General features: G+C 72.0%; 48 protein-coding genes, 1 tRNA gene and 1 pseudogene (1 of these 50 cut by a window edge). 33 read left to right on the forward strand and 17 right to left on the reverse strand.

Annotation, left to right across the window (positions count from 1 at the left end):
* Positions 1-386 precede the first annotated feature (386 nt).
* From AB0P17_RS25745 to AB0P17_RS25810, 14 genes are all read left to right on the forward strand, one after another.
* The gene (locus AB0P17_RS25745; protein WP_365814286.1) at positions 387-2,069 is read left to right on the forward strand and encodes an aldehyde dehydrogenase; all 1,683 of its coding nucleotides are present in this window, start codon (positions 387-389) and stop codon (positions 2,067-2,069) included.
* A gap of 120 nt (positions 2,070-2,189) precedes the next feature.
* A complete protein-coding gene (locus tag AB0P17_RS25750; protein WP_365814287.1) occupies positions 2,190-3,326 on the forward strand; it encodes an acyl-CoA dehydrogenase family protein in 1,137 nt (378 codons plus the stop codon).
* A gap of 9 nt (positions 3,327-3,335) precedes the next feature.
* Positions 3,336-4,688 carry an aminotransferase class III-fold pyridoxal phosphate-dependent enzyme gene (locus AB0P17_RS25755; protein ID WP_365814288.1) on the forward strand — a complete coding sequence of 451 codons (1,353 nt, stop codon included), beginning with the start codon at positions 3,336-3,338 and terminating at the stop codon, positions 4,686-4,688.
* On the forward strand, positions 4,681-5,169 hold the full coding sequence (locus tag AB0P17_RS25760) for an SRPBCC family protein (protein WP_365814289.1): 489 nt from the start codon (positions 4,681-4,683) through the stop codon (positions 5,167-5,169). Before AB0P17_RS25755 ends, AB0P17_RS25760 begins: the two co-directional genes overlap by 8 nt.
* Positions 5,169-5,618, forward strand: coding sequence for a hypothetical protein (locus AB0P17_RS25765; protein ID WP_365814290.1), 450 nt, complete (start codon positions 5,169-5,171; stop codon positions 5,616-5,618). Before AB0P17_RS25760 ends, AB0P17_RS25765 begins: the two co-directional genes overlap by 1 nt.
* A gap of 44 nt (positions 5,619-5,662) precedes the next feature.
* Entirely contained in the window at positions 5,663-5,902 is a 240-nt protein-coding gene (locus tag AB0P17_RS25770) for a phosphopantetheine-binding protein (protein WP_365814291.1), read from the forward strand.
* Positions 5,902-7,158: a beta-ketoacyl-[acyl-carrier-protein] synthase family protein gene (locus tag AB0P17_RS25775; RefSeq protein WP_365814292.1), complete on the forward strand. Its 1,257-nt coding sequence runs from the start codon at positions 5,902-5,904 to the stop codon at positions 7,156-7,158. The genes AB0P17_RS25770 and AB0P17_RS25775 overlap by 1 nt, the downstream gene beginning before the upstream one ends.
* A gap of 47 nt (positions 7,159-7,205) precedes the next feature.
* On the forward strand, positions 7,206-7,904 hold the full coding sequence (locus tag AB0P17_RS25780) for a methyltransferase domain-containing protein (protein WP_365814293.1): 699 nt from the start codon (positions 7,206-7,208) through the stop codon (positions 7,902-7,904).
* 17 nt (positions 7,905-7,921) lie between these two features.
* Entirely contained in the window at positions 7,922-9,373 is a 1,452-nt protein-coding gene (locus AB0P17_RS25785) for a cytochrome P450 (protein WP_365814294.1), read from the forward strand.
* Between the two features lie 56 nt (positions 9,374-9,429).
* Entirely contained in the window at positions 9,430-10,449 is a 1,020-nt protein-coding gene (locus AB0P17_RS25790; RefSeq protein ID WP_365814295.1) for a hypothetical protein, read from the forward strand.
* Positions 10,450-10,522: 73 nt separating this feature from the next.
* Positions 10,523-10,987, forward strand: a complete 465-nt coding sequence (locus AB0P17_RS25795; RefSeq protein ID WP_365814296.1) for an SRPBCC family protein — start codon at positions 10,523-10,525, stop codon at positions 10,985-10,987.
* A 147-nt stretch (positions 10,988-11,134) separates the two neighbouring features.
* On the forward strand, positions 11,135-11,674 hold the full coding sequence (locus AB0P17_RS25800) for a flavin reductase family protein (protein WP_365814297.1): 540 nt from the start codon (positions 11,135-11,137) through the stop codon (positions 11,672-11,674).
* Complete coding sequence (locus tag AB0P17_RS25805) at positions 11,671-13,056, forward strand: FAD-binding oxidoreductase (protein ID WP_365814298.1); 1,386 nt, start codon at positions 11,671-11,673, stop codon at positions 13,054-13,056. Before AB0P17_RS25800 ends, AB0P17_RS25805 begins: the two co-directional genes overlap by 4 nt.
* 75 nt (positions 13,057-13,131) lie before the next feature.
* Positions 13,132-13,521: a hypothetical protein gene (locus AB0P17_RS25810; RefSeq protein ID WP_365814299.1), complete on the forward strand. Its 390-nt coding sequence runs from the start codon at positions 13,132-13,134 to the stop codon at positions 13,519-13,521.
* Between the two features lie 13 nt (positions 13,522-13,534).
* On the opposite strand, the gene AB0P17_RS25815 is transcribed toward AB0P17_RS25810, so the two are convergent.
* Positions 13,535-13,621, reverse strand: a tRNA-Arg gene (locus AB0P17_RS25815).
* Between the two features lie 181 nt (positions 13,622-13,802).
* Here AB0P17_RS25815 and AB0P17_RS25820 point away from each other — a divergent pair.
* From AB0P17_RS25820 to AB0P17_RS25855, 8 genes are all read left to right on the forward strand, one after another.
* Complete coding sequence (locus tag AB0P17_RS25820) at positions 13,803-14,498, forward strand: GDSL-type esterase/lipase family protein (RefSeq protein WP_365814300.1); 696 nt, start codon at positions 13,803-13,805, stop codon at positions 14,496-14,498.
* A gap of 134 nt (positions 14,499-14,632) precedes the next feature.
* Positions 14,633-15,142 carry a hypothetical protein gene (locus tag AB0P17_RS25825; protein WP_365814301.1) on the forward strand — a complete coding sequence of 170 codons (510 nt, stop codon included), beginning with the start codon at positions 14,633-14,635 and terminating at the stop codon, positions 15,140-15,142.
* A 136-nt stretch (positions 15,143-15,278) separates the two neighbouring features.
* Complete coding sequence (locus tag AB0P17_RS25830; protein ID WP_365814302.1) at positions 15,279-17,234, forward strand: PQQ-binding-like beta-propeller repeat protein; 1,956 nt, start codon at positions 15,279-15,281, stop codon at positions 17,232-17,234.
* A 100-nt stretch (positions 17,235-17,334) separates the two neighbouring features.
* Positions 17,335-19,314, forward strand: a complete 1,980-nt coding sequence (locus AB0P17_RS25835) for a WD40 repeat domain-containing protein (RefSeq protein ID WP_365814303.1) — start codon at positions 17,335-17,337, stop codon at positions 19,312-19,314.
* On the forward strand, positions 19,311-19,946 hold the full coding sequence (gene ribA, locus AB0P17_RS25840; RefSeq protein WP_365814304.1) for a GTP cyclohydrolase II RibA: 636 nt from the start codon (positions 19,311-19,313) through the stop codon (positions 19,944-19,946). Before AB0P17_RS25835 ends, ribA begins: the two co-directional genes overlap by 4 nt.
* Positions 19,947-20,044: 98 nt before the next feature.
* Positions 20,045-21,046: an SUMF1/EgtB/PvdO family nonheme iron enzyme gene (locus tag AB0P17_RS25845; RefSeq protein ID WP_365814305.1), complete on the forward strand. Its 1,002-nt coding sequence runs from the start codon at positions 20,045-20,047 to the stop codon at positions 21,044-21,046.
* A gap of 67 nt (positions 21,047-21,113) precedes the next feature.
* Positions 21,114-21,995 carry a flavin reductase family protein gene (locus tag AB0P17_RS25850; protein WP_365814306.1) on the forward strand — a complete coding sequence of 294 codons (882 nt, stop codon included), beginning with the start codon at positions 21,114-21,116 and terminating at the stop codon, positions 21,993-21,995.
* Positions 21,992-22,921 carry a carbon-nitrogen hydrolase family protein gene (locus AB0P17_RS25855; RefSeq protein ID WP_365814307.1) on the forward strand — a complete coding sequence of 310 codons (930 nt, stop codon included), beginning with the start codon at positions 21,992-21,994 and terminating at the stop codon, positions 22,919-22,921. The genes AB0P17_RS25850 and AB0P17_RS25855 overlap by 4 nt, the downstream gene beginning before the upstream one ends.
* A 7-nt stretch (positions 22,922-22,928) precedes the next feature.
* Here the strand turns inward: AB0P17_RS25855 and AB0P17_RS25860 are convergent, their stop codons facing one another.
* The gene (locus tag AB0P17_RS25860) at positions 22,929-23,852 is read right to left on the reverse strand and encodes a response regulator transcription factor (RefSeq protein ID WP_365814366.1); all 924 of its coding nucleotides are present in this window, start codon (positions 23,850-23,852) and stop codon (positions 22,929-22,931) included.
* 162 nt (positions 23,853-24,014) lie between these two features.
* Here AB0P17_RS25860 and AB0P17_RS25865 point away from each other — a divergent pair, with 162 nt between their 5' ends.
* Positions 24,015-24,449 carry a protein phosphatase gene (locus tag AB0P17_RS25865; RefSeq protein WP_365814367.1) on the forward strand — a complete coding sequence of 145 codons (435 nt, stop codon included), beginning with the start codon at positions 24,015-24,017 and terminating at the stop codon, positions 24,447-24,449.
* A 264-nt stretch (positions 24,450-24,713) separates the two neighbouring features.
* Positions 24,714-25,382, forward strand: coding sequence for a DNA-binding response regulator (locus tag AB0P17_RS25870; RefSeq protein WP_365814308.1), 669 nt, complete (start codon positions 24,714-24,716; stop codon positions 25,380-25,382).
* A 90-nt stretch (positions 25,383-25,472) separates the two neighbouring features.
* Here the strand turns inward: AB0P17_RS25870 and AB0P17_RS25875 are convergent, their stop codons facing one another.
* The 8 genes and pseudogenes from AB0P17_RS25875 to AB0P17_RS25910 all read right to left on the reverse strand — a co-directional run.
* Complete coding sequence (locus AB0P17_RS25875) at positions 25,473-26,330, reverse strand: ABC transporter permease (protein ID WP_365814309.1); 858 nt, start codon at positions 26,328-26,330, stop codon at positions 25,473-25,475.
* The gene (locus tag AB0P17_RS25880) at positions 26,327-28,957 is read right to left on the reverse strand and encodes an alpha/beta fold hydrolase (RefSeq protein WP_365814310.1); all 2,631 of its coding nucleotides are present in this window, start codon (positions 28,955-28,957) and stop codon (positions 26,327-26,329) included. The genes AB0P17_RS25875 and AB0P17_RS25880 overlap by 4 nt, the downstream gene beginning before the upstream one ends.
* A 165-nt stretch (positions 28,958-29,122) precedes the next feature.
* Positions 29,123-29,845 carry a dihydroxyacetone kinase subunit DhaL gene (gene dhaL / locus AB0P17_RS25885; protein WP_365814311.1) on the reverse strand — a complete coding sequence of 241 codons (723 nt, stop codon included), beginning with the start codon at positions 29,843-29,845 and terminating at the stop codon, positions 29,123-29,125.
* A gap of 131 nt (positions 29,846-29,976) precedes the next feature.
* The gene (locus AB0P17_RS25890; protein ID WP_365814312.1) at positions 29,977-31,038 is read right to left on the reverse strand and encodes a dihydroxyacetone kinase subunit DhaK; all 1,062 of its coding nucleotides are present in this window, start codon (positions 31,036-31,038) and stop codon (positions 29,977-29,979) included.
* 81 nt (positions 31,039-31,119) lie between these two features.
* Positions 31,120-32,961 carry an asparagine synthase (glutamine-hydrolyzing) gene (gene asnB, locus AB0P17_RS25895; protein ID WP_365814313.1) on the reverse strand — a complete coding sequence of 614 codons (1,842 nt, stop codon included), beginning with the start codon at positions 32,959-32,961 and terminating at the stop codon, positions 31,120-31,122.
* Positions 32,962-33,139: 178 nt separating this feature from the next.
* Complete coding sequence (locus AB0P17_RS25900) at positions 33,140-34,639, reverse strand: CoA-acylating methylmalonate-semialdehyde dehydrogenase (protein ID WP_365814314.1); 1,500 nt, start codon at positions 34,637-34,639, stop codon at positions 33,140-33,142.
* Between the two features lie 13 nt (positions 34,640-34,652).
* Positions 34,653-36,587 carry a 3D-(3,5/4)-trihydroxycyclohexane-1,2-dione acylhydrolase (decyclizing) gene (gene iolD / locus AB0P17_RS25905; protein ID WP_365814315.1) on the reverse strand — a complete coding sequence of 645 codons (1,935 nt, stop codon included), beginning with the start codon at positions 36,585-36,587 and terminating at the stop codon, positions 34,653-34,655.
* Positions 36,588-36,687: 100 nt separating this feature from the next.
* A pseudogene (locus tag AB0P17_RS25910) lies at positions 36,688-36,780 on the reverse strand (5-deoxy-glucuronate isomerase); the annotation flags it as partial.
* 106 nt (positions 36,781-36,886) lie between these two features.
* On the opposite strand from AB0P17_RS25910, the gene AB0P17_RS25915 reads away from it, so the two are divergent.
* Complete coding sequence (locus tag AB0P17_RS25915; RefSeq protein WP_365814316.1) at positions 36,887-37,798, forward strand: sugar phosphate isomerase/epimerase; 912 nt, start codon at positions 36,887-36,889, stop codon at positions 37,796-37,798.
* A gap of 191 nt (positions 37,799-37,989) precedes the next feature.
* Here AB0P17_RS25915 and AB0P17_RS25920 read toward each other — a convergent pair whose 3' ends face one another.
* Positions 37,990-40,242, reverse strand: a complete 2,253-nt coding sequence (locus AB0P17_RS25920) for an MMPL family transporter (protein ID WP_365814317.1) — start codon at positions 40,240-40,242, stop codon at positions 37,990-37,992.
* Between the two features lie 144 nt (positions 40,243-40,386).
* On the opposite strand from AB0P17_RS25920, the gene AB0P17_RS25925 reads away from it, so the two are divergent.
* Both AB0P17_RS25925 and AB0P17_RS25930 read left to right on the forward strand, forming a co-directional pair.
* A complete protein-coding gene (locus tag AB0P17_RS25925; RefSeq protein ID WP_365814318.1) occupies positions 40,387-41,067 on the forward strand; it encodes a TetR/AcrR family transcriptional regulator in 681 nt (226 codons plus the stop codon).
* A 134-nt stretch (positions 41,068-41,201) separates the two neighbouring features.
* Positions 41,202-41,435, forward strand: a complete 234-nt coding sequence (locus AB0P17_RS25930) for a heavy-metal-associated domain-containing protein (RefSeq protein WP_365814319.1) — start codon at positions 41,202-41,204, stop codon at positions 41,433-41,435.
* A 479-nt stretch (positions 41,436-41,914) separates the two neighbouring features.
* On the opposite strand, the gene AB0P17_RS25935 is transcribed toward AB0P17_RS25930, so the two are convergent.
* The 5 genes from AB0P17_RS25935 to AB0P17_RS25955 form a co-directional block, all read right to left on the reverse strand.
* Positions 41,915-43,213, reverse strand: coding sequence for a citrate synthase (locus tag AB0P17_RS25935; protein ID WP_365814320.1), 1,299 nt, complete (start codon positions 43,211-43,213; stop codon positions 41,915-41,917).
* 237 nt (positions 43,214-43,450) lie between these two features.
* On the reverse strand, positions 43,451-45,661 hold the full coding sequence (locus AB0P17_RS25940) for an ATP-dependent RecD-like DNA helicase (protein ID WP_365814321.1): 2,211 nt from the start codon (positions 45,659-45,661) through the stop codon (positions 43,451-43,453).
* Between the two features lie 255 nt (positions 45,662-45,916).
* Positions 45,917-46,708, reverse strand: a complete 792-nt coding sequence (locus AB0P17_RS25945) for a sugar phosphate isomerase/epimerase family protein (protein ID WP_365814368.1) — start codon at positions 46,706-46,708, stop codon at positions 45,917-45,919.
* Between the two features lie 56 nt (positions 46,709-46,764).
* Positions 46,765-47,937, reverse strand: coding sequence for a dihydrodipicolinate synthase family protein (locus AB0P17_RS25950; RefSeq protein ID WP_365814322.1), 1,173 nt, complete (start codon positions 47,935-47,937; stop codon positions 46,765-46,767).
* Positions 47,934-49,085, reverse strand: a complete 1,152-nt coding sequence (locus AB0P17_RS25955) for a Gfo/Idh/MocA family oxidoreductase (protein WP_365814323.1) — start codon at positions 49,083-49,085, stop codon at positions 47,934-47,936. Before AB0P17_RS25955 ends, AB0P17_RS25950 begins: the two co-directional genes overlap by 4 nt.
* A gap of 168 nt (positions 49,086-49,253) precedes the next feature.
* Here AB0P17_RS25955 and AB0P17_RS25960 point away from each other — a divergent pair, with 168 nt between their 5' ends.
* From AB0P17_RS25960 to AB0P17_RS25970, 3 genes are all read left to right on the forward strand, one after another.
* Complete coding sequence (locus AB0P17_RS25960; RefSeq protein ID WP_365814324.1) at positions 49,254-50,348, forward strand: LacI family DNA-binding transcriptional regulator; 1,095 nt, start codon at positions 49,254-49,256, stop codon at positions 50,346-50,348.
* A gap of 270 nt (positions 50,349-50,618) precedes the next feature.
* Complete coding sequence (locus AB0P17_RS25965) at positions 50,619-51,611, forward strand: helix-turn-helix domain-containing GNAT family N-acetyltransferase (protein ID WP_365814325.1); 993 nt, start codon at positions 50,619-50,621, stop codon at positions 51,609-51,611.
* Complete coding sequence (locus AB0P17_RS25970; protein WP_365814326.1) at positions 51,608-52,405, forward strand: sugar phosphate isomerase/epimerase family protein; 798 nt, start codon at positions 51,608-51,610, stop codon at positions 52,403-52,405. The genes AB0P17_RS25965 and AB0P17_RS25970 overlap by 4 nt, the downstream gene beginning before the upstream one ends.
* Positions 52,406-52,440: 35 nt before the next feature.
* Here AB0P17_RS25970 and AB0P17_RS25975 read toward each other — a convergent pair whose 3' ends face one another.
* Positions 52,441-52,968: a hypothetical protein gene (locus AB0P17_RS25975; protein ID WP_365814327.1), complete on the reverse strand. Its 528-nt coding sequence runs from the start codon at positions 52,966-52,968 to the stop codon at positions 52,441-52,443.
* A 311-nt stretch (positions 52,969-53,279) separates the two neighbouring features.
* On the opposite strand from AB0P17_RS25975, the gene AB0P17_RS25980 reads away from it, so the two are divergent.
* The 3 genes from AB0P17_RS25980 to AB0P17_RS25990 all read left to right on the forward strand — a co-directional run.
* Complete coding sequence (locus tag AB0P17_RS25980) at positions 53,280-54,353, forward strand: helix-turn-helix domain-containing protein (RefSeq protein ID WP_365814328.1); 1,074 nt, start codon at positions 53,280-53,282, stop codon at positions 54,351-54,353.
* A gap of 87 nt (positions 54,354-54,440) precedes the next feature.
* Positions 54,441-55,418 carry a LysR family transcriptional regulator gene (locus AB0P17_RS25985; protein WP_365814329.1) on the forward strand — a complete coding sequence of 326 codons (978 nt, stop codon included), beginning with the start codon at positions 54,441-54,443 and terminating at the stop codon, positions 55,416-55,418.
* A 117-nt stretch (positions 55,419-55,535) separates the two neighbouring features.
* Positions 55,536-57,358, forward strand: partial view of a glycoside hydrolase family 3 protein gene (locus AB0P17_RS25990; protein ID WP_365814330.1) — the 5' portion only. 1 nt of this gene lie beyond the right edge of the window; 1,823 of the gene's 1,824 nt are visible here — the first part of the coding sequence; it begins with the start codon at positions 55,536-55,538; its stop codon straddles the right edge of the window (only 2 of its three bases are visible, at positions 57,357-57,358).

Here is a 57,358-nt window from a genome sequence, read left to right on the forward strand (position 1 = left end):
CAGGTACGAGCCCGCCTCGCGATAGGCGACGACCCCGTCCGTCGCCGGATCCGTGAAGTACCCGTTACCGGAGTTGAGCGCGAGGAAGGCGCTGGGATTGTCACCGCCCTCGCGGAGCCTTTCCAGCACGTCGAGGACTTCTTCGTCGGTCGTCACTCCGCTGAGCGTCGTCATCCCACTCCCGTCGCCTGTTGCCCGGTGCCGTGCCCCCCAGACTCTCCGTCATGTCTCTTCCATTTCCCTGAAACACCCGTCTCAGCGCCGTCTCAGCGGCGTCTCAGCACCGTCTCCGGGGATTTTCAGGTGGGCATGTGATGGTCGTAGCACCACTTGGAACTGCGAACTTTCCCGTCGTCAGATGGGAAATGGAGAGACGGAGGGACTGCGTGAGCAGCGATGTCGCGACGCCTTCGGCGTCCGGAAAAGAAGATTCCGGAACGCCCCGTTCGGAAGTCCCCACGTACCTTTCCCTCATTGACGGAAAGAACGTTCCGAGCGGGTCCTGGGTCTATGTGGTCGACTCGGACGCCCTGCTCGACGACGCCTTTTCCACGCTCGCCCTGAAGCGGAAGCTGGAGAGCGGCCGCATTCCCGCGGAGAATCTGCCGGCCACCATTGTCGGCCGGGTCGCGAGGGCGGACCGCCGGACCACGGACCTGGCGGTCGAAGCGGCGGCCGCGGCGGCACCGGACTGGGCCGCGTTCCCCCCGGAGACCCGGATCGAGCGGTTCGGCACGCTGCTGCACCGCAGGATCACCGAGCAGGCCGGGCGGATCACCGAGGTCCTCGTCCAGGAAGGGCACCCGCTCGCGCTGGCCCGCTGGCAGGTGTCCGGGATCCTGGAAGGGTTCGGCCCCCAGTCGCTCGGCTTCTACCGGAGCCAGATGCTCCAGGAATACCGGCACGGGGAGCGGGAGATCTCCGTACGCCGCCGCCCCGACGGGGTGGTCTGCCTCAACCCGCCGCAGAACGCCCCGCTCTCCAGCGCGCTGCTCGGCGTGACCTCGATCATGGCGGGCAACGCCCTCGTCGTACGGGCCCCGCGCAGCGCCCCGCTCGGCGTGATGTACGTCCTGCAGGAGGTGGTGGCCCCGGTCCTGGCGGAACTGGGCGCCCCGTCCGGCACCCTCGGCGTGGTGTGCGGCGATCCGGCCCCGATGCTGGACGCCTGGCTGGAGAGCCCGCACGTCGACGACATCATGTACTTCGGCAGCAGCGAGAACGGGATCCGCTTCCAGGAGCGCTGCATCGCGGCGGGCAAGAAGCCGATCCTCGAACTGGCCGGGAACGACGTCGTGCTGGTGTGGAAGGACGCCGATCTGGAGCTGGCGGCCGAGGCCATCACGGAGAGCTTCTACGGCTCCGGCCAGCTCTGCATGATCCCCAACCAGGTGGTGGCCCACCCGGACATCGCCGACGAGCTGGTCGCCGTGCTCGCCCGCAAGGCGGCCCGGATCAGGCCGGGACGCTCCTCCGAGGAGGGCGTCCTGCTCACCCCGGTGCTGCGCAACGAGAAGTTCTTCGCGTGCCTGCGCGACGCCGTCGACCGGGGCGCGGATGTGGTGTGCGGCGGACACGCGATCCAGGCCGACGGAGCCCGCGACACGGCCGGCATCTTCCTGGAGCCCACGGTCGTGCGGGTCCGGGGCCTGGCCGGGGCCAGGGAGGTCCAGGCGGTCCGCGAGGAGACGTTCTTCCCGCTGCTCCCGGTGATCGTGGCCGAGCCCGCCCCCGACGAGGTCCTGCTGGAGCGGTTCATCGACTTCGTCAACAGCAACGCCTACGGGCTGCGGAACTCGGCGTGGGCCCGGGACCCCGCCGTGGTCGACCGGATCGTCACCCGGATCACCCAGGGCGGGCTGCTCAAGGTGAACGACTCCCACATCGGGTTCCTGCCCTATCTGCCGTCGCACGGCGGCACGGGGCTCACCGGGGGCGTGTTCGGCGAGGCCAACTACCCGATCCTGCGCACCTCCCACATCCAGGGCGTGAGCGTCGCCACCGGCGCGCGTCCCTCCGAGGCGGTGTTCGACGCCTGGAAGGCGCTGCAGGCCGCCGCCGGCCACTGACCGCTCGCGTACCGGCCGCCACCGACCGGACCTGTAGCGCCGGCCACCGACCGCTCCCTACCGGCAGGACCTTGCCGTACCGGAGGTCCGAAGCCACCCGAACCGAACTGAGGAGGATCCATGCGCTCGTCGGAAGCCGCACGCGAGACGTGCGAAGCGTTCCTGCCCGGCCTGCTCGATCAGCTCGCCGGCACCCCGCTGGAAGAGCTGGAGGCGCCGCGGAACCCCGCGCTCGACCACTTCCGCGCGGCCGGCGGCCCCGGCCTCGTGATCCCCAAGGCCTACGGCGGGGCGGGCGCCGACCCGCTCCAGGCCCTCGCCGTCGTACGGGCCCTGGCCGCCAGGGCGCCCTCCCTGGCCATCGCCACCACAATGCACCACTTCTCGGTCGCGACCCTGTTCACCCTGGCCGAGTCCATCCAGAGCGGCGGCATGGAGTGGGCCCTGCTCGAAGGGGTCGCCGAACAGCGGCTGCTGATCGCCTCCGGCTTCGCCGAGGGGCGGCCCGGCCGGGGCATCCTCTCGCCGATGATGACGGCGGCGAAGGCCGACGGCGGTTATGTGATCAACGGCGCGAAGAAGCCATGCAGCCTGTCGCGCTCGATGGACCTGCTCACCGCGAGCGTGGCGCTGCCGGCCGACAGCGGCGAGCCGAGGATGGCGGTGCTGCTGATACCCCGGGAGACCGAGGGGATCAGCGTCCACCCGTTCTGGGGGAGCCGGACCCTCGCGGGCGCCGAGAGCGACGAGGTACGGCTCAAGGACGTCTTCGTCGACGAGCAGCTCATCATGCGCACCGAGCCGGGCGACGCCGGGAACCTCGACGACCTCCAGACGGTCGGGCTGATCTGGTTCGAACTGCTCATCTCCGCCTGCTACCTCGGCATCGTCAGCGGGCTGGTCGAGCGGGTCGTCGACGGCGGCCGGGGCAGCGACTCCGACCGCGCCCGGGTGCTCACCCGGCTGGAGACGGCCGCCCTGCTGCTGGAGGGCACCGCCCGCATGATCAGGGACGGTGACACCGGCAACAAGGACCTGGCCCGGGCGCTCGTCGCCCGGTACGCCGCCCAGGACGCGCTGGGCGACGCGCTCTGCCAGGCCGTCGAACTGCTCGGCGGTACGGCCTTCATGTCCTCCTCCGACGTGGCCTACCTGGCCGGGGCGGCCCACGGTCTCTCCTTCCACCCGCCGTCGCGGGCGAGCTTCACCCGCCCGTACCTGGACCACGTCGCCGGCGCCCCGCTGCGGCTCACCTGAGGAGGGACCATGCCACCCACATCCACCTCCACCTCGGCACCGGCGCCCGCACCGGCACCGGCATCGGCATCGGCATCGGCACCGAGGACGCCCGTGCCCGGCCGTGACGCGCTGGGCCGGCTCTACCGGTCCCGGCTGAGCAAGGGCCGGGCCACCCTCGGCGAGCTGTTCGGCGGGCACATCGAGGTGGCCTCGCAGGGCGCCTGGGTCACCACCTCCGACGGCACGTCCTTCCTGAACTGCGGGGGTTACGGGGTCTTCCTGACCGGCGCCCGCCACCCCACCGTCATCCGGCACGTCGCCGAGCAGCTGGCCACCCATCCCGTGGCCACCCGGCTCTTCCTCGAACCGCAGGCCGCGCTCGCCGCCGACGCGCTGGTGTCGGTCGCGCCGGCCGGACTGGAGCGGGTCCACTTCGCGGGCTCGGGGGCGGAGGCGGCCGAGACGGCGATCAAGATGGCCCGCACCCAGGGCCGCCACCGGCTGATCGCCACGGAGAACGGGTACCACGGCAAGACCATGGGCGCGCTCAGCCTCACCGGCAGGAGCGTCTTCCAGGACCCGTTCCGGCCGCTGCTCCCCGGAACCGCCCATGTCCCGTACGGGGACGCCGCCGCCCTCGAACCGCTGCTGGCGGCGGCCCCCGGTGAGGCGTGCGTCTTCGTCGAGCCGGTGCAGGGCGAGGCCGGGGTGGTGATCCCGCCGACGGGCTATCTGCGCGCGGTGCGTGAACTGTGCGACCGGTACGGGGCCTTCCTCGTCCTCGACGAGATCCAGACCGGTCTCGGCCGGCTCGGTTCCTGGTGGGGCGCCGACCGGGAGGGGGTCTCTCCCGACATCCTGCTGGTCGGCAAGGGGCTCAGCGGGGGTGTCGTCCCCGTGTCGGCCGTGGTCGCCACCCGGGAGGCCTTCCGCGCCTTCGACCGGGACCCGTACCTGCACACCTCCACCTTCTCGGGGGCGCCGCTGGCGATGGCCGCCGTACGCGGGTCGCTCGCGGCGCTGCACGAGGACGACCTCGTGGCCCGCTCCCGCGATCTGGGCGCCGAGATCCTGCCGGAGCTGACCCGTATCGTCCGGTCGCGCTACGGCGCCGCCGTACGCGAGGTGCGGGGCCGGGGACTGCTGCTGGGGATCGAGTTCACCGACCCGGGGCCGGCGGGCGACCTGCTCATCGAGCTGATCGCGAACGGCGTCATCGCCAACCACTCGCTCAACTCGCACCTCGTCCTGCGCTTCACCCCGCCCGCGGTACTGACCAGGGGCGACCTGGACTTCTTCTACGAGGCGGTCGACCGCGCGTGCCGCGCGCAGGGCGCCCGGTACGCACCCACAGCGGAAGGCGACACCATCCATGCGTAGCGTTCACGTGACCGTCCGTGTCCACGGCATCGACGCGGCGGCCGCGTTCGAGCGGGTCGGCGCCTTCAGCCGGTACCCGGAACTGAGCGAGGTCATCCGCTCCGTGACCTCCCGCCGGGTCTCGGACCGGGAGGAGGTCAGCGACTGGGACGTCCACTTCCGCAACGGAATTCTGAGCTGGAGCGAGACCGACCTGTTCGACCAGGAGTCGCTGACCATCGCCTTCGAGCAGACCGACGGTGACTTCGCCGAGTTCAGCGGCGCCTGGCGGCTCACCCAGGACGGTCCCGACTGCCTGGTCGCCTTCGGCGCCGAGTTCGACTTCGGCATCCCCAGCCTCGCGGGCATCCTCGACCCGGTCGCGGAGCGGGTCCTGAAGGAGACCATCGCCCGGGTCGTCATCAGCCTCTTCGGGGGCGACGCCGCCGTGGCGGGCGACGAGGCGGTCGCCCGCGCCGTCGCCGGGGCGGGACCGCGCTGATGGACGGGAAGAACCTCTTCGAGACGGAGACCACCTACCGGCTGATCCGGCTGGAGTACGGGCTCGGCCTGGTGATCGCCGCCGCCTTCTTCCTCGTCCACCTCGACGAGGTCAGATGGCTCCCGGCGATCGGGCTGTTCGTCTACATCGACCTCATCGGCTACCTCCCCGGGGCCATCGCCTACCACCGCAGCACGTCGAAGCGGATCCACCGGGGCTACTACGTCGCGTACAACGTGATGCACAGCCTGGTCACGCAGACGCTCGTGGTGCTGGCGTGGATCTGGCTGTGGGGTCCCGAGTGGGCGCTGCTGGTCGTCCCCATCCATCTGTTCGGCGACCGCGCCCTGTTCGGCAACTTCCTCAAGCCGTTCGCGCTCAGCTTCGAACCGGTCGCCCATCCCGCGTACTCCCGTTTCACGGACCAGTTGGCCACCCCGGGCCGCTGACGCGCCCACCCCGACTCACCACCCGCCTCCGGAAGGAACCTCTCATGGAAGACACCTACCAGCGTCTCGTCACCCTGCTCACCAGCACGTTCGGCCTGGACGCCGACTCCATCTCGCCGACCAGCACCCTCAGCGCCCTCGAACTCGACTCCCTCGCCCTCGTGGAGCTCTCCGTGGCGGCCCAGGAGGAGTTCGACGTGGCGATCGAGGACAGCGAGATGGGCCCGGAGTCGACCGTCGGACAGGCGGCCGGGATCATCTCCGGCAAGCTGGCGGTCGTCTGATGGGCCGGGAACCGACGACCGCCCCGGCCCGGGCCCCGTTCGACGCGGCGATCACCGGGGTCGGCATGGTCACCGCGGCCGGGGTCGGGGTGGAGCGGAGCTGGGAGCGGATCCGCGCCGGGGCCGGTACCGCGGCCTCCGACGTGCCCGCGCTGGCCGGCATACCCGCCGACTTCGCCTGCGCCGTACGGGACTTCGACCCCGGCGGGCTCATCGACCGCAAGCAGATGTGGCGGCTGGACCGCAGCAGCCAGCTCGCGCTGGTCGCCGCCCACGAGGCCGTCACCGATTCCGGCCTCGACCGGGACTCATGGGACGCCACCCGGGTCGGGGTGATCCTCGGCAACGGCATCGGCGGCGCCGCCACCTGGGAGAAGCAGCACCACGTGCTGCTGGAGAAGGGACCGCGCAAGGTCTCCCCGCTGCTCGTCCCGATGCTGTCGGCCAACATGTGCGCCGGATACGTCTCCATGATGTTCGGCGCCCAGGGCCCCAGCCTGGTGACGGCGACGGCCTGCGCCTCCGGGACGACGGCGGTGGGCATGGCGCGCGAACTGCTGCGCACCGGGGTCTGCGACGTGGTGATCACCGGGGGCACCGAGGCGCCGCTGGTCCCCTCGATGATCGTCGGGTTCAGCCAGATGCGGGCCCTGGCCGGGCGCCGCGACGACCTGTCCGCCACCTCCCGCCCCTTCGACGCCGACCGCGACGGCTTCGTACCGGCGGAGGGCGCGGCCGTACTCGTCCTGGAACGGGCGGCGGACGCGCGGGCGCGGGGCGCCACCGTCCGGGCCATGGTGAGCGGTTACGGCGCCTCCGCCGACGCGCACCACGCGACCGCCCCCGAGCCGAACGGCCGCGGCGCCGAACTCGCCCTGCGCGCCGCGCTGCGCGACGCCGGGGTCGGCCCCGGCGAGGTGGACCACGTCAACGCGCACGGCACCGCGACCGCGCTGAACGACGCCACGGAGGCCAGGACGATCCGCCGGGTGCTCGGGGACCGGCCCGCCGTCACCTCCGTCAAGGGGGTGGTGGGCCACGCCCTGGCGGCGGCCGGCGCCATCGAGGCGGTGGCCACGGCGCTCACCCTCGAAGAGGGCCGCGTCCCGCCCACCGCCAATCTGGAGAGCCTCGATCCGGAGCTGGAGATCGACGTGGTGTTCAAGGCCGGCCGTGAGCTGCGCGCGGAGGTGGCCGTCAGCAACTCCTTCGGTTTCGGCGGCCAGAACGCCGTCCTGCTCTTCACGGCGGCCTGACCGGCCGGCGCCCACCCAGACCTTGCGAACCGTGAAGGGAAACCCGAATGACCGACATGACCGACAGGATCGACAAACTGCTCAAGGCGCCGCTGGAGTTGGTGGAGAACAACTTCAAGCGGCCCGACGGGCGCGCCGGTCGGCTGATCGGCCACGTGATGACCAAGCAGCACCGTACGCTCACGGTGTGGGCGATCGAGCACATGGGGGTACGGCGCTCCGAGCGCGTCCTGGACATCGGATGCGGCGGCGGAATGGCCGTCGGACTGCTCTCGGAGCGGGCGAGTCAGGGGTTCGTCGCCGGGGTGGACTATTCGGCCGAGATGGTCCGGCAGTCCGTACGGCGCAACGTCGACGGTGTCGCGGCGGGACGGGTGGAGTTCAAGCAGGGCGACGCGGGCGAACTGCCGTACGAGGACGAGTCCTTCGACCAGGTGAGCGCCATCGAGACGTTCTACTTCTGGCCGGACCCGATGCGCGGGCTCGGCGAGGCGTACCGGGTGCTCAGGCCCGGCGGCCAGGTGTCCATCACGCTGGAGATGAGCCGGGAGGCGGCCGAGCGGCCCACGGTGAAGCAGCGTTTCCTCGGGAAGCGGTTCACGGAGCGCTCGGAGCGCGAGGGCCTGCGCATCCTCTCGGGGAACGATCTGGTGGAGATGCTGGGCAAGGCGGGTTTCCGGGACGGCCGGTACGTCGCGGAGCCGACCCGCTCGTTCGGCTGGGTCTGCGCCCTGGCCCGGAAGTGAAGGGGACGGAACCGCTCATGACCCCGACCCGCGACACCGCCGCACCGACCCCCGACACGGCCGCCCCGGCCGGCGCCGCCACCGCCCCCGCCGCGCCCGAGGCGCGCGCCCTGCCCGTGCTCGGCAGCGTGCTGGACTTCCGCAAGGACATCCTGGACGCCATGCACCAGGGCTGGCGCGACCACGGCGATCTGGTCCGCTACCGGCTCGGCCCCGTCGTCGTGCATGGCGTCTCCAGCCCCGAACTGGCCGGCGTGGTCCTGACGGACAGCGCGACGTACGGCAAGCTCGGCGCGGACAACCCGCTCCGGCTGATCCTCGGCGAGGGGCTGCTGACCAGCGACGACCACGAGAGCTGGATGCGCAACAGGCGCATGATGCAGCCCATCTACACCAAGCAGGCCATCGCCCGCATGTTCGAGTCGATGGCCGCGTCGACCGCGGACCAGGTCGCGCACATGGCGGCCGCGTACCGGACCGGCGACGTGGTGGACGTCCACGCGGAGATGATGCGGGTCACCCTCGACATCGTCAGCCGGTGCATGTTCAGCACCGATGTCGAGCGGACCAGGGACATCAGCCCGGAGGCCGTCGAACTTGCCGTCAACTACGCCTTCGACCGGCTGCAGAACCCCTTCAGCCCGCCGACCCGGTGGCCCACCCCGCGCAACCGCCGCTTCCAGGCCGTGATGCGGCGGATGGACACCATGACGTACGGGATCATCGAGGAGCGCCGCAGGGCGGCGGCCTCCGGTGACCGGCGGGGTGACGGCGAGCCCGACCTGCTCGACATGCTGCTGGACGTACGGGACGCCGACACCGGCGAGGGCATGAGCGACCGTGAGGTGCGGGACGAGGTCATCACCACGTTCGGCGCCGGGCACGAGACCACCGCGATCACCCTCACCTGGGCCTTCTACCTGCTCTCCGGCAACCGCGAGGTGCTGCGCCGGGTGCAGGAGGAGGTGGACGAGGTCCTCGGCGACCGGATGCCCGGCACGGCGGACCTGGCGGCCATGCCGTACGCCCTCCAGGTCTTCGAGGAGGCGCTGCGGCTGTACCCGTCGGCGCCGATCGTCCCCCGGCTCGTCCTCAAGGACACCGTGCTCGGGGGCCACACCGTACCGGCCGGGTCGCGGCTGCTGGTCAACCTCTACAACATCCACCGCCACGACCGGCACTGGACCGATCCGGAGCGCTTCGATCCGGACCGCTTCACCGCCGGGGCCAGGAAGGGGCGCCACCGTTTCGCGCACATGCCGTTCGGCGCGGGTCCCCATCTGTGCATCGGCAAGCACTTCGCGCTGATGGAGGCACATCTGCTGCTCGCCGCCCTGGTACGGCGGTACGAGTTCCGGCATGTGCCCGGGCACCGGGTCGTCAACCAGGCCTCCATCACCCTGCGGCCCCGCTACGGAATGTCCATGACCGCGCACGCGCGTACGGGAGCCGCCGGCACCGCCCGGTGAGTCGCCCGGAGCCCGTGAGCCCGGTAAAACCCTGCCACGATGGGAAGACGGACCCGATGAACCACGACCCCCGCACAGCGGACGCCGATCGCCTGAACTGGACGCAGTACCGTCCGGGCCAATCGGCGGGCCACTACGAGAGCTTCTACCAGCGGGGCAACCACCCGACGGAGCCCCGGGCCTTCTGGATCCGCTACACGATCTTCAGCCCCGCCGGGATGCCCGACGCCGCCATCGGTGAGCTGTGGGCCATCTACTTCGACGGGACGACCGGCCGCCATGTCGTGGCCAAGGAGGAGTACCCCATCTCCGACTGCCACTTCAGCCCCGACTCCTTCGGCGCCCGGATCGGCGACCGGGTCCTGGAGCCGGGCAGCCTGAAGGGCGAGGCCACCGGCACCAACGGCAGCATCGGCTGGGACCTGACGTACGAGGGCACGGAACCGCCGCTGCTCCTGCTGCCGCCCGGCCTGTACCGGGGCGGATTCCCCAAGGCGAAGAGTCTGGTCGGGGTCCCTTCCGCGACGTACAGCGGCAAGCTCACGGTCGACGGCGAGACGGTCGACGTCGACGGCTGGACCGGCAGCCAGAACCACAACTGGGGCAGCCGGCACACCGATCACTACGCCTTCGGCCAGGTGGCCGGGTTCGACGACCACCCGGACAGCTTCCTGGAGATCGTCACCGCGACGACGCGGCTGGTGGGCCCGGTCAAGACCCCGAAGATCACGTTCCTGGTGCTCCGCCACGACGACCGCGAGTACACACTGTCGTCCATCCGGCAGGGGCTCAAGGCCAAGGCCGACTTCGGCTATTTCTACTGGGACTTCGCCAGCTCCGACGAGACGACCGCCGTCCGGGGCCGCTTCACCGCGGCCCCCGAGGACTTCGTCGGGCTCAACTACTACAACCCGCCGGGCGGCATCAAGCACTGCCTGAACACCAAGATCGGCCGCTGCGAGCTGGAGATCCTCAACAAGGCGACGCGCACGATCCAGCGGCTCACGACGAGCAACCGCGCGCTGATGGAGATCCTGACCGACGACCGCGAACACGGCATCCCGATCCGCGCGTGAGCGAGAGGAAGACCTCCGAGTGACCGACCACCGGACCGCCCCCGCGCAGGGGGAACCCGACACCCCCTCCCGCATGTCCGAGAGCATCGTCATCCGCGTACCGCCGGAGGCCGCCTACGCGGCCGTCAGCGATGTGGCGCGGATGGGCGAGTGGAGCCCCGAGTGCCGTGGCGCGTGGATCATCGGCCGGGGCGGCCCGGCCAGGACGGGCACGCGGTTCGTCGGCCGCAACCGCGCCCGCTGGCTGCCCTGGCCCACCCTGTGCCGGGTGGTCGCGGCCGAACCCGGCCGCGTCTTCTCGTTCCACGTGAGCTTCCTGGGCATCCGGGTGGCGGGGTGGACGTACCGCTTCTCGCCGCTGCCCGAGGGGTGCGAGGTGCGGGAGGAGTGGCGGGACCACCGGGCCGGCCCGCTCGGCATGGCGCTCACCGCCGTCACCCCGCTGGTGACCGGCGTCGGGCGGCGCAGGGCCCGCAACCGGGCGACCATGCGCACCACCCTTGTCGCGCTGCGCGACGCCCTGGAATCGGGGCGCTGACGCGCGGGTCGCGGCACCGCTGGTCGTTTGCCCGCCCGGCACCGCTGATACGCCGGTCCGCGGCACCGCCGCCGCGCCGCTCCGGCACCGCTGGTCGCGCCGGCCCACCGTACAGAGAACACCAGCCCGGACAGAAGGAGCCCCAACATGCCGCACGTCATAGCCGACGCGCGCCCCGGCGGCACGGAAGCGGACCCGATGTCCGTTCCCGGCGCCGCTCTCTGCCTGGACTTCTACGCCCGCCTCGCCTCCGGTACCGCGGTGGTCACGGCTCCCTCGGACGACGGGCCGGTGGGGACGACCGTCTCGACCGTCACCTCGCTCTCGGCCGACCCGCCGCTGCTGCTCGTCTGCCTCTCCCACTCCTCGCGCACGCTCGCCGCGATCGAGCCGGGTTCCGCCTTCGCGGTGCACCTGCTGACCGAGGAACAGCGCGGCCGGGCGCGGCTGTTCTCCACCGCCACCCCCGCCGAGCGCTTCGCCGCCGAATCGTACGAGGAAGTGCTCGGCGTCCCCGTGCTCGCGGACACCTTCGCCTGGTCGATCTGTGTGACGGAGGAGGTGCGCGCGTACGGCGACCACTGCCTGGTCGTCGGGCGGGTGGCCGCCCTGCACCTGGCCACCGGGCGCCCCCTGATCTGGCACGACCGCGGATTCCACGCCCTGGCGGAAGGCGCGGCGCGATGACGGCCCCGGGGTTCCCGGCGGACGGGGAGCCCTGCTGGACGTCCGCCGCGGGAAGCACCCGTCGCGGCTCCACCGGCACCACGCCCGCCACGCCCGCCGCGCGGCTCTCCGGCGGGCTCACCGCCGACGTCGCGGTGGTCGGCGCCGGTCTGGCCGGCCTGTCCACCGCGTACCACCTGGTCGAGCGCGATCCCTCGCTGGACGTCGTCGTCGTGGACGCCCGGCATCCGGCGGCCGGTGCCAGCGGGCGGGGCACCGGACTCCTCGGGCCCCGGATCGGGCCGGCCATCGACCGGGCGGCCCGCCGCTTCGGTCCGTCCACGGCGCGACGCATGTATCTGGCCTCCGTCGCCGCCGTGAAGCGGGTGATCGCGCTCACCGAGGAGCTGGGCGCGCCGTGCGGGCTGCGCACCGGGGAGCAGATCGTGGCGACCCGCGGCGCGGCCGGCCTCGCCTCCCTCGCCCGGCAGGCGGAGACCTACCGGGCGCTCGGCCTGGACGTGCCCGTGCTGTCCGCCGCCGCCATCCACGAACGCGTCGACGTGCCGTACCACGCGGGTCTGCTCTACCGCTCGGCCGCCACCCTCGACCCGGCGGCGCTCAGCGGTGCGCTGGCCGCCGCCTGTGCCGCGAAGGGCGTCCGCTTCCACGACGGCAGCCCGCTGCGCGGCCTGCGCCCCGGCCGCGGCGCCCACGCCCGCACCGAGCTGCTCTTCCCCGGCGGCACGCTCCGGGCCCGTAAGACCGTCCTGGCCGTCAACGCGGCGGCGGGTGAGCTCGGGCTGCCCGTCGGCACGGTCCTGCCCCTGCAGGTGCACGCCGTCGCCACCGGCCCGCTCGGCGCCGAGACCCGCGCGGCGCTGGGCGGCGCCACCGGGACCGCCGTCGTCGACAGCGTGCCCCTGGCCCCGTACTTCCGCCTGACGGACGACGGACGCCTGGTGGTGGGCGGCGGCCGGGCCCTCCACCTGCCCGGGCTGAGCCCCCGCCGGGCCGCCGCGCTGCGCACCGCCACGTGGCGCCGGCTGGAGGAGCGGCTGCGGCTGCTGCATCCCGGCCTCGCCGAGGTACCGGTCCGTCACCGCTGGTCGGGGCAGATCGGCATGACGCTGGACGACCTTCCGGTGGTCGGACACGTGGGGGGCCACCCGGATCTCTGGTACATCGGCGGCTGCTGCGGCCACGGCCTGGCCATGTCGGTGGCCCACGGCGCGCACGTCGCGGAGTCCCTCGTGGCGGACCGCACGGCGGCCCGGGGCCAGGCCGCCCACCCCTGGCACCGCGACCGGGCCCCTTGGGCCCCGCTCACCGCGCGCCCGGTCAGGGGGCTCCTGCGGGCCCATCTGAGCGGCCTGGACCGGGCGGCCCACCGGGCGCCCTGAGGGACTGTCCGCCCTCTCCCCTTCCGCACCTCAACACCCCCTCAACGCCCCTCATCGCCATGAACGGATCAAGACATGTGGACCGACCGACTCATCACCGCGCTCTTCGTCGTCGTCGGTGCGATCAACCTGCTGCCGGGCTTCGTCGCGCTCGCGCCCTCGCAGATCACGACGGCGTACGGGGTGTCGGTCGCCGGCCCCGACTCCGCTGATCTGACGGTGCTGCTGCGGCACCGCGCGGTGCTGCTCGGGCTCGTCGGAATCGGCCTGCTCTGCGCGGCGTTCCTCACCTCGCTCCGGGTGCCCGCCCTCGCGGCCGGTGCCGTCAGCATGGGGACGTTCCTGCTGCTCGCCTACTCCACGCCGGGGCTGGGCGACGCGACGATGCGCGTGGCCCGTATCGACATCGCGGCATTCGCGCTGCTGGCGGTGGCGGCGGTCCTGGTGTGGCGGAAGAACGCCTGACCACCGCGTGGTGCGGAGAGGGCAGGATTCGAACCTGCGAGGGCTTTCGCCCGATCCGAGTCGCCTCGGAACCCCGTTGGGCCGCTTCGGGTACCTCTCCTCACGGTGGGAGGGGGTCTCGGACCGTCCCGCCGTGCTGATGATTCTGCCGGTCCGGCCTGACATTTCGCTGAGACGGGCCTGAGATCGCCACGCGTCCCGCTGCGGAAGCACCGTAGCCCTGCAGCCGCGTCGTCCCGTAGCCCCGTAGCCCCATAGCCCGTAGATCAGGAGAGAAGCTCGTGTCCGAACTGCCCCCGGCCGCCGACAGCGAGGCGAACGACCCCGGTTGTCTGAGGGACGGTGAGGCGGCCCGGCTGCTGGGCGGTCCGGGCCCGCGCCGGATCGTGGTGCTCGGCGACGGCAGGGCGCCCCGGCGCGTGGAGCGGGTCCCCGGCTACGACCGCACACCCTGGTACGACCGCGTCGCGGACGCCCTGCGCGTGGTGCACCCCCGGCTCGCCTGCCTCAGCCTGCTCGGCGCCCGGGAACAGAGCGCCGCCGCGGTCCGCTCCCGGCAGTTGCCACGGGCGCTCGCGTTCGGCGGCGATCTGGCGGTGGTCCAGCTGGCCGGCCATGACGTGCTCCGTCCGGCGTTCGACCCGGACGCGCTCCGGACCGAGGTGGTCCGGGTCGTCGCTCCGCTGCGCGAACACGGTTACGACGTCATGCTGGTGACCCCCTTCGACCTGACCCGCTCGCCCGGCGCACGGCTGCTCGGCGAGAAGGTGCTGCGGACCCGTCAGCGCGCCCAGTCGGAGGCCTGCGCGACCCTGGCCCTGCGGCACGGGTCCCTGCACGTGGACCTGTCCGCCCGGTATCCGGCGGCGGGCGAAGAGGTGTGGAGCGCCGACGGCCTCGTCCCGAACAGCCGCGGCCAGGCCGTCCTGGCCGCGGCGGTGGTGCGTACGCTCGGGCGGCACCTGCGCGCGGGCTGAGCCGCCGCCCAAGGTGAAGGCCCGGGCAGGAATCCGACAGCAGGCGGACAAGACTCGGACAACGCCCTGGTCAAGGGGTTCCGGCGCCTCCTATACCGGTCGGGAGCACCCGATACGCAGGAGGTACAGGCATCATGCGGAAATCCTTAGTTGCTGTGGTCGCCCTCGGTGGTCTGGCGATCGGTGGTACGGGGCTGGCCGTCGCGGGCGAGGAGGTCGCCGGGGCCGGTGGTCCCGGAAGCGCCGCGCAGAGCGGGCAGGCCGGTGAGAGCCGGACGCTGCGGTCGGGCGGGACGCAGGAGGAGGCCGCCGGGCAGGCCTCGGCCCCCCAGGTGACCAACGCCGCCCAGGCCGCGGACCTTGTGCTGCGGGCGGTGGGGGGCGGGCGCGTCACCGGGGTCGGGCTGGAGGAGGCGGACGGGCGCGCCGTCTGGAAGGTCGTCTTCGTCAACGGGACGGGGACGCGCGGGGCCCAGGTCGACGCCCTGACCCGCGTGGTCGAGGAGACCGCCGCCGATCCCGCCCTCGCCGATGGCAGCACCTTCGACGATGACGATTCCTGCACGGACGGCGACGGCGAAAACGACGACGATGACGATGACGACGACGGCGGCGGCCGCGAGGGCGTAGAGCCCAACAAGTAGGCCGGACAACAGGAAAGGACAGGCAGGCAGGACAAGGGCAGGAAAGCGGCGTACACCCCGGTCGGCGGCACAGTCCCCCGCCGTCCGCCGGCCGGGTCCGTCGCACCACCGCCCCCGACAGCAGGGAATCGTCATCGTGAAGCCGGCAGACCGCATCGTCAGAATCGTGCACGTGGAGGGCACGGGCCTTCTCGCCTCCGACACCCACGGGCGGGTCCATCTGCTCGACGCGCGGTTGCGGGTCGTCAGGTCGTCCCCCTTCGTCCCCCAGGGCAGGCCGCTCTACGGACTGGCCGTCGCCGACGACTGGGTCATCGGCAAGGACCGGATGGGCGCGCTGTTCCGGTGGTCGCTCGACACGCTGGAACTCGTGGACCGGCTCGACCCCGCGACCGTCTGCGACCGGGACCTGCTCCTCCCCGGCGAGCGCCCCTCGCCCGTCAGTTCGCGGGGCATCGGCATCTGGAAGGGCAAGGTCTTCGTCAGCAGCGGCTACCACCGGCAGATGCTCGTGGTGGATCTGCACACGTTCGAGGTGCTGGAGATCCGCCCCAACATCTGCGGCACCAGCCCCATGGAGTGGGCCTGCACCGACCATCCCACTCTGCACGCCGTCTCCGACAAGAAGGGCAACCTCCGGTTCGGTTCGTTCGACGGGGACGCCGACTTCCCCGACCGGGTGAAGCTGGACGACGGCAACATCCACCGGGTCCGTTACGACGCCCGCCACGACCGGTTCTGGGCGACGCAGGACTTCGGCGCGGGCGAGAACGCGGACATCGCCAACGGGGTCGTGGTCGTCGGCGCCACGGGCGAGAAGGAGGACGAGTGCCTCTTCGCCCGCGACGACGTCGAGTTCGTCACCTTCTCCCCCGACCATCTGCGCGCCTACGCGGGCGGCTTCGACGGCGAACTCCACATCTTCGACAACACGGAGCGCGCGCTGCGCATCACCCGTACCGTGACCGGGTTCTCGCACCAGCTCTCCGATCTGACCGTCGCCGCCGACGGCCAGGTGTACGTGCTGTGCCAGGACGGCGAGATCGTCCAGCTCGATCCCGACGGCACCTTCGTACGGGCCATGGGCTTCCCCCGGCAGGCCGTGTGGGACATCCAGCCGTCGCCGGAGGACCCCGGCACCCTGTACTGCGCCACCGACACGGGCGTCACCGTCATCCGCGTACAGGACTCGGTGGCGGGGCCGATGACCCACGTGGTGGCGGAGCACACCACCGGCTTCGGGTTCACCCGCAGGGTGGCCCCCGTACGGTCCGCGAGGAGGTCCGGCTGGGTCGGTATCACCCGCGACCACCATGCCTTCCGTACCGACGACACCGACCGTACCGACGACACCGACCGCACCGACCACACCGACCACGGCGGGCCGGACCCGGTGCTCCGGTGGAGCGTGGAGCTGCCCGCCCTCCCCCACACGGTCGCGGTCAGTCCGGACGGCGCGCGCGCCCTCGTCGCCACCAACGCGGGCGCCGTCGAACTGGACACCGCGGACGGGCGGCTGCTGGACACCTTCACCGTCGACGGACTGCCGGTCTGGGCGGCGGTCTACCTGCCGGACGGCGACCGCCTCCTGGTCACCAGGAACGGTGTGATCGTCGTACTCGACCGGTCGGACGCGTCCGTACGGTGGCGGTTCGACCAGGGCGAGTACCCCAAGCGCCTCTGGATCCAGAGCGGCCGGGCCTACCTCACCGGCGACGGCGGGGTGAAGGAACTCGTCGTCGGCGAGGGCGTGGTGGCCCGCTGGCTGAAGCTGCTCTCCAACACCGTCGAGAACGCAGTCGTCGGCGACGGTCTGGTGATCGCCAGTTCGTACGGGATGCAGCTCGCCGCCTACGACTACACCACCGGGACCTTCCTCGGCCTCTTCGAGGATCTGCCCGACTACCCCAAGGCGCTCTCGCTGCTGGGCGCCGCCGACGGCACCCCGTACCTCCTCGTCGGCTGCCGTACGGGGCTGCTGTCGCTCTACCGGATCGAGCGCCGCCCGAAGAAGGTCCGGCTCGTCAAGGTGCGCGACCACTGGCTGCCCCGCCGGCCCGCCGCCCTCGACCTGCGGATCCACGACCGGTGACGGCCCTCTCGACGACCCCTTCGGCAGCCGTCCTGGCGGCTCCTTCGACGACCATTCGCCCGACGCCCCCAGCGACCGACCGCCCGGAGAGGGAAGCCCCATGCGCACGATCGATCTGAAGCCCGACCCGCTGGGCCACGCCGCCCCGATCACCCATGTCGCCTTCCGGCCGGACGGCAAGCGCCTCGCGAGCTGCTCGTACGACGGAACGGTGCTGGTCTGGGACACCAGCGAGCCGGCCCGTCCCGTCCCGCTGACGCGGCTGCGCCACCGCCGCCTCGTCAACGCCGCCGCGTGGAGTCCGACCGCGCCCACCCTGCTGGCGACGGCGTCCGCCGACAAGACCGTCGGGGTGTGGCGGATCCCCGAGCACGGGCGGCACCGCCTCGTCACGGTCCTCGCCCGGCACACCGACGACATCAACTCGGTGGCCTGGATGCCGGACGGCCGGCGCCTCATCTGCGTGTCGGAGGACGGCCGCGCGACCATGTGGGACACACCGACCGGCGCCCTCCTCGCCGAGCTCGGCGCCCACGCGGCCCACTGCATGATGGTCTCGGTGAGCTGCGAGGGGCTGGTGGCCACCGTCGGCGAGGACGGCATGGTCGCGGTCGGCGACCCCGGCCGCCCGGCCACCGCGGAGATGCGGCACTACGCGTCGTCCGTCGAGGGATGCGCCTGGTCGCACTCCGGGAAGCTGCTGGCCGTCGCCCGCGACGACGGGGTCGTCAATCTGCTGACGCCGGAGCTGGACTGTCTGCGCACGATCAACGTCTCCACCTCCGCGGCACGCTCCGTCGCCTGGGCGGACGACGACCGCTCGATCGTCGTGGGCGCGTACGACGGCTCCCTGCACCACATCGACATCAGCGGCGAACCGATCCGCCGGACGCACGACGCGCGCCTGTGGCCGCGCTCGGTGGCCGCGGCCCACGGGCTGATCGCCGCGGGCAGCTTCTGGAACGCGCCCCACCTGCTGGACTTCGCGACCGGGGCCGAACTCTCCGCCCCGGGACGGCCCGGCCACGGCGTCAACGCGCTCGCGGTCCTCAGCGACGGGCGCCTCGCCGACCGGATTCCGGGAAGGCGGCTCCTCGCCGGGTGCGACTCGGGGAGCGTCCTTGTCCTGGACGCGGACATGGACGCGGACGCGGAGGCAGAGGCGGAGGCCGAGGCCACCTCCGGCGCCCGGCTGCTGCCCGTGTCGGACAGCCCGGTCCTGTCGCTCGCCGCGGGCCGGGACGGCATCTTCTACGCCGGTACGTACGGGGGCCATGTCGTACGCCGTTCCGTACGCCCCGACAGCGGTGGGACGACCGTCAGCGCGCCGCTCGGCGCACCCGTTCCCTCGCTCGCGCTCGTCGGGGACCGGCTCGTCGCCGGTACGTACAACGGCGAACTGATCGCCCTCGACCCGGAGACCCTCGCCGAGGTGGAGCGGGGCGCGCCGCACGCGGGGTCGGTGAAGTCGCTGTCCGCGTTCGACGGCGGTTTCCTGTCGGCGGCCACGGACCGTACCGTCGCGGCCGGGCCCCTGGACGACCGGGCCACGCTCTGGCAGCACGGGAACCTGGTCAACGCGGTGGCCGGGCTGGGCGACCGGGTGGTCGCGTCCGCGTCACGGGACCATACGGTGAAGGTCGGCCTCCTGGCGCCCCCGGGCACGGGCGGCCCACGGGTCGCGAACGTGCAGACCCTGCTCGGACCCGACGAGTCCGTCAAGTGCGTCGGCCTGCTCGGCGATCCCGACGCGCCGGTCGTCCTCGCCGGTTCGTACGACTTCGGCCTCTACGCGTGGGAGGTCGACTGGCGGGACAGCGTCGGCACGCTCGCCTCGGGCCGCCTCGTCAGCACGTTCCGGCAGGGCCTCTCCTGCATGATCCCGTGGGACCCGGACCGGATGGTGGTCGCGGGCTGGGACGGGCGGCTGCTGCTGGTGGGGCGGGAGGGGCGGGACGCTCCGGTACGTGAGCTGCGGTCGTGGCAGGTCGACGAAGTGATCGAGCGGGCCGGGGCGGCCGGCCGGGCCGCGGGCGACGAGCGCGTCGACGCCCTGGAGTACGGGCAGGTGGCGAGTTGAGTACGGGGAGCGGCACACAGGTAAGGGCGCGCGTCCCGGTGACCCTCGGCCGGGTCCGTGGCCTGCGCGCCGAACTCGTCACCTTCCAGGGCCTGCCGGACGCCGGGGAGCACCTGGCCTGTTTCGTACCGCCACGGGACGGGAGCGTCCCGCTGGTACGGCTGCACAGCGAATGCCTCACCGGGGACGTCCTCGGCTCCACGCGCTGCGACTGCGGCCCCCAGCTCGACGAGGCGCTGGGCCTGCTCGCCGACCACGGCGGTGCCGTGCTCTACCTCCGTCAGGAGGGGCGCGGGATCGGTCTCTACAACAAGCTGGACGCCTATCTGCTCCAGAACGCGCGCACCGACACCTACCAGGCCAACCGGCTCCTCGGCCGCGGAGCCGACGAACGCGACTACGGGGCGGCGGCGGGGATGCTGCGGGCGCTCGGCCTGCGCCGGATCCGTCTGCTGACCAATAATCCGGACAAGGTGCGGCAGTTGCGGGACCACGGCATCGACGTCACCGCCGCGGTGCCGACCGGCCTGCACCTCACCGACGACAACGCGGCCTACCTCACGGCGAAGGCGCGCACCGCCGGCCACACGCTGGCGCTCGGCTCCGGTGCACAGGGCGGGGTACGGACATGACTCCACCGGACACCGCCACGCCTCGCACGTCCGCCGGGCCGCCCGGCTCGCCCGCACCCGAGACGCCCGAGACACCTGGTATGCCTGGTGTGCCCGGCATGCCCGACGCGCCTGCCTCGCCGCACTTCGCCCACCACGCCGCCCTGGCCGACCCGCGCCTGCTGCACCCCGGCCCGGACGCCGTCGACCGGCTGCGCGCCCTCACCCCCATCGAACTGGCCGCCGCCGTCGAGGATCCGGCCGAGCCGCTCGGCGCCCGCCTCGCCGCCGGCGGGCTGCTCGCGCTCCTCGGCGACCCCCGTGTCCGTACGGGCGCGACGCCCGCCACCCGCGCCGTGCCGGGCGGCACCGTCCATGTCGGGCTGCCGCCACGGGCCGTCCGGGCGGTGGTGGACAGATGGGCGCACGTGGGCGTCGAGAGGGCGTGGATCGAGAAGGAGACGCCCGTGGAGCAGATCGTCGTGGCCGACTACTGGATCTGCGCCTATCCCGTCACCAACGCGGAGTACCGGCACTTCCTGGCGGACACGGGCCGTCCCGCCCGGCCGACCACCTGGTACCTGGGCGCCTATCCGTACGACCGGGCCAACCACCCCGTCGCCGGTGTACGCCCCGAGGACGCCGACGCGTACGCGGCCTGGCTGTCGGGGCGCACGGGCCATCCCTGGCGGCTGCCCGGCGAGGCCGAGTGGGAGTACGCGGCGAAGGGGCCGCAGGGGCTTGAGTTCCCGTGGGGCGACACATTCGACCCGGACGCGGCCAACACCCGGGAGACCGGCGTCCACACCACGACGCCGGTCGGCGCCTTCCCGGCCGGCCGGTCGCCGTTCGGCGTGTTCGACATGGGCGGGAACGTCGAGGAGTTCGTCGCGGACGACTACCGGCCCTACCGGGGCGGGTCGTTCGTCGCGGACGACCTCACCGGTACAGGCGGGTCCGCCATTACGGAAGAGGCTCCCGCGGCGTACCGGGTCGCCCGGGGAGGCAGTTTCTCGCGCTTCGGCGATCTCGCGCGGACCCGGCGGCGGCACGGCGCGTTCCCCAGCCCGCTCTACCCGGTCGGCTTCCGGCTCGCCACCGGCACCCGACCGTCGTCATGACCATCGGCACGCAACGGACCGATGGACCGATGGACCGATGGACCGACGTGAGGAATCCCGTAATCCCATGACGCCTGCCATTCCCGACCAGTTGTGGAAGAAACTGACCAGCACCGTGGGCCTGGTCTCCGTACGGCACGGCTCGGCCACGAACGTGATGTCGGCGGAGTGGTCCTACTTCGTCAACAAGGCTCCCCTGTACGCGGCCGTCGTGCTCGGCCCCCGTTCGGCCACCGGGGCGCTGATCGCCGCCGCCGGCGAGTTCTCGCTGACGCTCTGCGCCGAGGACCAGGCGGAACTGGCCGACTTCGCCGGGAGTTTCTCCCTGGCCGACATCGACAAGACCGGCAGCGAGCTGATCACGTTCGGCGAGCCGGCCGCGACGGGTACACCGTGGGTCACCGGAGGTGTGGTCGCGGTCGAGTGCGTGCTCCGCCAGACGGTCCGCTTTCCCGTGCACACGCTGTACGCGGGCGAGGTCGTGGCCGCGCACCTGCCCACGAGCGCACCGCGCGATCCGGCCGGCCCAAGCGACCCGGTCGGCCCGGGCGGGACACCCCGGCCGCTGGTCAAGCACGGGGCGATGCATACGCTCGGCGATCCCGTACGGCGTACCGCCGTCGTCACCACCGCGCAGTTGCTGCCCGACGGGCTGCTGCGCATCGCCGCCACCGGACCGGTCGCCACCGGACCGGCGGCGACCGGCCGCTCCGCCGGGGAGGCCCGGTGGCGGGTGACGCTGCTGACCGCCGACGGCGGGACCGTACCGCTCGGCGAGCATCCCCCGGCCGCGTACGGCGACTTCCTCGTCGATCTGCCGGTGCCGGTCTCGCACCGGCTGCCCGCGGAACGGCTGCGGGGCTGCCGCGTGCTGGTCGAGCGTGACGGCGCCAAGGCCGGATACGCCGACATCACCGGGGTGCCGACATCACCCGGGGCCCCCGCATGAGCACACCTCTGCCGCCCGTACCGCCCGTACCTCCGCCGGCCCTGTCCCTGCCCGCCGCACCGCTCCGGGTGGCGGTGGCGCAGACCGAGGCGGTCTCCGGCGACGTGGCCGCCAACGCGCGCCGCGCCGCCGCCCTGACGGCGCGCGCCGCCGACCGGGGTGCCCGGGTGGTCGTCCTGCCCGAGCTGCACCTCTGCGGGTACGACCTGCCCGCGCTCGCCGCCGCGCCCGACCGGTACGCGGTGCGCGCGGACCCCGGCCGTACGGTCGCCGACCCCCGCCTCGATCCGCTCGCCGAGGCCGCCGCCGCCCACGCGGTGACCGTACTGACCGGTGCGGCGGTGCGCGGCGCGGACGGCGCGCTGACCAACTCGGTGGTGGTGTGCGGTCCTTCCGGCGCGCCTGCCGTCGCCTACGACAAGCAGCACCTCTGGCACGCCGACGAACGCGCCCTCTTCACCGCCGGGGAACGCGGCGCGGCCCTCACCGTCGACGGCTGGCGGCTGGGGCTCGGTGTCTGTTACGACATGTCCTTCCCCGAGCACGGGCGCGCCGCCGCCCTGGCCGGGTCCCATGCCTATCTCTGCCCCAGCGCCTTCGCGGCCGGCAACGAGTACCGGGCGGCCGTCTACCTCGCCGCCCGCGCGCTGGAGAACACGGTGTACGCGGTCTTCGGCAATCCGGTGGGCGGCCCGCCGCACCGCCCCTGCGGCGGCGGTACGGCCGTCCACGGGCCCGGCGGCCGGGAGGTCGCCCGCGCCGCGACGGCGGGCGAGGAGACGGTCCTGGCCGATCTCGATCCGGCGGAACTCGCCGAGGTACGGGGGCTGCTCCACATGCTGGAGGAGTGCCGCACCTCCGCGAGCCGCGTCTCCGCAAGCCGCACCTTCGCGAGCCGCGGCGCCGACGCGCCGCCGAGCGACTGAGCCGCCCTCAGGACACCTTGTCCGCCCGGGTCTCGTACCCGGGCGCGACCACGAGCCGGAACCCCACGCAGCGGAGGGTCTCGATACGGCGGGCGTCCCCGAGCTTGCGGCGCAGCGCCGCGATGTGCACGTCCAGGGTCTTGGTCGGGCCGTAGAAGTTCGGGTCCCACACGGTCCCGAGGATCTGCTGCCGTGAGCACACGGCGCCCGGGTCCTCGGCGAGGAGGGCGAGCACGTCGAACTCCTTGGGCGCGAGGTTGACGGGCCGGCCCGCCACATGGACCTGGCGGGTCCGCCGGTCGATCCTGAGGTCGCCCACGATCTGCGGCGCGGCGACGGACGCCCCGCGCGTGCCGGACGTCTCGGGCATCGCCGTGACGAGCGCGGGCCGCGCGGCGGCGCCGGCGGAGGCGGAGGCGGAGGCGGAGGCGGAGGCGGAGACACCGGCCGGCACCGCGTGACCGGCCGGTACGGCGTGACGCGCGCGGACCGTGTGACCGGTCGGAAGGGCATGACCGGTCGGAAGTGCGTGACCGGCGGGGACGGCGGCGGGGATCGCGTGGCGCGCGGGCGCCGCCGCCATCCGGGAGCGCCGGGTCACCGCCCTGATCCGGGCCACCAGTTCGCGCAGGCTGAACGGTTTCGCCAGATAGTCGTCCGCGCCGAGTTCGAGCCCGACCACCCGGTCCGCCTCCGTGCCCCGGGCCGTGAGCATGATGATCGGCACATCGGAGTCCTGCCTCAGTTCACGGCACACGTCGATGCCGTCCATGTCGGGCAGCCCCAGATCGAGCAGGACCATGTCACCGCGCGGGGCGTCCAGAGCCGCGTCGCCGGTGCAGACCCAGTGCACCGTAAATCCGTACCGCGCCAACCCGTCCACCAGTGGTTCGGCGATCGAGACATCGTCCTCGACGAGCAGCACCTGCATGCGTGACCCCACCTTTCCTCCGTGCCGTCGCGCAACAGCCGTCGAATGTGGACGACACCTTCCCCCTGGATACGTACGGAGGCGGCCGGGCGTTCATCGGGACACCTTCCTCGTCCGCCGCCGCCACCAGGACACCACGGGGCTACCCTGGCCCGCGTGACGATGACACCGCACAAACCGTGGGACACAACAGCACCCGGAATTCTGCGGCTCCCCTCGGGGAGGCTCATCCGAGGCCGCGGGCTGCGCCACCCGCTGCCCGCGGGCCCGCCGCCGACGTTCGCGCTCTATCTGCTGGGACGCAGACCGCCCACCGTGGCCTGGGAGAACCGCTGGCTGCGCTGGCCCGACTTCCGGCTGCCGACCGACCGCGAGGCCGCCGCGGAAGCGCTCCACGAGGCGCTGGACCGCGCCGGCGCCGAACGCGTCGAGATCGCCTGCGGCGGCGGCAGGGGGCGGACGGGCACCGCGCTGGCCTGTCTCGCGGTGCTCGACGGGGTACCACCGGCCGAGGCGGTCGCGTACGTACGGGAGCACTACTCCCGGCACGCCGTCGAGACACCCTGGCAGCGGCGCTACGTGACGAAGTTCGACTGACCGGCGGGGGCCGATCACCGGCCCGGGGAAAAGTCGACGCGTTTTGAACCTCTGGCATGGATTCGCCACTCCCTGAACTGCACTTGTCACGGTGCGCAATTATGTGCGTACATGGAGTGGCGTACGGCTCCGAGGGGATGGCGGGGGTGGTCAGCCGTGTCGGATGTTTCTGGTTCTGTGCTCAACAGGGCGACGCTGTCGGCGGGAGCGATGCGGGAGGACCCGGGCGACACACCTCATCCGCCCGGCCGTCCGATCCGTGGCGTGCGGGAGGTGACGGCCACCCTGACCGCCCTGGTCCGCTCGGCCCGTCACGAGCTGCTCGTCTTCGACGATCCCGGGAGCTGCCCCGACCAGTGCATTCCGGAGCACTTCCTGGAGTTCGCCGGGGCCTGCGTGCGCACGGAGGGCGATCGGACCTGGCCGGACGACGGCCCCGGCGGCAGGGGCCGGGGCCGGCCGGCGGTCGGGGTGCGCCGGATTGTTCCCCGGCACGGGCTGGCCGGTCTGCCGTATCTCCTGCCCCGCCACCTCCCCGGCGAGGCGAGGCAGACGGACTCCATCCCGTTCAAGATGGTCCTGGTGGACCGCTCGGTCGCGGCGGTCCCCCTCGACCTCCAGCTCCACTACCACGGGCTGCTGCTGATCCGGGATCCGGTGGTCGTCCAGGCGCTGATCCGGACGCACGAGATCTGGTGGGAGACGGGCGAGGAACTGCCGGCGGCGGAGCTCCCCGCCCCCGGAGTCCTGCCCGGGCCGCTCCGCCCGGTGCTGGAGGCCCTGGTCGCCGGGCTGACGGACGAGACGGCGGCGACCCGCCTGGGCATGTCCAGCCGGACGTACAGCCGCCGGGTCGGCGACCTGCTCGCCGCCCTCGGCACGACGAGCCGCTTCCGCGCGGGCGCGGAAGCGGCTCGAAGGGGATGGATCTGACCCGGCGCCCGACGTCACGAGGCCTCTGTGACACGAGGCCTCTGCGACACAAGGCCCTCTGCAGCGCAAGGCCCCTCCGGCACCAGGCTCCTACGACACGACGTCCTTGCGGGAGAAGGTCCGGAAGGCCAGCGCGAAGAGCACCACGGCGTAGGTGAAGGAGACCGCCGCGCCCTTCACCATCCCGCCCCACTCCAGCTGCGGCTGGAGCGCGTCCGCCCACGCGAACTGCCAGTGCGCCGGCAGGAACTCACGCCAGGAGCCGAGCGCGGTGACGGCGTCCAGCACATTGCCGACGATCGTCAGACCGACCGCGCCGCCGACCGCGCCCAGCGGGGCGTCGGTCTTGGTCGACAGCCAGAAGGCGAGCCCCGCCGTGACCAGTTGGGAGACGAAGATGAACGCCACGACCACCACGAGCCTCGGCAGCGCGTCCGCCGTGGCGAGGGAGCCGCCCGTCGGCAGTTCCAGCGGGCCCCAGCCGTACGCCGCCGTGCCCGCCACCAGCGCGACCAGCGGCAGCAGCACCATCGCCGCGGCGCTCATCCCGAGCGCCACGGCCAGCTTGCTCCACAGCAGGCGCGACCGTGGCACGGGCGCCGCGAGCAGATAGCGCAGCGACGACCAGTTGGCCTCGGAGGCGACCGTGTCCCCGTGGAACAGCGCGACCGGCACGACCAGCAGGAAACCCGCCGAGACGAAGAGGCAGGTCGCCGCGAAGTTGGCGCCGGAGGCGGTCGCGGTGTCCATCAGGGTCACCCGGCCTTCCCGTCCGCCGTCCGGGGTGCCCCCGACCGCGAAGGCCACGATCAGCACGAAGGGCAGGAGCCCCAGGATGAGCCCCATGGCCAGCGTGCGCCGGCGCTTGAGCTGCCGCAGCGCTTCGACCCGCAGGGGCAGCGTGCGTCCGGCCCGGTAGCCGGGGGCCGTTTCGATCAGCGCGCTCATGCGGAGCCTCCCGAGATGAGGGTGAGGAACGCGTCCTCCAGGCGGCGGTGCGGACCGACGCCCGTCAGCGGGACGTCCAGCCGGACCAGTTCGGTGACCAGCGCCTGAGGGGACGCGCCGTCGAGCCGTACGAGCAGCCCGTCGTCCGTGGGGACGGCGGAGCCGACGCCGGCCAGCGCGGCGATCTTGTCGACGACCGGGGCCGGGACCTGTTCGGCCGTGGTGACGAGCAGGTCGTCGCCCGCGCCGGTGATCTCCGCGACGGGACCGGCCTGGACGAGCTGTCCCCGGTGCATGACCACGAGATGCGTGCAGGACTGCTCGACCTCGGAGAGGAGATGGCTGGAGACGATGACGGTCCTGCCGCCGGCCGCGTACCGGATCATCACGTCGCGCATCTCGCGGATCTGGGGCGGGTCGAGCCCGTTGGTCGGCTCGTCGAGGATCAGCAGGTCCGGCATGCCGAGCATCGCCTGGGCGATGGCGAGCCGCTGCCGCATGCCCTGCGAGTAGGTGCGTACGGCACGGGCCAGCGCGTCCCCGAGCCCGGCGATCTCCAGGGCCTCCTCCATGTGGGAGTCCTCGGCGGGCCGGCCGGTGGCCCGCCAGTACAGCTCCAGGTTCTCGCGTCCCGACAGGTGCGGCAGGAAGCCCGCGCCCTCGACGAACGAGCCGACCCGGGAGAGCACCTGGGCGCCCGGCCGGATCGCGTGCCCGAAGACCCGGATCTCCCCGGCGTCCGGGGAGATCAGCCCCATCAGCATGCGCAGCGTGGTGGTCTTGCCGGCGCCGTTCGGCCCGAGCAGACCGAGGACCTGGCCCTTCTCGACCCGGAAGGAGAGGTCCCGGACCGCGTACCGGTCGCTGGACCTGGCGTACCGCTTCGACAGATCGGTGATCTGGAGCGGCACCTCGGCGAGCGCCGCGTCCGGCTCCGGCGCGCTGGTGCGGCGGCGGGCCGTGAGCAGCAGCGCGCCCGCGATCAGTACGCCGATGACCGGCAGCCCCCAGGTCCACCACGGCAGCGCGGTGGAACCGGCGGTGAGTTCCGGCACGGTCGGCACGGTCAGCGGGCCGTTCACGGCGATCTTGTACGTGGCGGGCGTGGCCGGTGAGGCGTAGCCGAGGTCGGTGGCGGCGACCACGACCCGCAGCCGGTGCCCGGGGACGACCCGGTGGTCCACGGCGGGCAGCTTCAGCTCCACCGTCCGGCCCTCGGCGACGTTCTCGACCCGTACGGGCGCGACGAGTTGGGAGGGCAGCACCTGGCTGGTGCCGCCGGGGCCCACGTCGTACACCTTGGCGAAGAGGACGGCCTCGCCGGTCGAGGAGGTGACGGTGGCCTTGACGGTTGGCGCGCCGGTGATCCGCACCGAGTGGTCGAGCGGCGCGGACTCGAAGCGCGCGTGCTGGCCGGGGAAGTCGAGGGAGAGTCCGACGCCGAACGAGGTGAGCTGGGAGAGTCCGCCCCCCACTCCGGGCACGGCCGAGATGGCGGGCGGGCTGGCGCCGGCCGGGTTGGTGAAGCTCTGTGTGCCGCCGGTCAGCGGGACGGAGGTGGTGTCGTTCGCCAGCCCCGGGTAGCGGTCGCTGGTCGCGCCGCGCAACTGGGCCCGGCCGTCGGTGGAGTCCACGCCGCCGGTCCGGCTGACACGGAAGGCGGGCCCGGTGTCGGTGCCCTTGTCGTCCTTGAGATAGCGGTCGAACCAGGCGGAGACCCGGTTCTGGACCCGGGCGCTCTCCGGGTCGCCGCCGTCGTGTCCGCCGGCCAGCCAGTCGACGTCGACGGGGGCGCCGTTGGCGCTGATCCGCTTCGCCATGGCGTCGGCCTGGCCGAGCGGGAAGAGGGAGTCGGTCTGGCCCTGCATGATCAGCGCGGGTACGTCGATCCGCTCCCCGACGGCGGAGGGGCTGCGCTCCTCCAGCAGCTTGCGGGCGGCGTCGTCCGGCTTCCCGGAGACGGCGACCCGCTCGTACATCTCGCACAGCTCCTTCTCGAAGGCGGCGCAGCCGCCGCCGGTGGAGAAGAAGATCCCGGCCCAGAGCTTCTTGAGGACGCCGTCGGGGAAGAGGGCGTCGGCGAGGTTCCAGTAGGTGATCTGCGGGGCGATCGCGTCGACGCGCTGGTCGTACCCGGCGGCGAGGAGCGAAATGGCCCCGCCGTACGAGGCGCCGGTCACGCCGACCCGGGGGTCGCCCTTCGCGTCGAGTTCGACCTCGGGGCGTCCGGCGAGCCAGTCGATCATCCGGGAGACGTCCTTGACCTCGTGGTCGGGGTCGTTGAGCCCGATCTCACCGGTGGACTTCCCGAAGCCGCGGGCCGACCAGGTCAGCACCGCGTAGCCGTCCCGCGCCAGCTTCTCGGCCTGGGCGCGTACGTCGTTCTTGCTGCCGCCGAAGCCGTGCCCGATGAGCACGGCCGGTCTGCGGCCGCTGCCGGCGGTGAAGTACGAGGTGTCGATCCGGGCGCCCGGCATGTCCAGCACCTGGTCCTCACGGTGCACGGCCGGGCCGTCGTCCGAGGCGACGGCGGTCCAGGTGCCGGCTCCGACGAGCACGGCCGCGGCGGCCAGTCCCGCGAGCCAGCGGGCACGCGGCCGGAACCGGCGGGGGGTTCGGGTCTCCATCCTTGAACCCTAATCGGCGGTCGGGGCCTGCCACGCTGACGCCGGTCGGAACCCGTGACCTCCTCGGGTAGTACGCCGGGGCGTCCCCGTACAGCGGACGCGGTATCGCACACCGCCGCGAACGGGGGCGGAACGGGTACCCGGCGGACGGCGAACCCCAGGTGGTCAGGCGTCGGGGAGCTGGTCCAGAGCGGTCGGCTGGGCCGAGGCCGAGGCGAAGAGCAGGGCCACCGCCAGGGCTCCGGGGTCCGGGACGCCCCGGGAGTGGTCGCCCGTGTAGCTGGCGCGTCCGCGGCGGGCGCGCAGGCCGCTGGTGGTGCGGGCGCCGCGGTGCGCGGCCACCGCCGCGAGGTGGAGCGCGCCGACCGGGTCGCCGCCCGTGGGGTCCGCCAGGAGCGCCCGGGCGAGCGCCTCGGCCGCGGGGACCAGTGCGTCGACCATGGTCTTGTCCCCCACTTCCGCCTCGCCGACGCGCTGGACGGCGGCCGCTCCCGCCGCGGTGCCCGCCGCGAGTTCCGCCGTACCGGGGGCGCCGTCGGCGGCGGCCACCGCGGCGGCCAGTTCCTGGAAGAGCAGGCCGAACAGGGGGCCGCTGGTGCCGCCGACGTGGTCGAGGAAGACCTGGGCGGCGGTGGCGAGCGGCGCCGCCGGGGTGCGGGGCCCGCTCGTCGGCGCGTCGAGTGCGTCCCGTACGCCGTTCATGCCGGAGACGAGGTTGGCGCCGAAGTCGCCGTCCCCGGCGCGCTGGTCCAGAGCCGTCAGCTCGCCCTCGACGGCCCTGGCGGCGGCGCCGAAGCGGCGGAGCCAGCCGATGGTGTCCTCGTAGGTGAGGCCCTTGGGGGTGGGGGTGGAGGGGGCTGTGGCGGGAGTCAGGTTCTGGGATGACATCGCGGAGAAGGCTCCTGCTTCTGGTCAGCGAGGGAAGGAGAAGGGACGAGCGGAAGAGGAGAGACGGGCGGAGGAAGAGGGACGGGGAAGGGGGAGGAACGAGGGCAAGAAGTCAGGAAGGAAAAGAGGGGTCAGCGCGGCCAGGAGGCTGTTCTGGCCGGGGCGTCCCAGAGGCGCAGCGTCTCGTCGTCGGTCGCGAGCAGGGAGAGCGAGAAGCCCCGCATGTCCAGCGCGCTGACGAACGTGCCGGTCAGCGAGCGGTCCAGGGTGACCCCGCGGTTCTTCAGCGCACCGCCGAGCGCGTGCCGGACGCCGTACAGCTCCAGCGAGGTGACCCCGCCGAGCCCGTTGACCAGGGCCAGCACGCGGCGGCGGCCGGGCGCTCCGTGCGCGGTGCCGGGCAGTCCGGCGTGGGGCAGCGCGGCCAGCAGCCGGTCGGTCATGAGGGCGACGAGTTCGGTGAGCGGCGGGTGCGGGGCGGTCCCGCCGGCCCGTTCGCCATGGATGCCGACGCCGAACTCCAGCACGTCCCGGGGCAGTTCGAAGGCGGGCGCGCCGGAGCCCGGCGTGGTGTGCGCGGCCGTGGCGACGGCGAGGCTGCGCGTACGGCCGGACAGATCGGCGCCCAGGGCCGCCAGTTCGTCGAGTCCGCGGCCCTCGTCGGCTGCGGCGCCGAGGAGCTTCTCGACGATCAGGGTGGCGCCGGTGCCGCGCCGTCCGACGGCGATGTCCGCGGAGTCGGTGGCGAGATCGTCGTCCACGAGGACGCGGGCGCAGCGGATGTCCTCGTGGGCGAGGCGTTCGGCGGCGATGCCGAAGTTGATCCGGTCGCCCGTGTAGTTCTTGACGATGTGCAGGACGCCGTCGCTGCCCGCGACCGCGCGGCTGGCCTCGAAGATCTGCCGGTTGTGCGGGGAAGCGAAGATCTGCCCCGGGCATACGGCGTCCAGCAGGCCGGCGCCGAGGAACCCCGTGTGCAGCGGTTCGTGGCCGGAGCCGCCGCCGGAGACCAGTCCGACGCGGCGGCCCGCGGCGGCCGAGGCGGCCGTCGTGGGGGTCGGGGTGGCGGTGCGGCGGGTGCGGAAGTAGCCGTGCTCGGGGTGGTGCTCGACCAGGTCGGCGTGGGCGGCGGCGAACCCCTTGAGCGCGTCGGGAACGAGCGACTCCGGGGAGTCGGCGAAGTATCGGGGCATGTGAGGTCCTGAGCTCCCTGGATTAGCTGTGCTTCACCTTCTCCATCTTTCTATCGCTATTATCCTTTTAAGTCCGCTATATCAGGTGAGCGTGATCTCCGGGTTGTAGAGATCCAGCCACAGCGCGAGGTCCAGCGTCCGCTCCAGCCCCCGCCGACTCGCCGTCGTGACCTGCGGCGTCTCCCGCTCCGCGGCGCTCCGTACCCGCGCCAGATCGACCAGATCGAAGACCCGGTGCGACGGGTCGGCGAGCAGTTCCTTGGCATGTCCCTGGAGGGCTACGGCGTACTCGGGGTCCTGAGTGGTGGGGTACGGGCTCTTCTCCCGCTCGTACACCGACCTCGGCAGCACATCGGCGGTGGCCTCGCGCAGCAGGCTCTTCTCCCGGCCGTCGAAGGACTTCAGCGACCAGGGTGTGTTGTACACGTACTCCACCAGCCGGTGGTCGCAGAACGGCACCCTGACCTCCAGGCCGACCGCCATGCTCGCGCGGTCCTTGCGGTCGAGCAGGACCTGTACGAAGCGCGTCAGGTGGAGGTGGGAGATCTTCCGCATCCGGTACTCGAAGTCGCTCTCGCCGCTGCCGCGTTCGATTCCGGCCACGGCCGTGGCGTAGCTGTCCCGGGTGAACGCCGCCAGCCCGAGCGCCGCGTTGACCTCCGGGCGGAGCACCCCGGCGTCCTCCCCGAAGTGCTCGCCGAAGCGCACCAGCCACGGGAACATGTCGGCCTTTCTGGCCTCCTCGTCGAAGAACTGGCGGTACCCGCCGAAGACCTCGTCGGCCGACTCGCCGGAGAGCGCGACCGTCGAGTGCTCCCGGATCGCCTTGAAGAGGAGGAAGAGGGAGGAGTCCATGTCGCCGAGCCCCATGGGCAGGTCTCTCGCCCTGATCATCCGGGTCCGGACGGCCGGATCGGCCAGGGCGAGCGAGTCGAGCACGATGTCCCGGTGCTCGGTGCGCGCGGCGCGTACGACGTCGTGGACGAACGGCGTGTCGGGCGTGGCGCGGAACTCGTCGGCGACGAAGTTCTCCGTACGGCCGAGGAAGTCGACGGAGAAGCTGCGTACGGTCTCGCCGGCCTCCCTGAGCCGGCGCGCGGCGATCGCCGTCATGGCGGAGGAGTCGAGTCCGCCGGACAGGAGGGTGCAGCGCGGTACGTCGGCGACGAGCTGGCGGCACACGATGTCGTCGAGGAGTTCCCGTACGCGCGCCACCGACGTGCTCCGGTCGTCGGTGTGCGGGCGGGTCTCCAGGGACCAGTAGACATGGCGGCGCAGTCCGCTCGCCTCCACGGTCACCAGGGTGCCCGGCTCGACCTCGTACATCCCCTCCCACACGGCGTGACCGGGTGTCTTGACGAAGGCGAAGAGTTCGCGGAGTCCGTCGAGACCGACGCGGGCGCGGGCGCGGGGGTGGGCGAGGATCGCCTTGGGTTCGGAGCCGAAGAGCACGCCGTCGGCGGTCGGCGTGTAGTAGAAGGGCTTGATGCCCATGCGGTCGCGGATCATCACCAGCTTCCGCCGCCGGCCGTCCCAGATCGCGAAGGCGTACATGCCGTTGAGGCGTTCGGCGAGCGCCTCGCCCCACTCCAGATAGCCGTGCAGCACGACCTCGGTGTCGGAGTCGGTGGTGAACCGGTGGCCGCGGCCGGTCAGTTCCGCGCGCAGTTCGGTGAAGTTGTACGTCTCGCCCGAGTAGACGAGGGCGATCGTGCCCCCGGGGGTCGTCAGCGTCATCGGCTGCCGCCCGCCGGGCAGGTCGATGACGGCGAGTCGGCGGTGGCCGAGGGCCGCGGGGCCGTCGATCCAGGTGCCGCTGTCGTCGGGGCCCCGGCAGGACATCGTCTCCGTCATCGCGTCCAGGGTGTCGGACGCGCCGAGGGAATCCCGGCCGAAGGAAACCCAGCCGGTGATGCCACACATGTGTGTCCTCCTGCTCCGCGAACCGTGAAAAGCGACCGCGGCCCGTACGGCGAGAAACGCCGTACGGGCCGCAGTCATCCAACGAAGCCGTGCGCCGGCGAGTTACGGCCGGCGTTCGCGGAGCAGTGGCTACGTATCAGTGGCTACATATCAGTGGTTACGGATCAGTGGTTACGGATCAGTGGTTACGAGGGAAGCCCAGGTCCACGCCGGTCGGGGCGTCGGCCGGGTCCGGCCAGCGCGTCGTGACGACCTTGCCGCGCGTGTAGAAGTGCACGCCGTCGTTGCCGTAGATGTGGTGATCGCCGAAGAGCGAGTCCTTCCAGCCCCCGAAGGAGTGGTATCCGACGGGCACGGGGATCGGCACGTTCACGCCGACCATGCCGGCCTCGATCTCCAGCTGGAAGCGGCGGGCGGCGCCGCCGTCGCGGGTGAAGATGGCCGTGCCGTTGCCGAACGGCGAGCTGTTGATCAGCTCGACGCCCTCCTCGTACGTTTCCGCACGGAGCACGACGAGCACCGGGCCGAAGATCTCGTCGCGGTAGGCGTCCGAGTCGGTGGCGACCTTGTCCAGCAGGGACAGGCCGATCCAGTGCCCGTCCTCGTACCCCTCCACCGTGTATCCCGTGCCGTCCAGGACGACCTCGGCGCCCTGGGCGGCGGCACCGGTCACATAGCCGGCGACCTTGTCGCGGTGGGCCCGGGTGATGAGGGGACCCATCTCGGAGGCCGGGTCGGTGCCGGGGCCGATCTTGATCTTCTCGGCGCGCTCGCGGATCCTGGCGACCAGTTCGTCACCGATCGCGCCGACGGCGACGACCGCCGAGATCGCCATGCAGCGCTCACCGGCCGAACCGTACGCCGCGGAGACGGCCGCGTCCGCGGCGGCGTCCAGGTCGGCATCGGGCAGGACCAGCATGTGGTTCTTGGCGCCGCCGAGCGCCTGGACGCGCTTGCCGTTGGCGGAGGCCGTGGCGTGGATGTGACGGGCGATCGGGGTGGAGCCGACGAAGGAGACCGCCGCGACATCCGGGTGGGCGAGCAGTGCGTCGACGGCCACCTTGTCGCCGTGCACCACGTTCAGCACGCCGTCGGGCAGTCCGGCCTCCGCCGCCAGCTCCGCCAGGAGCACGGCGGCCGAGGGGTCCTTCTCGCTGGGCTTGAGGACGAAGGTGTTCCCGCAGGCGATCGCGAGGGGGAACATCCACATCGGCACCATCGCCGGGAAGTTGAAGGGCGTGATGCCCGCGACGACCCCGAGCGGCTGGCGGATGGCGGCGACGTCGACCCGGCTGGAGACCTGGGTGGAGAGTTCGCCCTTGAGCTGGGTGGTGATCCCGCAGGCCAGCTCGACGATCTCCAGTCCGCGCGCCACCTCGCCGAGCGCGTCCGAGTGCACCTTGCCGTGCTCGGCGGTGATCAGCGCGGCGATGTCGTCGCGGCGGGCGTCGAGGAGCGCGCGGTAGCGGAAGAGGATCGCGGTGCGCTGGGCGAGCGAGGACGTCCCCCAGGTGGCGTACGCGGCCTTGGCGGCGGCGACCGCGCTGCCGACCTCCTCGGCGGAGGCCAGCGCGACCTGGGTCGTGACGGCGCCGGTCGCCGGGTCGGTGACGGGCCCCCAGTTGCCGGACGCGCCCTCGACGCTCTTGCCACCGATCCAATGGCTGACGGTCTTCATGTGTTCCGCTCCTTCACAGATGGCGGCGGCGGGTCGCTGCGTGGCGGTCGTACTCCTCGCGGGCCTCGACCGCGGCGATACGGGTCGCGGTCTCGGCCACCGGAACATCCCACCACGCCTGGGCCGGTGGGACTCCCGACACTGTGTCTGCCGTTTCGGTCTCCACGTAGACACATGTGGGGGCGTCGGCGGCGCGCGCCTCGGCCAGCGCTTCGCGCAGGTCACCGATGGTCCCGGCGCGGATCAGCCGCATGCCGAGGGAGGCCGCGTTGGCCGCGAGGTCCACGGGGAGCGGGGCTCCGGTGTACGTGGCGTCGGCGGCCCGGAAGCGGTACGCGGTGCCGAAGCGCTCGGCGCCGACGGTCTCGGAGAGGCCGCCGATGGAGGCGTAGCCGTGGTTCTGGAGGATCACGACCTTGACGGGCAGCCCCTCCTGGACGGCGGTGACCATTTCGGTGGGGCTCATCAGATAGGTGCCGTCGCCGACCAGCGCCCAGACCGGCCGGCCGGGCGCGGCGAGCTGGACGCCGATGGCCGCGGGGATCTCGTATCCCATGCAGGAGTAGCCGTACTCGACGTGGTACTGGTCGTGCGAGCGGGCCCGCCAGAGCTTGTGGAGATCGCCGGGGAGCGATCCGGCCGCGTTGATGACGATGTCCTCGCCGGTGACGAGGGCGTCGAGGGCCCCGAGGACCTGGGCCTGGGTGGGGCGCCCGGTGTCCTCGCCGGCGGTGAACGCGGCCTCGACGCGCCGTTCCCAGCGCTTCTTCGCCCCGCTGTACTCGGTGACGTAGGCGGGCTCGACGCGGTGGCCGGCGAGACCGGCGGCGAGCCGGCGCACGGCGGTACGGGCGTCCGCGACCAGCGGGTGGGCGGCGAGCTTGTGGGCGTCGAAGCCGGTGACGTTGAGGTTGAGGAAGCGGACGTCCGGGTTCTGGAAGAGCGTGGCGGACGCGGTGGAGAAGTCGGTCCAGCGGGTGCCGACGCCGATCACCAGATCGGCCGCGGCGGCGAGTTCGTCGGCGGTGGCGGTGCCCGTGTGGCCGATGCCGCCGACATCGCAGGGATGGTCGTGGTGGAGCGAGCCCTTGCCCGCCTGGGTGGAGGCGACGGGGATGCCGGTGGCGTCGGCGAAGGCGGCCAGGTCCTCCTCGGCGGCGCTGTGGCGGACGCCGCCGCCCGCGACGAGCAGGGGGCGGCGGGCCTCCCGTACGAGCCGTACCGCGTCGGCGAGTTCGTCGGGGTCGGGCGGCTGGCGGCGGACCCGCCAGACGCGCTCGGCGAAGAACTCCTCCGGCCAGTCGTACGCCTCCGCCTGTACGTCCTGGGGCAGCGCGAGGGTGACGGCGCCGGTCGCGGCCGGGTCGCTGAGCACCCGCATCGCGGCGAGCGCGGCCGGGACGAGCGCTTCGGGCCGGGTGACGCGGTCGAAGTAGGCGGAGACGGGGCGCAGCGCGTCGTTGACGGAGACGTCCCCGGCGGAGGCCACTTCGAGCTGCTGGAGGACGGGGTCGGCGGGGCGGGTCGCGAAGGCGTCGCCGGGGAGCAGCAGGACCGGCAGGCGGTTGACGGTGGCGAGGGCCGCGCCGGTGACGAGGTTGGTGGCGCCGGGACCGATGGAGGTGGTCACGGCCTGGGCGGAGAGCCGGTTGCTCTGACGCGCGTACCCCACGGCCGCGTGGACCATGGACTGTTCGTTACGGCCCTGCAAGTACCGCATGTCCTCGGAGGACTCGACCAGAGCCTGTCCGATACCCGCCACGTTGCCGTGCCCGAAGATGCCCCAGGTGGCGCCGATGAGACGGCGCCGGTGGCCGTCCCGCTCGGTGTACTGCCGGGCCAGGAAGGCGATCAGCGCCTGGGCGACCGTGCGCCTGCGGGTACGGGCGGCGGTACTCGGGCGCCCACGTCCGCGACCGCCGGTGCGGCCGCTCGGGCGGCTGCTCATCAGGCATCCTCCCTGCTCATCGTGTGTCCTCCTGGACTCCGAGCGGCGGCGGTCGGGCATCGGTCACAGTGAAGTCATACAGCGCACGGCCGGGCGGGGCGACCCGAACCTCCGGCACGGTGCCGTGACGAGCGGGGAGCTTTCGCTCGCGTCTCGCTCCTGCCAAAGCGAGGCGGGCTTCCGCACCGGAGGCGGTCACAGCAAGGTCTAACCGTCCTTCCGGACCCTGTCAATGTTTTGTCTTTACATTCGAACCAAAGGCTTGACACTCTTTCCGTACGGGCTGAAAGCTGACCGGTATGACCTCCTCCGTACCCACGTTGAGCCGCATCCGAGTCGGGTCCGCCCCCGACTCCTGGGGGGTGTGGTTTCCCGACGACCCGCAGCAGGTGCCCTGGCGGCGTTTTCTCGACGAGGTGGCCGAGGCCGGCTACGAGTGGATCGAGCTGGGCCCCTACGGATACCTCCCGTCCGATCCCGACCGGCTGAGCGAGGAGACCGCGCGGCGCGGGCTGAAGGTCTCGGCCGGGACCGTCTTCACCGGGCTGCACCACGGACCGGCGGTCTGGGAGAAGACCTGGGCGCATGTCGCCGACATCGCCGCGCTCACCCGGGCGATGGGCGCGGACCATCTCGTGGTCATCCCGTCGTTCTGGCGGGACGACAAGACCGGTGAGGTGCTGGAGGACCGGACCCTCACGCCCCGGCAGTGGCGCGATCTGACGGCCCAGACCGAGCGCCTCGGCCGTGAGGTGCGGGAGCGCTACGGGCTGAAGATCGTCGTGCACCCGCACGCCGACACGCACATCGACAGCGAGGAGAACGTGAGCCGGTTCCTCGACGCGACAGACCCGGCTCTGGTCTCCCTCTGTCTGGACACCGGGCATTACGCGTACTGCGGCGGGGACAGCGTCAAGCTGATCGAGACGTACGGCGAGCGGATCGGCTACCTCCATCTCAAGCAGGTGGATCCGGAGATCCTCGCGGATGTCGTCGCCAACGAGGTGCCGTTCGGACCGGCCGTCGGGCGGGGCGTGATGTGCGAGCCGCCGGCCGGGGTGCCGGCGCTGGAACCGGTCCTGGCGGCGGCGCAGCGGCTCGACGTCGACCTCTTCGCCATCGTCGAGCAGGACATGTATCCGTGCCCGCCCGACAAGCCGCTCCCGATCGCCACGCGCACCCGCCGTTTCCTCAGAAGCTGCGGCGCCTGACCCGGCCCCGGCCGGAAGCGGCCGGAACGGCCGGAACGGCCGGAACGGGTGTCCGGATCGGCAGCGGTATCCGGATCCGGATTCCGCTGCCGATCCAAGCGAGGTGCCGGGGACCCGAGCGATGCCCGGGGCCGGGCGAGGTACCCGGGGTCCGGGCGAGGTACCCGGGGTCGGATTCCTCGCCCGGCGGCTCAGACGCCCGCCGGGTCCCGGTCCTGGTCCCGGTCGCGGACCGGGGGCTCCGCCGGTCCTCCGGCGGCCTGCCGCGACTCGCCCTCGCTCAGCCCGAACCGCTCGTGGAAGCGGCGCAGCGGCCCCGGGGCCCACCAGGTGGCCTTTCCGGTCAGCTTCATCACCGCGGGCACCAGCAGGCTGCGTACGACCATCGCGTCCATCAGTACGGCGAGCGCGAGACCGAGGCCCAGCATCTTGGTGTTGGTGACCCGCGAGGTGCCTATCGCCACCATGACGACCGCGAGGATCACGGCGGCGGCGGTGATCAGTCCGCCGGTCCGGCGCAGCCCGAACGAGACGGCGTGCTCATGGTCTCCGCCGCGGTCGTACTCCTCCTTGATCCGGGAGAGCAGGAAGACTCCGTAGTCCATGGAGAGCCCGAAGGCGACACAGAACATCAGCACCGGCAGGGTGGTCTCCATGTCCCCGGTGGCGGTGAAGCCGAGCAGCCCCGACAGGTGGCCGTCCTGGAAGATCCAGACCGTCGCCCCGAACATCGCCGTAAGGCTGAGGGCGTTGAGCACGACCGCCTGGACCGGTATCAGCACACTGCCGGTGAGCAGGAAGACCAGGAGCAGGGTGACCAGGACGATGATGACCAGGGCCCAGGGCAGCTGCTCGGCTATGGCGTCCTTGGAGTCGACCAGGACTGCGGCGGTGCCGGTCACCGAGGTGTCGAACGCGGCCGGTTCGGCACGGATGTCCCGCACGAGCCCCTGCGCCCCCTCCCCCACCGCTTCGCCCTTGAGCGCCACCGCGAAGTACGCGTGTTCGCCGGAGGGGCCGGGCACCGGTCCGTCGACCCGTGTCACGCCGGGCAGGGCGGCTATCCGGGTGCGGTAGTCGGCGTACTCGGCGGGGGTGGCGGCGCCCTCCGCCAGCACCTCCAGGCCGCCGCCGGGGCTACCGGGGAAGGCGCGCTGTATCTCCTCCTGGACCACGCGGGAGCCGGCGCCCGGCGGCAGCTGCCGGTGGTCGGCGGTACCGAAGTTGGCTCCCAGGAAGGGCAGCCCGAGCACGATCAGCCCCGCCGCCGTGGCGATGGCGAAGAATGGGGCCCGCCGCATCACCAGTGCGGCCATACGCCCCCAGCCGGCCCCCGGCTCCTTGGCCTCCCCGGTCTTCCCCTCCCCCGTTCCGCCACGCCCGCGGCGCAGCAGCTTCCGTAGGTCCAGTGCGTTGACCCGGTGCCCCAGCAGCATCAGGGCGGCGGGCAGCAGGACCAGGGCCGCGGCGGCGGCCAGCAGGACGACCGCGATGCCCGCGTAGGCGAAGGAGCGCAGGAAGGGCTGCGGGAAGACCATCATGGCGGCCAGGGACACGGCCACGGTCAGCGCCGAGAACAGCACCGTGCGCCCGGCGGTCCGCAGCGTGGTGCCCACGGCGTCCCGCACCTCGGCGCCGTCCGCCAGCTCCTCCCGGAACCTGCGGACGATGAACAGGGCGTAGTCGATGGCCAGTCCGAGCCCGAGAGCAGTGGTGAGGTTCTGGGCGAAGATCGAGACTTCCGTCAGCTCCGTGAGGCCGCGCAGCAGGGCGTTGGTCCCCAGGATGGCGACGACGCCCAGGCCGAGCGGGAGCATGGCGGCGACCGCGCTGCCGAAGACCATCACGAGCAGGACGAGTGTCACCGGCAGGGCGATCAGCTCAGCCCGCAGCAGATCCTCCTGGATGGTGCTCTGCATCTCGCTCCGCACGGCGGCGGGCCCGCCGACGGAGACCTTCAGTGTCCCCTGCTCACCGCGGAATTCCGGGGTGATGCGGTCCAGGACCTTGAAGGCGGCCGTCTCGTCCCCCTCGATCCGCGCCGCGATCAGCGCTTCCCTGCCGTCCGCGGAGCGCAGCGCGGGCGATCCGGTCCGCCAGTAGGAGCCGACCCCGATGATCCCCTTCTCGGCCGCGAGGCGGGCGGTGAGCCGCTTGGCCTCCGCGGCCACGGCGGGGTCGTCGACGCTCCGGCTCCCGCTGTCGACCAGGAGCAGGAGATTGGGCTGGGAGGCGGGGAACTCCCGCTCCAGCGCCTTGGTCGCGTACGTGGACTCCGCGCCCGGGTCCTCCCAGCCGCCGTTGCTCATCCGGTCGGCGACACCGCTGCCCGCGACGACGGCCAGGGCCGTGATCACCAGCGCGATCAGCAGCGAGAGCCGCGGTCGCGCGGTGACGAAGCGGGTCCAGCCCCCCGGGCGCGGACCAGTGTTGACTTCGGACATGGTGCGGTGTCCCCTTCACCGTGACCCGTGGCACGGGTCAGCCGTTGCCATAGACTTGGCAAACACGAGTCCTCGCTCGCATTGACCAAGAATGCGAGTCGCCGCTCGCGTTTGTCAACCGAGCCAGGAAGGCTGTGGATCGCCATGCCGGAGCCGACCCAGGACCCGACCCCCGGGCCGGTCCGACCGCGCCGCCGACAGGCCCGCGGAGAGCGCCGTATCGCCCAGCTCCTCGACGCGGCGGCCAGCGTCTTCTGCGCGAACGGCTACACCGCGGCGAGCACCAACTCCATCGCCCGGGAGGCGGGCGTGTCACCCGGCACGCTCTACCAGTTCTTCCCGAACAAGGAGGCCATCGCCGTCGAGCTGGGCGACCAGCTCCTGACACGCTGGCGCGAGACCTACGGCGAGGCGCTGACACCGACCCACCTGGCACTGCCGCTCGACCGGCTGCTGGACGCCGTCGTCGACCCGCTGATCCAGTTCAACCGGGAGAATCCGGCCTTCGCGGTCCTGATGCACGGCCCCGACATCCCCGGCCAGGTCACCCAGGAGCACGACGCGCTGCACTCGTCGATGCTCACCCGCGTGGAGGACATCCTCGGCGCCTACCTCCCGGACGTACCGAAGACGGACACCGACCGGGTCGCACAGATGCTCTTCACCGTGTTCAAGGCGGGCCTGATCCTGATCATGACCGCCGACCCCGCCGAGCGGGACGCGTACACGACCGAGCTGAAGCGGGTCCTCTTCCGCTATCTGGAACCGCTCGCCGAGGGCTCGGGGCTCGCCTGCCGCGCGGACGCGTCGGCATCCGCCCGCTGAGCGGCCCGACAGGCCCGAGGGTTCGTTTTCATACCCCCTAGGGGTACAGTTCAGGGACGGGGCGGGGAGTGCGCACCCACGTACCCCCGCCCCGCCATGGACCGCTGCACCCGAGCCCCGAAGAGGAGAACGTCATGACCCCTGAGACGAAGAGCCAGGTCACCACCGTCTACCAGGTCACCGGCATGACCTGTGGGCACTGCGAGGGCGCCGTCGCCGGCGAGATCTCCGAGATCGAGGGCGTCACCTCCGTCCGGGCCACGGCCGCCACGGGAGAGGTCACCGTGGTGTCCCAGGCACCGCTGGACGAGGCCGCCGTACGCGCCGCGGTCGACGAGGCGGGATACGAATTGACCGGTCAGCACTGATCCCGCCGCACCCCGACCTCGGACTGGGCGTACCCTCCATTTATGTGGTCGCGAGCTCTTTGCACCCAAGGCCCTTCACATGAACCACAGGACCTTCACAAAGAGATCTAGATCACATAGATTATGGGGTAACCATCGGGCCTGCTCGTGAGTCTAAGAAGACGATGCCGGAAGAACGTCTTGGGGGACGTTCGACGGGATCGCATGGGATGTCTTGGGGGACGTCTCGTGCCAGCGATTGGCCGGGGCACGTGCACCGGGGAGCTTTGAGCGGCCCTCCCGTACGTACCCCGGTCCGACCGCCCGAGTAGCCGCTGATGGTTACGTCAGACGCCCGGCCCGGATCCCGTGGGGGGAATCCGCACCGGGGATATGGAAAGCGCCCCGTTCGCCGACCCGTGGGGGGATCGGCGGCGGGGCGCTTTTCGCTCTGTACGACTCCGGCGCGCTGTACGCCGCCGGCGCTGGGAAATCCGCTGTCAGCGGCCCTCGACCGGGACGAAGTCGCGCAGGACCTCTCCGGTGTAGATCTGCCGCGGACGGCCGATGCGCGAACCGGGCTCCTTGATCATCTCGTGCCACTGGGCGATCCAGCCGGGCAGCCGGCCGAGCGCGAAGAGCACGGTGAACATCTCGGTCGGGAAGCCCATGGCCCGGTAGATCAGACCCGTGTAGAAGTCCACGTTCGGGTAAAGCTTGCGCTCGACGAAGTAGTCGTCGGCCAGCGCGTGCTCCTCCAGCTTGAGCGCGATGTCCAGCAGTTCGTCGGACTTGCCGAGCGCCGAGAGGACGTCGTGCGCCGCCGCCTTGATGATCTTCGCCCGGGGGTCGAAGTTCTTGTAGACGCGGTGCCCGAAGCCCATGAGCTTCACGCCGTCTTCCTTGTTCTTCACCTTGCGGATGAAGGTGTCGACGTCGCCGCCGGACGCCTGGATGCCCTCCAGCATCTCCAGCACCGACTGGTTGGCGCCACCGTGCAGCGGACCCCACAGGGCGCTGATGCCGGCGGAGATCGAGGCGAACATGTTCGCCTGCGACGAGCCGACCAGCCGCACGGTGGAGGTCGAACAGTTCTGCTCGTGGTCCGCGTGCAGGATCAGCAGCTTGTCGAGCGCGGCGACCACGACGGGGTCGAGGTCGTACTCCTGCGCCGGGACCGAGAAGGTCATGCGCAGGAAGTTCTCGACGTACCCGAGGTCGTTGCGCGGGTAGACGAAGGGGTGCCCGATCGACTTCTTGTACGCGTACGCCGCGATGGTCGGCAGCTTGGCGAGCAGGCGGATCGTCGAGAGGTGGCGCTGCTTCTCGTCGAACGGGTTGTGGCTGTCCTGGTAGAAGGTCGAGAGCGCGCTGACCACGGACGACAGCATCGCCATCGGGTGGGCGTCCCGCGGGAAACCGTCGTAGAACCGCTTGACGTCCTCGTGCAGGAGCGTGTGCTGGGTGATCTCGTTCTTGAAGGAGGCCAGCTCGTCGACCGTCGGCAGCTCGCCGTTGATCAGCAGGTATGCCACCTCGACAAAGCTGGAGCGCTCGGCCAGCTGCTCGATCGGGTAACCGCGGTACCGCAGAATGCCCTGTTCGCCGTCGAGATAGGTGATCGCGGACTTGTAGGCGGCGGTGTTGCCGTAGCCGCTGTCCAGGGTCACCAGACCGGTCTGAGAACGAAGCTTCCCGATGTCGAAGCCCGTATCGCCGACGGTGCTGTCGATCACCGGGTAGGTGTACTCGCCGTCGCCGTACCGCAGTACTACCGCGTTGTCGCGTTTCTCGCTCACGTCATCCCTCACCGACGTAGTGCCTCTTCTTCGAGGTGCCCTGACTGTCTCTACCATCCCCCATTTGGCTCAGGAGAGTGCACTCGGGGTCGACCATTGGGCCTATTGGCGGCACTCAGTGCCGCCAACCTGCTCATCCTGCCCGCTTGGCCCCGGTTTCGAAAGTCCGCGACCTGGAGGCCTTGTGCCCCCGTACCCTCTTACGGGCCGGGCGCACCCTCTACAGGCCGGGCGCACTCAGCCGCGCACCGTCAGCCGGTGGGCGAGGGCGGTGCAGCGTCTGCCCGCCGAGACCGTACGGACCGCCTGGCCTATGGCCTTGCGGGAGCCGACCAGGACGACCAGCTTCTTGGCCCGGGTCACCGCCGTGTACAGGAGATTCCGCTGGAGCATCATCCAGGCACCCATGGTGACCGGAATGACCACGGCCGGGTACTCGCTGCCCTGGGAGCGGTGGATCGTCACGGCGTACGCGTGCGCCAGCTCGTCCAGCTCGTCGAAGTCGTACGGCACCTCCTCGTCCTCGTCCGTCAGCACCGTCAGCCGCTGTTCCTCCTGGTTGAGCGAGGTGACCACGCCGACCGTGCCGTTGAAGACCCCGTTCTCCCCCTTCTCGTAGTTGTTGCGGATCTGGGTGACCTTGTCGCCGACGCGGAAGACCCGGCCGCCCAGGCGCTTCTCCGGCAGGTCGGGCCGGCCGGGCGTGATGGCCTGCTGGAGCAGCCCGTTGAGCGTGCCCGCGCCGGCCGGACCGCGGTGCATCGGCGCCAGGACCTGGATGTCGCGCCGCGGATCGAGGCCGAACTTGGCGGGGATCCGGCGCGCCGCCACGTCGACCGTCAGCCGCCCCGCGTCCTCCGTCTCGTCCTCCACGAAGAGGAAGAAGTCGGACATCCCCTCCGTGACGGGGTGCTTGCCGGAGTTGATCCGGTGGGCGTTGGTGACCACCCCCGACTGCTGCGCCTGCCGGAAGATGCGTGTGAGGCGGACGCTCGGTACGGGCCCGCTCTCGGCCAGCAGATCACGCAACACCTCGCCGGCGCCGACCGACGGCAGCTGGTCCACATCCCCGACCAGCAGCAGGTGCGCCCCCGGCGCCACCGCCTTGACCAGCTTGTTCGCAAGCAGCAGATCCAGCATCGACGCCTCGTCGACCACCACCAGATCCGCGTCCAGTGGCCGGTCCCTGTCGTACGCCGCGTCCCCGCCCGGCCGGAGCTCCAGCAGCCGGTGGACCGTGGACGCCTCGGCCCCGGTCAGCTCGGCCAGCCGTTTGGCCGCCCGCCCCGTGGGCGCCGCCAGCACCACCTTCGCCTTCTTGGCCCGCGCCAGCTCCACGATCGAGCGGACCGTGAAGGACTTTCCGCACCCCGGTCCTCCCGTCAGCACGGCGACCTTCTCCGTGAGCGCGAGCCGGACCGCCTGCTGCTGCTCGGGCGCCAGCTCGGCCCCCGTACGCCCGGCCAGCCAGGCGAGCGCCTTGTCCCAGGCCACGTCCCGGAACGCCGGCATCCGGTCCTCGCCCGTACGCAGCAGCCGCAGCAACTGGGCGGAGAGCGACAGCTCCGCGCGGTGGAAGGGCACCAGATAGACCGCGCTGATCTCCTCCTCCCCGCCCTCGGGCCCCGGCACCCGTTCCCGTACGACCCCCTCGTCCTCGGCGGCCAGTTCGGCGAGGCACTCGATGACCAGGCCCGTGTCGACCGTGAGCAGCTTCACCGCGTCCGAGATGAGCTGGTCCTCGGGGAGGAAGCAATGCCCCTGGTCGGTGGATTGCGACAGCGCGTACTGGATGCCCGCCTTGACGCGCTCCGGGCTGTCGTGGGGGATCCCGACGGCCTGGGCGATCCGGTCGGCGGTCAGGAAGCCGATCCCCCACACGTCGGCCGCCAGGCGGTACGGCTCGTTCCTGACGACGGAGATCGACGCGTCCGCGTACTTCTTGTAGATGCGGACGGCGATCGAGGTCGACACGCCCACCCCCTGGAGGAAGACCATGACCTCCTTGATGGCCTTCTGCTCCTCCCAGGCAGCCGCGATCGCCTTCGTCCGCTTGGGACCGAGACCGGGGACCTCGACGAGCCGCTTGGGCTCCGTCTCGATGATGTCCAGCGTCTCCAGGCCGAAGTGCTCGACGATCCGGTCGGCGAAGACGGGACCGATCCCCTTGATGAGACCGGAGCCGAGATAGCGGCGGATGCCCTGGATCGTGGCCGGCAGGACCGTCGTGTAGTTGTCGCACATGAACTGCTTGCCGTACTGGGGGTGCGAGGCCCAGCGCCCCTCCATCCGCAGCGACTCGCCCGGCTGCGCGCCGAGCAGCGAACCGACCACGGTGAGGAGATCGCCACCGCGGCCGGTGTCGACGCGGGCGACCGTGTAGCCGTTCTCCTCGTTCGCGTACGTGATCCGTTCGAGCACGGCTTCGAGCACTGCGGGACTGGACATGATCCGACGCTACCGCCGGGCTCGGACAGTCGGGCCACCCTGTGGACAACTGACGCGGCGCCACGGGCCACGGCGTACCGGCCGGCGCGACCGCCACGCCCTACAAGGGGCCCGGTCCGACGGACCGGGCCCCACGCGCTCCCCCCACCAACAGGGCTTCCACATCCCCCCGGATCCATCCCCCGAAAGCCCAGTTGACGTATACGACACACGTCACCCCGGAAGGGTTGCACGGTTCCGCAGAGTTATTTTTTTCTACAGCGCATGCCGCACATACCGCTCCGCGACCTCCGTGAGGAGTTCGACGCCGTCCCGCTGCCAGAGGTCGTCGTTGAACAGCTCCACCTCGATAGGGCCCGAGTAGCCCGCCGCGTCGACCCGTTCGCGCCAGGCGCGCAGGTTGATCGCGCCGTCACCGAGCTGGCCGCGCCCGTTCAGCACCCCGGCCGGGAGCGGTGTCGTCCAGTCGGCGAGCTGGAAGGTGAAGATGCGCTCCGCGGCACGGACGACCGCCGCGGGGGCCCGGTCGTCCCACCAGATGTGGTACGTGTCCACGGCCACCCCGACCTGGTCGGCGGGGAACCGTTCCGCGAGGTCGAGCGCCTGGTCGAGGGTGGAGACCACACAGCGGTCGGAGGCGAACATCGGGTGCAGCGGCTCGATGGCCAGCCTGACCCCGCGCTCCGCCGCGTACGGCGCCAGCTCCCCCAGCGCGTCCGCGATGCGCTCCCGCGCCCCGTGGAGGTCCTTGCTGCCCTCGGGGAGGCCGCCGGAGACCAGCACCAGGGTGTCCGTGCCCAGGGCCGCCGCCTCGTCGACGGCGGCGCGGTTGTCGGCCAGCGCCTCGGCCCGCCGGACCGGATCGATCGCGGTGAGGAATCCGCCCCGGCAGAGCGTGGTGACCACGAGCCCGGCGTCCCGTACGAGCTTGGCCGCGGCCTCGGTCCCGTACGCCTGGACGGGCTCGCGCCACAGCCCTACACCCGGCACCCCGAGCCGTACACAGGTCTCGGTCAGCTCGGGCAGGCCGAGCTGCCTGACCGTCATCTGGTTGATGCTGAAGCGCGACAGATCGCCCGGGGATGATGTGTTCAACGGTGCGCTCACTGTTCCACTCCGCCCACGCTGAGCAGGGATTTCATCCTGGCCTCGGCGACGGAGGGGTCCGGGAACAGCCCGAGCCCGTCGGCGAGTTCGTACGCCCGCGCGAGGTGCGGCAGCGAGCGCGCCGACTGGAGGCCGCCGACCATCGTGAAGTGGTCCTGGTGGCCGGCCAGCCAGGCGAGGAGAACCACACCGGTCTTGTAGAAGCGGGTGGGCGTCCGGAAAAGGTGACGGGACAGTTCGACCGTGGGGTCGAGGAGTTCCCGGAACCCCTTCGTGTCGCCGGTGTCCAGGACCCGTACGGCCGCCGCCGCCAGCGGCCCCAGCGGGTCGAAGATGCCGAGCAGCGCGTGGCTGAAGCCCTGGTCGTCGCCCGCGATCAGCTCGGGGTAGTTGAAGTCGTCGCCCGTGTAGCAGCGCACACCCTTGGGCAGCCGGCGGCGCAGCTCGATCTCGCGCTCGGCGTCCAGCAGGGAGATCTTGATGCCGTCGACCTTGTCGGGGTGATCGGAGATGACCTGGAGGAAGGTCTCGGTGGCCGCGTCGAGATCGGCGCTGCCCCAGTAGCCGTCCAGAGCGGGGTCGAACATCGGCCCGAGCCAGTGCAGTACGACCGGTTCCGACGCCTGACGCAGCAGGTGGGCATAGAGGTCCAGGTAGTCGTCAGGGGTGGTCGCGGCGGCGGCCAGGGCACGGGACGCCATCAGGATGGCCTGTGAGCCGGTGTCCTCGACGAGCGTCAGCTGCTCCTCGTACGCGGCCCTGACCTCAGCCAGTGAACGGCGGCCCGGCGCGAGCTGGTCGGTGCCCACGCCGCACGCGATCCGGCCGCCGACCGCCTTCGCCTCGGCGGCGGAGCGGCGGATCAGCTCGGCCGCCCCCGCCCAGTCCAGCCCCATGCCGCGCTGCGCGGTGTCCATGGCCTCGGCGACCCCGAGACCGTGCGACCACAGGTGGCGGCGGAAGGCGAGGGTGGCGTCCCAGTCGACGGCCGCGGGACCGTCGGGGCTGATGTCCGCGTACGGGTCGGCGACGACATGGGCGGCGGAGAAGACCCTACGGGAGGCGAGGGCGGTCCCGCCCTCCGTACCGGCCACTACGAAGGCGGCCGGTTCCGAACGGGGCGTATAGGGGCGCGTTCCGCCCCCTGGGGAAGGGAGCCGGATGGTCACAGCGTCAGCTCCGGTACGTCGAAGCGACGGCCCTCGGCCGAGGAACGGAGCCCCAGTTCGGCGAGTTGCACGCCGCGCGCGCCCGCGAGGAGGTCCCAGTGGTACGGCTCGTCGAGAACGACGTGGCGCAGGAACAGCTCCCACTGTGCCTTGAATCCGTTGTCGAACTCCCCGTTGTCCGGTACTTCCTGCCACTGGTCGCGGAAGGACTCGGTGGCGGGGAGGTCGGGGTTCCAGACCGGCTTGGGAGTGGCGCTGCGGTGCTGGACCCGGCAGCGGCGCAGCCCGGCGACGGCCGAGCCGTGGGTCCCGTCGACCTGGAACTCGACGAGTTCGTCGCGGTTGACGCGGACGGCCCAGGAGGAGTTGATCTGTGCGACGGCGCCACTGTCCAGCTCGAAGATGCCGTACGCGGCGTCGTCGGCGGTCGCGGCGTACGGCTTGCCGTGCTCGTCCCAGCGCTGCGGGATGTGCGTGGTGATGTGTGCCTGGACGCTGGCCACGCGCCCGAACAGCTCGTGCAGGACGTACTCCCAGTGGGGGAACATGTCGACGGTGATGCCGCCGCCGTCCTCGGCGCGGTAGTTCCAGGAGGGGCGCTGGGCGTCCTGCCAGTCGCCCTCGAAGACCCAGTAGCCGAACTCTCCCCTGATGGAGAGGATCTCGCCGAAGAACCCGCCGTCGATGAGGCGCTTCAGCTTGAGCAGTCCCGGCAGGAAGATCTTGTCCTGGACGACGCCGTGCTTGATCCCGGCGGTGCGGGCCAGCCGGGCCAGCTCCATGGCGCCTTCGAGGTCCGTCGCGGTCGGCTTCTCGGCGTAGATGTGCTTGCCCGCGTCGATCGCGTTCTTGATGGCCGCCACGCGGGCGGAGGTGACCTGGGCGTCGAAGTAGATGTCGATCGTGTCGTCCTCCAGGACGGCGTCGAGATCGGTCGACCACTCTGTGAGGCCGTGCCGTTCGGCGATCTCCTTGAGGGCGTGTTCCCTGCGGCCGACGAGGACGGGCTCGGGCCACAGCGTCTCGCCGCCCCCGAGGTCGAGCCCGCCCTGTTCACGGAGGGCGAGGATGGAGCGCAGCAGGTGCTGTCGGTATCCCATCCGCCCGGTGACGCCGTTCATGGCGATCCGCACTGTCCTGCGTGTCACGAAGTTCCCTCCATATGGCCGTGGCAGCCGTCGCGAGCGATGGACCGTATGGCCGCTGGCTGTAGCAAGCGCTTTCTATCCGGTAAGAAGCTAGCCTGCGACAGCGGTCGGGACAAGAGCCCGGCCCGATCACCGCTCCAACCCATCCGTACCCCTCGGAGGAATGCGATGACAGTCACCCTGGCGGATGTGGCGGCGCGCGCCCGGGTGTCACCCGCCACCGTCTCGCGCGTACTGAACGGCAACTACCCGGTCGCCGCCGCCACTCGGGAACGGGTGCTGCGGGCGGTCGACGACCTGGACTACGTGCTGAACGGCCCGGCCAGCTCTCTCGCCGCCGCCACCTCGGACCTGGTGGGCATCCTCGTCAACGACATCGCGGACCCGTTCTTCGGGATCATGGCGGGGGCGGCGCAGACCGAGATCGGCGGACAGGAGGGGACCGGGCGCGCGGGCGGCGAGAAGCTGGCCGTCGTCTGCAACACGGGCGGATCACCCGAGCGCGAACTGACCTATCTGACCCTGCTCCAGCGCCAGCGCGCCGCCGCGGTCGTGCTCACCGGCGGGGCGCTCGAAGACCCGGACCACATCGCCGCGATGACCACGAAGCTGGCGAAACTCGCGGACGCCGGGACCCGGGTGGTGCTGTGCGGACGGCCACCGCTGCCGGGCAGCGACGCGGCCGTCGCCTCGCTGGCCTTCGACAACCGGGGCGGCGGGCGCCGGCTGACGGAACACCTGCTGGCGCTGGGGCACCGGAGGATCGGCTACGTCGCCGGACCGATGGAGCGTACGACGACCCGGCACCGGCTGGAGGGACACCGGGCGGCACTCGCGGCCGCGGGGGCGTGGGACGGTGCCGACGGCGCGGGGAGCGCCGGCGGGGAGCCGGATCCGCTGACCGTGCACGGCCCGTACACCCGCCGGTCGGGGTACGAGGCGACGCTGGAACTGCTGCGGCGCGCGCCGGACCTCACGGCGGTGGTCGCGGCGAACGACACGGTGGCGCTGGGCGCGTGCGCCGCGGTGCGCGAGCGGGGGCTGCGGATCCCGGAGGACATCTCGGTGGCGGGCTTCGACGACCTGCCGTTCTCGGTGGACGCCACCCCGGCGCTGACGACCGTACGGCTGCCGCTGTACGAGGCGGGCGCACGGGCGGGCCGGCTGGCGATGGGCACGGAGACGCCGCCGCCGGGCGGGATCACCACGATCTCGGCGGAGCTGATGGCACGGGCGTCGACGGCACCACCGCGGGCGGACTGAGACGGGGACCGCACGGCCGCACGTGCGAGCGCGGGCGCGGGCGCGCGGAATGGCGGATGGGCAGCCGGGCGGCCGGGCGCGCGGGCCGGCAGGGCTGCGGACGGGCTGCCTGCCGACGGGCGGGGGCGAGGAGCGGCGGACCTATAGGGCGCGGCTGATTGGCGAGTGGACGCCAAAGTACCGAGAAGGCTTGCCGGGCACCGGCGGCCGGGCCTAGCGTTGACTCAGTCAAAGATCGGGGGCCGGCGAGCGTCCGGAGATGGGGTTGCCATGGCTGTGCAGGAAATGCGTGAGTTCAACCGCTTTTACACGAATCTGATCGGTGCGCTCGACTACGGCAAGCACCTGTACACGCCGTACACCCTCACCGAGTCACGGGTGCTGTACGAGCTGGCGCACGCACCGCGGACCGACGCGGCCGATCTGCGGGCCGAGCTGTCGCTCGACGCGGGATATCTGAGCAGGCTGCTGACCAAGTTCGAGCGGGACGGCCTGGTCGGCCGGGCGCCCTCCGAGGAGGACGCGCGGCGGCAGCGGATCACTCTCACCTCGCGGGGGCGCGAAACCGCGGAGTTGCTGGACGAGCGCTCGCGGGAGGCCGTGGGCACGCTGCTCGACCGGGTCGAGCCCGGGCGCCGCCCCGAGCTCGCCGACGCGATGCGTACGGTACGGGACATCCTCGGCACGGACAGGAGCAAAGCCGCCGGCAGGCGGGGCGCGGCCGTCCTGCGCGAGCCCGCGCCGGGCGAGCTGGGCTGGATCGTGCAGCGCCACGGCGCGGTGTACGCGGCGGAGTACGGCTTCAACACGGAGTTCGAAGGGCTCGTCGCCCGGATCGTCGCGGACTTCGCCCAGAACCACGACCCACGGCTGGAGCGGGTGTGGGTCGCCGAGCTGGACGGCATACCGGTGGGCTCGATCATGTGCGTGCGGGACGACGAGCCGGGCATACGGGGTGATGACGGCGGGCCGGTGACCGCCAGACTCCGTCTGCTTCTGGTCGAGCCCGAGGCACGGGGCCACGGGCTGGGCGAACGCCTGATCGGCGCGGTGGTGGATTTCGCCCGCTCGGCGGGGTACGAGGAACTGACCCTCTGGACCAATGACATCCTCTCCGCCGCCCGCGCCCTCTATCAGCGCGCCGGATTCACCCTCGTCGCAGAGCAACAGCACCACTCGTACGGGGCGGACCTGATAGGCCAGGACTGGCACCTTCTGCTCAAGGAAGGAGCCGCCACCCGCCAGAAAGGAACACCACAGTGAAGTTCGCTTTCTCCACCCTCGGAATCCCGGGCCTGCCCATCCCCGAGGTCGTCGCCCTCGCCGCCGCCTCCGGCTATCAGGGAGTCGAGCTGCGGACCCATCCGGAGGAACCGGTGCACCGGGGCATGGGCCGCCGCGACCGCGCCCTCGTGGTCGAGGAGTTCGAGCGGGCCGGCATCGAGATAGTGGGGCTGGCCGGGTACGCCCGGGTGGCCAAGGCGGACGTGGACGAGGACCAGTTGCGCCAGGAGCTGGAGGAACTGCTCTCGCTGGCACGGGATCTCGGTGCCCCGTTCATCCGGGTCTTCCCCGGCGGCGGCGACCAGACCGCCGACGAGGCGGACACCCTGGCGGCGCGGCGGCTGGCCGCGGCCGCGGAGACGGCCACGGACTACGGCGTACGGATCCTGCTGGAGACCCATGACTCGCACCGCACGGGCAAGGACGCGGCGCGCGTGCTGGGCCCGGTCGGACACCAGCAGGTGGGGGTGGTCTGGGACGTGATGCACACCTGGCTGGGCGGCGAGTCCCCGATCACCACCCACGGCATACTCGCCCCGCACCTGGGCTACGTCCAGGTGAAGGACATCGCCTCTGCCGAGGACAAGACGCCGCTCCCCCTGGGAGCCGGGGTGCTGCCGCTGGGCGAGTGCCTGGCCCTGCTCGACGACAGCACCTGGGTCTGCTGGGAGTACGAGAAGCGCTGGTACCCACAGGCGGCGGACCTCCCCGCCCTGCTGGCGCCCGGGCGGGCCTATCTGGAGGGGCTGATACGCGAGCACCGGAGGGGCTGACGCGCAAGAACCGCTGAGCGGCGACCGGCCTGCGGTCAGGCGCCCGTTGTCGAGCCCGGCCGGATGATCATCAGGATGGTGACCACCGCCCACAGCAGGTTGAAGATGCCGGTGAACATGGCGAGTTGAGCCGTCGCGGACCTCGGCACAGCAATCGGGTTCTCGTCCCCCGCGGCGGGCGGGACGGAGCCGCCGGAGGCGGCGGGGGCGAGGCTCCCGGCGGGGGTCGCCATCTCCAGGAGGGCGCTCTGGCGCGGAAGGACCAACGCCCCCAGGACCACCGCCGCCACGAGGGTCAGGGCCATGGAGACGATCAGCCAGGTGTCTCCCAGGACGCCCATGTTCTTCGCCGTGGCCAAACCGAAGACGGGGACGGCGACGCCGGCCACCGCGTACACGCGGCAGATGCGGTGCAGCACGGTGACGTTCGCCCAGGCGTCCCGGTCGCCCGGTGCGGCGCTCGCGCGGCGGACGGCGGGCGGGAACATGCTGGCCGCCACCGTGACCGGGCCTATGGCGATGATCGCCGCGATGACGTGCAGGGAGAGGAGGAGCTTGGTCATGACTGTGGTCCGTCGGATGTGGCCGGCGAGCGCCGGGGCGGTGGGTGCGGGTCGAGCAGGGTGGGCGGAGTGGGCGGAGTGGGCGGGCGCCTTCGCCGCGTCAGGGGCCTGCACGGCCGACGGGGCGCCGCTGCCGACGCTAGTCAGCCGCCGGAACCCCGGACAGTGGCCGGAGTGCCAGGTGTCAACGGATTCCTGCCACGCCACCGGAGGCGCCGGGAGCACCCGGGGCAGAAGGGGCGCTCAGCGCAGAAGGCGCGACCGGGGTACCCGGAGGTGGCGACAATCCGTTGGCCCTCTACATTCCTGCCATGCACACCTTGGCTGTCCTCGCGCTCGACGGAGTCATCGCCTTCGACCTCGCCACCCCCATCGAGGTCTTCTCCCGTACCCGGCTGCCCGACGGCAGCGCCGCCTACGAGGTGCGAATCTGCGCCGCGGGCGGCGCGGGCGAGGAGGTCGACGCCGGGGCCTTCACACTGCGGGCACCGTGGGGGCTGGAGGCGCTTGCCGAGGCCGACACGATCGTGCTCCCGGGGCTCGCCGATCCGACCGCGCCCGTGCCCGAGGAAGTCCTGGAGGCGCTGCGGCGGGCGGCGGCCGGGGGCACTCGTATCGCCTCGATCTGCGCCGGGGCGTTCACGCTCGCCGCCACCGGGCTGCTGGACGGGCTGCGGGCCACCACGCACTGGGCCGCCGCCCCGAAGCTGGCCGAGCGGTATCCCGCGGTCGAGGTGGACGCCGCGGTGCTGTACGTGGACAACGGGCAGTTCCTGACCTCGGCCGGGGCCGCCGCGGGGCTCGACCTCTGTCTCCATCTCATCCGGCGGGACCACGGTTCCGCCGTGGCGGCCGACGCCGCGCGGCTGTCCGTGATGCCGCTCGAACGCGACGGCGGGCAGGCCCAGTTCATCGTCCACCCCCGGCCCCCGACGCCTCAGGGGTCGGCCCTGGAACCACTGCTGCACTGGCTGGAGGAGAACGCGGGACAGGATCTGACGCTCGACGACATCGCCGACCGGGCCGGCATGAGCACCCGTACCCTCAACCGGCGCTTCCGCGAGCAGACCGGGACCACGCCGCTCCAATGGCTGCACCGGGCCCGGATCCGTGAGGCGCAGTATCTGCTGGAGACGACCGGGCACCCTGTCGACCGGATCGCCACGCGGGTCGGCTTCGGCTCGCCGACCGCCTTCCGTGATCGTTTCAAGCGCCTCGTGGGGACGAGCCCGCACGCGTACCGACACGCGTTCCGGCGGACACCGGAGGCCGCGGGCCCGCCCGTCCGCGGCAGCGGCAGCGGCAGCGGCAGCGGCAGCGGCAGCGGCAGCGGCAGCAGGACTGTCGCCGTCGCCGGCTCCGTCGAACCGGCCTCGACCGTGTAGCGGCCGTACGGATCCGCCGATGGTTGAATTGAGCATTGCTTACGTTTTTGTCGTTTTGTCGATGATTCCGCTTCCCGGGAGGCGACCATGCTCGATCTGGCCCGGCTGCGCGCCCTGCACGCCGTCTCCGTGCACGGCTCCGTGGCGGCCGCCGCCTCCGCCCTCGGCTACACCCCCTCGGCCGTGTCGCAGCAGATCACCAAGTTGGAGCGGGAGACCCGTACGACCCTGTTGGAGCGGCGCGGGCGCGGGGTCGCGCTCACGGACGAGGCCCGGCATCTCGCCGCCACCGCCGAGGAACTCCTCGCCATCGTCGAGCGCGCCGAGACCTCCCTGGAGGAGCGCAGGGGACAGCCGACCGGGCGGCTCGTCGTCGGCGCGTTCGCCACCTCGGCGCGCGGGCTGCTCCCCGGCGTACTGGCGGAGCTGGCCACGCTCCACCCCACCCTCGACGTCCGGCTCCGTGAGATCGACCCGCACCTCTCCGTCGACCTGGTCGCCCGGGGCGCCCTCGACCTCGCCGTCGCCCACGACTGGGACATCGCCCCGCTGCCCGCCCCCGAGGGGGTGGAGCAGGCGGTCATCGGGGAGGACCCCTGCGACCTGCTCGTCCACGCCTCACATCCACTGGCGGCGCGTTCCTCCATACGCAGGGAGGAGCTGTCGGGCGAGCGCTGGATCTGCCAGCCGCCGGGCACGGTCTGCCACGACTGGCTGGTCCGCACACTGCGGGCGGCCGGCTGCGAGCCGGATCTCGCGCACCAGGCCGAGGAGACCCACACCCAGCTCGCCCTGGTGGCGGCGGGGCTCGGCGTCGCCATGCTCCCCCGGCTGGGGCGCGGGCCGCTGCCCGAGGGGGTACGGGCGGTCACCCTGGACCCGGTTCCGATGCGCCGGCTGTACGCCCTGTGGCGCACCGGCGCCGCGCGACGCCCGGCCGTCACGGCGGCGGTGGACGCGTTGCGGCGCCACTGGCCGAGCGTCGCCGCCCTTGCCGCCCCCGCCACCCCTGCCGCCTCTGCCGCCCCCGCTGCCGTACCGGCACCGGTGACGCAGGCCCCGTAGGGCTCGCTGAACGGCTTGGGTGGCAGATCTCTTGACCGGCAGTTACTTTCCGGATAACCGTGAATCCCTGGAAGTTTCCTTCACTTCCCTCGCAGCACACGGCCGGAAGGAGCACCTGTGCACGACCGGACCATCTCCAGACGCACCCTCCTCACCGCAACCGCCGTAGCGGCGGCTGCCGTTACCACCACAGCCGCCGCCACTCCCCCCGTCGCCGCCCGCACCCCCGCCGCCACCCGCGACCGGCTCCGCCGCCTCGTCGCCCGGATGAGCCTGGAGGAGAAGGTCGGCCAGCTCTTCGTCATGCGGGTGTACGGGCACTCCGCCACCGCTCCCGACCAGGCCGACATCGACGCCAACCTCGCCGAGATCGGCGTCCGCACCGCCGCCGAGCTGATCTCCACGTACCACGTCGGCGGCATCATCTACTTCGCCTGGGCCCACAACACCCGCGATCCGCACCAGATCGCCGGGCTCTCCAACGGCATCCAGCGGGCCGGCCTGGCCCAGCGCACCCCCGTGCCGCTCCTCGTCGCCACCGACCAGGAGCACGGCATCGTCGCCCGGGTCGGCAAGCCCGCCACCCTGCTGCCGGGTGCGATGGCGCTCGGCGCCTCCCGTTCGCGCTCCGCCGCCCGCGAGGCCGCCCGGATCGCCGGGGCGGAGCTGGCCGCGATGGGGATCAACCAGAACTACGCGCCCGACGCCGACGTCAACGTCAACCCGGCCAACCCGGTCATCGGGGTACGGTCCTTCGGCGCCGACCCGCAGGCCGTGGCCGGGATGGTCGCCGCCCAGGTGACGGGGTATCAGAGCGCGGGGATCGCCACCGCCGCCAAGCACTTCCCGGGCCACGGCGACACGAAGGACGACAGCCACTACTCCCTCCCCACGATCCATCACACGCTCGCGCAGTGGACGGAACTGGACGCCCCGCCGTTCCGCGCGGCGATCGCCGCCGGTGTCACCTCGATCATGACCGCGCACATCGTCGTCCCGGCCCTCGACCCGAGCGAGGACCCGGCGACCCTCTCCCGCCCCATCGTCACCGGCGTCCTACGCGAACAGCTCGGCTACGACGGGGTGGTAGTCACCGACGCGCTCGGCATGGAGGGCGTACGGCAGAAGTACGGCGACGCCCGCGTCCCGGTCCTCGCCCTCCAGGCGGGCGTGGACCAGCTGCTCAACCCGCCGCATCTCGACCTCGCCTGGAACGCGGTCCTGACGGCGGTCAAGGACGGCGAACTCTCCGTCCGCCGCATCGAGGAATCGGTTCTGCGGATCCTCGAACTCAAGGAGCGGCTCGGGCTGTTCCGCGATCCGTACGTCACCGGCCGCGACGTGGACCGTACGGTCGGCACCCGCGCCCACCTCGCCGCCGCCGACCGGATCGCCGACACCACGACCACCCTGCTCACCAACGAGCGCGGCCTGCTGCCGCTGAGCCGCCGCCGGGAGCGGAACGTCCTGGTCGTCGGCGCCGATCCGGCCTCGCCCTCCGGGACGACCGGGCCGCCGACCACGGTCCTCGCCACCGCCCTGAACGAGCTGGGCTTCAGCGCCACGGCACTGTCCACGGGTACGGCGCCGACCACCGCGAAGATCGACGAGGCGGTGGCGGGCGCGCGGGGCAAGGACGCGGTCGTGGTCGCCACGTACAACGTCTCGGCCACCAGCTCCCAGCGCACGCTGGTCAGCGCGCTGGCCGCGACCGGGGTGCCGGTCGTGACGGTCGCGATCCGCAACCCGTACGACATCGCGCGGCTCTCCGGCGTCGCCGCCTCCCTCGCCACGTACTCCTGGACGGATGTCGAACTGCGCGGCGCGGCGCGGGTGATCGCGGGCCGCGTCCGGCCCAGGGGGCTGCTGCCCGTGCCCGTACAGCACGCGGACGATCCGGCGCGGGTGCTGTACCCGATCGGCCATGGGCTGAGTTACTG

The sequence above is a fragment of the Streptomyces sp. NPDC088124 genome (genome assembly GCF_040685895.1).
GTDB lineage: Bacteria > Actinomycetota > Actinomycetes > Streptomycetales > Streptomycetaceae > Streptomyces.

Coding starts and splice junctions, on each gene's coding strand:
- AB0P17_RS25805 (WP_365814298.1), top strand. CDS start 11,671: ATGACGGCCCCGGGGTTCCCGGCGGACGGGGAGCCCTGCTGGACGTCC.
- AB0P17_RS25845 (WP_365814305.1), top strand. CDS start 20,045: ATGCCCGACGCGCCTGCCTCGCCGCACTTCGCCCACCACGCCGCCCTG.
- AB0P17_RS25925 (WP_365814318.1), top strand. CDS start 40,387: ATGCCGGAGCCGACCCAGGACCCGACCCCCGGGCCGGTCCGACCGCGC.
- AB0P17_RS25860 (WP_365814366.1), bottom strand. CDS start 23,852: ATGCAGGTGCTGCTCGTCGAGGACGATGTCTCGATCGCCGAACCACTG.
- AB0P17_RS25775 (WP_365814292.1), top strand. CDS start 5,902: ATGGGCCGGGAACCGACGACCGCCCCGGCCCGGGCCCCGTTCGACGCG.
- AB0P17_RS25875 (WP_365814309.1), bottom strand. CDS start 26,330: ATGAGCGCGCTGATCGAAACGGCCCCCGGCTACCGGGCCGGACGCACG.
- AB0P17_RS25940 (WP_365814321.1), bottom strand. CDS start 45,661: ATGTCCAGTCCCGCAGTGCTCGAAGCCGTGCTCGAACGGATCACGTAC.
- AB0P17_RS25770 (WP_365814291.1), top strand. CDS start 5,663: ATGGAAGACACCTACCAGCGTCTCGTCACCCTGCTCACCAGCACGTTC.
- AB0P17_RS25790 (WP_365814295.1), top strand. CDS start 9,430: ATGAACCACGACCCCCGCACAGCGGACGCCGATCGCCTGAACTGGACG.
- AB0P17_RS25960 (WP_365814324.1), top strand. CDS start 49,254: ATGACAGTCACCCTGGCGGATGTGGCGGCGCGCGCCCGGGTGTCACCC.
- AB0P17_RS25975 (WP_365814327.1), bottom strand. CDS start 52,968: ATGACCAAGCTCCTCCTCTCCCTGCACGTCATCGCGGCGATCATCGCC.
- AB0P17_RS25785 (WP_365814294.1), top strand. CDS start 7,922: ATGACCCCGACCCGCGACACCGCCGCACCGACCCCCGACACGGCCGCC.
- AB0P17_RS25825 (WP_365814301.1), top strand. CDS start 14,633: ATGCGGAAATCCTTAGTTGCTGTGGTCGCCCTCGGTGGTCTGGCGATC.
- AB0P17_RS25850 (WP_365814306.1), top strand. CDS start 21,114: ATGACGCCTGCCATTCCCGACCAGTTGTGGAAGAAACTGACCAGCACC.
- dhaL (WP_365814311.1), bottom strand. CDS start 29,845: ATGTCATCCCAGAACCTGACTCCCGCCACAGCCCCCTCCACCCCCACC.
- AB0P17_RS25880 (WP_365814310.1), bottom strand. CDS start 28,957: ATGGAGACCCGAACCCCCCGCCGGTTCCGGCCGCGTGCCCGCTGGCTC.
- AB0P17_RS25980 (WP_365814328.1), top strand. CDS start 53,280: ATGCACACCTTGGCTGTCCTCGCGCTCGACGGAGTCATCGCCTTCGAC.
- AB0P17_RS25780 (WP_365814293.1), top strand. CDS start 7,206: ATGACCGACATGACCGACAGGATCGACAAACTGCTCAAGGCGCCGCTG.
- AB0P17_RS25795 (WP_365814296.1), top strand. CDS start 10,523: ATGTCCGAGAGCATCGTCATCCGCGTACCGCCGGAGGCCGCCTACGCG.
- AB0P17_RS25865 (WP_365814367.1), top strand. CDS start 24,015: ATGACACCGCACAAACCGTGGGACACAACAGCACCCGGAATTCTGCGG.
- AB0P17_RS25890 (WP_365814312.1), bottom strand. CDS start 31,038: ATGCCCCGATACTTCGCCGACTCCCCGGAGTCGCTCGTTCCCGACGCG.
- iolD (WP_365814315.1), bottom strand. CDS start 36,587: ATGAGCAGCCGCCCGAGCGGCCGCACCGGCGGTCGCGGACGTGGGCGC.
- AB0P17_RS25765 (WP_365814290.1), top strand. CDS start 5,169: ATGGACGGGAAGAACCTCTTCGAGACGGAGACCACCTACCGGCTGATC.
- AB0P17_RS25930 (WP_365814319.1), top strand. CDS start 41,202: ATGACCCCTGAGACGAAGAGCCAGGTCACCACCGTCTACCAGGTCACC.
- AB0P17_RS25985 (WP_365814329.1), top strand. CDS start 54,441: ATGCTCGATCTGGCCCGGCTGCGCGCCCTGCACGCCGTCTCCGTGCAC.
- AB0P17_RS25920 (WP_365814317.1), bottom strand. CDS start 40,242: ATGTCCGAAGTCAACACTGGTCCGCGCCCGGGGGGCTGGACCCGCTTC.
- AB0P17_RS25945 (WP_365814368.1), bottom strand. CDS start 46,708: ATGACGGTCAGGCAGCTCGGCCTGCCCGAGCTGACCGAGACCTGTGTA.
- AB0P17_RS25965 (WP_365814325.1), top strand. CDS start 50,619: ATGGCTGTGCAGGAAATGCGTGAGTTCAACCGCTTTTACACGAATCTG.
- AB0P17_RS25835 (WP_365814303.1), top strand. CDS start 17,335: ATGCGCACGATCGATCTGAAGCCCGACCCGCTGGGCCACGCCGCCCCG.
- asnB (WP_365814313.1), bottom strand. CDS start 32,961: ATGTGTGGCATCACCGGCTGGGTTTCCTTCGGCCGGGATTCCCTCGGC.
- AB0P17_RS25915 (WP_365814316.1), top strand. CDS start 36,887: ATGACCTCCTCCGTACCCACGTTGAGCCGCATCCGAGTCGGGTCCGCC.
- AB0P17_RS25800 (WP_365814297.1), top strand. CDS start 11,135: ATGCCGCACGTCATAGCCGACGCGCGCCCCGGCGGCACGGAAGCGGAC.
- AB0P17_RS25755 (WP_365814288.1), top strand. CDS start 3,336: ATGCCACCCACATCCACCTCCACCTCGGCACCGGCGCCCGCACCGGCA.
- AB0P17_RS25855 (WP_365814307.1), top strand. CDS start 21,992: ATGAGCACACCTCTGCCGCCCGTACCGCCCGTACCTCCGCCGGCCCTG.
- AB0P17_RS25900 (WP_365814314.1), bottom strand. CDS start 34,639: ATGAAGACCGTCAGCCATTGGATCGGTGGCAAGAGCGTCGAGGGCGCG.
- AB0P17_RS25760 (WP_365814289.1), top strand. CDS start 4,681: ATGCGTAGCGTTCACGTGACCGTCCGTGTCCACGGCATCGACGCGGCG.
- AB0P17_RS25750 (WP_365814287.1), top strand. CDS start 2,190: ATGCGCTCGTCGGAAGCCGCACGCGAGACGTGCGAAGCGTTCCTGCCC.
- AB0P17_RS25810 (WP_365814299.1), top strand. CDS start 13,132: ATGTGGACCGACCGACTCATCACCGCGCTCTTCGTCGTCGTCGGTGCG.